General features: G+C 64.2%; 53 protein-coding genes and 1 tRNA gene (2 of these 54 running past the window's edge). 22 read left to right on the top strand and 32 right to left on the bottom strand.

The genetic code is table 11. The features are described 5' to 3' along the window. The 4 genes from ACTJK6_RS07415 to ACTJK6_RS07400 form a co-directional block, all read left to right on the top strand. Window positions 1–85 carry the 3' portion of an SCO family protein gene (locus ACTJK6_RS07415; RefSeq protein ID WP_260803985.1) on the top strand. The gene continues 572 nt to the left of window position 1, outside the view, so only the last 85 of its 657 coding nucleotides appear in the window; its start codon lies beyond the left edge, outside the window; its stop codon occupies window positions 83–85. A 3-nt stretch (window positions 86–88) separates the two neighbouring features. Next, window positions 89–1,180: a COX15/CtaA family protein gene (locus tag ACTJK6_RS07410; protein ID WP_232041855.1), complete on the top strand. Its 1,092-nt coding sequence runs from the start codon at window positions 89–91 to the stop codon at window positions 1,178–1,180. Window positions 1,181–1,200: 20 nt separating this feature from the next. Beyond that, complete coding sequence (gene cyoE, locus ACTJK6_RS07405; protein ID WP_027678338.1) at window positions 1,201–2,142, top strand: heme o synthase; 942 nt, start codon at window positions 1,201–1,203, stop codon at window positions 2,140–2,142. A gap of 69 nt (window positions 2,143–2,211) precedes the next feature. Beyond that, the gene (locus tag ACTJK6_RS07400) at window positions 2,212–2,817 is read left to right on the top strand and encodes an SCO family protein (protein WP_232041856.1); all 606 of its coding nucleotides are present in this window, start codon (window positions 2,212–2,214) and stop codon (window positions 2,815–2,817) included. Between the two features lie 66 nt (window positions 2,818–2,883). On the opposite strand, the gene rpoH is transcribed toward ACTJK6_RS07400, so the two are convergent. Both rpoH and ACTJK6_RS07390 read right to left on the bottom strand, forming a co-directional pair. Further along, a complete protein-coding gene (gene rpoH, locus ACTJK6_RS07395; RefSeq protein ID WP_373407674.1) occupies window positions 2,884–3,777 on the bottom strand; it encodes an RNA polymerase sigma factor RpoH in 894 nt (297 codons plus the stop codon). A gap of 234 nt (window positions 3,778–4,011) precedes the next feature. After that, window positions 4,012–6,930: a diguanylate cyclase domain-containing protein gene (locus tag ACTJK6_RS07390; RefSeq protein ID WP_440838628.1), complete on the bottom strand. Its 2,919-nt coding sequence runs from the start codon at window positions 6,928–6,930 to the stop codon at window positions 4,012–4,014. Between the two features lie 240 nt (window positions 6,931–7,170). On the opposite strand from ACTJK6_RS07390, the gene ACTJK6_RS07385 reads away from it, so the two are divergent. Together ACTJK6_RS07385 and ACTJK6_RS07380 are read left to right on the top strand one after the other, a co-directional pair. Beyond that, window positions 7,171–7,575 carry an OsmC family protein gene (locus ACTJK6_RS07385; RefSeq protein ID WP_232041859.1) on the top strand — a complete coding sequence of 135 codons (405 nt, stop codon included), beginning with the start codon at window positions 7,171–7,173 and terminating at the stop codon, window positions 7,573–7,575. A 13-nt stretch (window positions 7,576–7,588) separates the two neighbouring features. Next, window positions 7,589–8,458 (top strand): pirin family protein, encoded by an 870-nt coding sequence (locus tag ACTJK6_RS07380; protein WP_440838627.1) that lies wholly within the window; start codon window positions 7,589–7,591, stop codon window positions 8,456–8,458. A 14-nt stretch (window positions 8,459–8,472) separates the two neighbouring features. On the opposite strand, the gene ybiB is transcribed toward ACTJK6_RS07380, so the two are convergent. From ybiB to ACTJK6_RS07355, 5 genes are all read right to left on the bottom strand, one after another. Then, window positions 8,473–9,483 carry a DNA-binding protein YbiB gene (ybiB, locus tag ACTJK6_RS07375; protein WP_440838626.1) on the bottom strand — a complete coding sequence of 337 codons (1,011 nt, stop codon included), beginning with the start codon at window positions 9,481–9,483 and terminating at the stop codon, window positions 8,473–8,475. A gap of 678 nt (window positions 9,484–10,161) precedes the next feature. Further along, window positions 10,162–10,965 (bottom strand): ABC transporter ATP-binding protein, encoded by an 804-nt coding sequence (locus tag ACTJK6_RS07370; RefSeq protein ID WP_260803980.1) that lies wholly within the window; start codon window positions 10,963–10,965, stop codon window positions 10,162–10,164. A gap of 18 nt (window positions 10,966–10,983) precedes the next feature. Further along, window positions 10,984–11,835 carry a nitrate ABC transporter permease gene (gene ntrB, locus ACTJK6_RS07365; protein ID WP_260803979.1) on the bottom strand — a complete coding sequence of 284 codons (852 nt, stop codon included), beginning with the start codon at window positions 11,833–11,835 and terminating at the stop codon, window positions 10,984–10,986. A gap of 63 nt (window positions 11,836–11,898) precedes the next feature. Next, window positions 11,899–13,179: a CmpA/NrtA family ABC transporter substrate-binding protein gene (locus ACTJK6_RS07360; RefSeq protein ID WP_260803978.1), complete on the bottom strand. Its 1,281-nt coding sequence runs from the start codon at window positions 13,177–13,179 to the stop codon at window positions 11,899–11,901. A gap of 573 nt (window positions 13,180–13,752) precedes the next feature. Next, window positions 13,753–14,391 (bottom strand): ANTAR domain-containing response regulator, encoded by a 639-nt coding sequence (locus ACTJK6_RS07355; RefSeq protein WP_232041865.1) that lies wholly within the window; start codon window positions 14,389–14,391, stop codon window positions 13,753–13,755. A 148-nt stretch (window positions 14,392–14,539) separates the two neighbouring features. Between ACTJK6_RS07355 and ACTJK6_RS07350 the strand changes: the two genes are divergently transcribed. Then, window positions 14,540–15,241 carry a fumarylacetoacetate hydrolase family protein gene (locus tag ACTJK6_RS07350; RefSeq protein WP_260803977.1) on the top strand — a complete coding sequence of 234 codons (702 nt, stop codon included), beginning with the start codon at window positions 14,540–14,542 and terminating at the stop codon, window positions 15,239–15,241. 26 nt (window positions 15,242–15,267) lie between these two features. Next, on the top strand, window positions 15,268–15,918 hold the full coding sequence (maiA, locus tag ACTJK6_RS07345; protein ID WP_440838625.1) for a maleylacetoacetate isomerase: 651 nt from the start codon (window positions 15,268–15,270) through the stop codon (window positions 15,916–15,918). An 81-nt stretch (window positions 15,919–15,999) separates the two neighbouring features. Here the strand turns inward: maiA and ftsY are convergent, their stop codons facing one another. After that, complete coding sequence (ftsY, locus tag ACTJK6_RS07340; protein WP_440838624.1) at window positions 16,000–17,196, bottom strand: signal recognition particle-docking protein FtsY; 1,197 nt, start codon at window positions 17,194–17,196, stop codon at window positions 16,000–16,002. 60 nt (window positions 17,197–17,256) lie between these two features. Here ftsY and ACTJK6_RS07335 point away from each other — a divergent pair, with 60 nt between their 5' ends. The 5 genes from ACTJK6_RS07335 to ACTJK6_RS07315 all read left to right on the top strand — a co-directional run bounded on the left by ACTJK6_RS07335 (window position 17,257) and on the right by ACTJK6_RS07315 (window position 21,871). Beyond that, window positions 17,257–18,753 carry a M16 family metallopeptidase gene (locus ACTJK6_RS07335; RefSeq protein WP_232041872.1) on the top strand — a complete coding sequence of 499 codons (1,497 nt, stop codon included), beginning with the start codon at window positions 17,257–17,259 and terminating at the stop codon, window positions 18,751–18,753. Beyond that, entirely contained in the window at window positions 18,753–20,105 is a 1,353-nt protein-coding gene (locus tag ACTJK6_RS07330) for a M16 family metallopeptidase (protein ID WP_440838623.1), read from the top strand. The genes ACTJK6_RS07335 and ACTJK6_RS07330 overlap by 1 nt, the downstream gene beginning before the upstream one ends. Before the next feature lie 94 nt (window positions 20,106–20,199). Then, window positions 20,200–20,856 (top strand): 16S rRNA (guanine(966)-N(2))-methyltransferase RsmD, encoded by a 657-nt coding sequence (gene rsmD, locus ACTJK6_RS07325; protein WP_440838622.1) that lies wholly within the window; start codon window positions 20,200–20,202, stop codon window positions 20,854–20,856. Window positions 20,857–21,053: 197 nt separating this feature from the next. Next, window positions 21,054–21,557, top strand: a complete 504-nt coding sequence (gene coaD / locus ACTJK6_RS07320; protein WP_004633426.1) for a pantetheine-phosphate adenylyltransferase — start codon at window positions 21,054–21,056, stop codon at window positions 21,555–21,557. 50 nt (window positions 21,558–21,607) lie between these two features. Continuing rightward, window positions 21,608–21,871 (top strand): YfhL family 4Fe-4S dicluster ferredoxin, encoded by a 264-nt coding sequence (locus ACTJK6_RS07315; RefSeq protein ID WP_440838621.1) that lies wholly within the window; start codon window positions 21,608–21,610, stop codon window positions 21,869–21,871. 66 nt (window positions 21,872–21,937) lie between these two features. Here ACTJK6_RS07315 and ACTJK6_RS07310 read toward each other — a convergent pair whose 3' ends face one another. The 8 genes from ACTJK6_RS07310 to ACTJK6_RS07275 form a co-directional block, all read right to left on the bottom strand. Beyond that, window positions 21,938–22,585, bottom strand: coding sequence for a DUF4124 domain-containing protein (locus tag ACTJK6_RS07310; protein WP_322017773.1), 648 nt, complete (start codon window positions 22,583–22,585; stop codon window positions 21,938–21,940). Window positions 22,586–22,609: 24 nt separating this feature from the next. After that, a complete protein-coding gene (pth, locus tag ACTJK6_RS07305; RefSeq protein WP_232041876.1) occupies window positions 22,610–23,212 on the bottom strand; it encodes an aminoacyl-tRNA hydrolase in 603 nt (200 codons plus the stop codon). A 168-nt stretch (window positions 23,213–23,380) separates the two neighbouring features. Continuing rightward, on the bottom strand, window positions 23,381–24,007 hold the full coding sequence (locus ACTJK6_RS07300; protein WP_232041877.1) for a 50S ribosomal protein L25/general stress protein Ctc: 627 nt from the start codon (window positions 24,005–24,007) through the stop codon (window positions 23,381–23,383). Window positions 24,008–24,159: 152 nt separating this feature from the next. Continuing rightward, window positions 24,160–25,110 carry a ribose-phosphate pyrophosphokinase gene (locus ACTJK6_RS07295; RefSeq protein WP_004633415.1) on the bottom strand — a complete coding sequence of 317 codons (951 nt, stop codon included), beginning with the start codon at window positions 25,108–25,110 and terminating at the stop codon, window positions 24,160–24,162. Between the two features lie 82 nt (window positions 25,111–25,192). Further along, window positions 25,193–25,269, bottom strand: a tRNA-Gln gene (locus ACTJK6_RS07290). A 50-nt stretch (window positions 25,270–25,319) separates the two neighbouring features. Then, complete coding sequence (gene ispE / locus ACTJK6_RS07285) at window positions 25,320–26,189, bottom strand: 4-(cytidine 5'-diphospho)-2-C-methyl-D-erythritol kinase (protein ID WP_440838620.1); 870 nt, start codon at window positions 26,187–26,189, stop codon at window positions 25,320–25,322. A gap of 14 nt (window positions 26,190–26,203) precedes the next feature. Next, window positions 26,204–26,827 (bottom strand): lipoprotein insertase outer membrane protein LolB, encoded by a 624-nt coding sequence (lolB, locus tag ACTJK6_RS07280; protein WP_343619022.1) that lies wholly within the window; start codon window positions 26,825–26,827, stop codon window positions 26,204–26,206. Beyond that, window positions 26,827–28,764 (bottom strand): tetratricopeptide repeat protein, encoded by a 1,938-nt coding sequence (locus tag ACTJK6_RS07275; protein ID WP_440815907.1) that lies wholly within the window; start codon window positions 28,762–28,764, stop codon window positions 26,827–26,829. Before ACTJK6_RS07275 ends, lolB begins: the two co-directional genes overlap by 1 nt. A 101-nt stretch (window positions 28,765–28,865) precedes the next feature. On the opposite strand from ACTJK6_RS07275, the gene mutM reads away from it, so the two are divergent. The 3 genes from mutM to mutY all read left to right on the top strand — a co-directional run bounded on the left by mutM (window position 28,866) and on the right by mutY (window position 33,226). Continuing rightward, window positions 28,866–29,741, top strand: coding sequence for a bifunctional DNA-formamidopyrimidine glycosylase/DNA-(apurinic or apyrimidinic site) lyase (gene mutM / locus ACTJK6_RS07270; protein WP_440815910.1), 876 nt, complete (start codon window positions 28,866–28,868; stop codon window positions 29,739–29,741). A gap of 289 nt (window positions 29,742–30,030) precedes the next feature. After that, window positions 30,031–31,974, top strand: coding sequence for a dynamin-like GTPase family protein (locus ACTJK6_RS07265; RefSeq protein ID WP_232041882.1), 1,944 nt, complete (start codon window positions 30,031–30,033; stop codon window positions 31,972–31,974). 103 nt (window positions 31,975–32,077) lie between these two features. Beyond that, complete coding sequence (mutY, locus tag ACTJK6_RS07260; protein WP_440838619.1) at window positions 32,078–33,226, top strand: A/G-specific adenine glycosylase; 1,149 nt, start codon at window positions 32,078–32,080, stop codon at window positions 33,224–33,226. A 30-nt stretch (window positions 33,227–33,256) separates the two neighbouring features. Here the strand turns inward: mutY and ACTJK6_RS07255 are convergent, their stop codons facing one another. The 12 genes from ACTJK6_RS07255 to ACTJK6_RS07200 form a co-directional block, all read right to left on the bottom strand. Then, complete coding sequence (locus ACTJK6_RS07255; protein ID WP_232041884.1) at window positions 33,257–33,910, bottom strand: LON peptidase substrate-binding domain-containing protein; 654 nt, start codon at window positions 33,908–33,910, stop codon at window positions 33,257–33,259. A 103-nt stretch (window positions 33,911–34,013) separates the two neighbouring features. Continuing rightward, window positions 34,014–34,907 (bottom strand): RNase adapter RapZ, encoded by an 894-nt coding sequence (gene rapZ, locus ACTJK6_RS07250; protein WP_232041885.1) that lies wholly within the window; start codon window positions 34,905–34,907, stop codon window positions 34,014–34,016. Between the two features lie 94 nt (window positions 34,908–35,001). After that, on the bottom strand, window positions 35,002–35,343 hold the full coding sequence (locus ACTJK6_RS07245; RefSeq protein WP_260803113.1) for a PsiF family protein: 342 nt from the start codon (window positions 35,341–35,343) through the stop codon (window positions 35,002–35,004). Window positions 35,344–35,529: 186 nt separating this feature from the next. Then, window positions 35,530–36,504 (bottom strand): HPr(Ser) kinase/phosphatase, encoded by a 975-nt coding sequence (gene hprK, locus ACTJK6_RS07240; protein WP_004633393.1) that lies wholly within the window; start codon window positions 36,502–36,504, stop codon window positions 35,530–35,532. A 73-nt stretch (window positions 36,505–36,577) separates the two neighbouring features. Continuing rightward, window positions 36,578–37,033 carry a PTS IIA-like nitrogen regulatory protein PtsN gene (gene ptsN, locus ACTJK6_RS07235; RefSeq protein WP_012761097.1) on the bottom strand — a complete coding sequence of 152 codons (456 nt, stop codon included), beginning with the start codon at window positions 37,031–37,033 and terminating at the stop codon, window positions 36,578–36,580. Window positions 37,034–37,380: 347 nt separating this feature from the next. Further along, complete coding sequence (hpf, locus tag ACTJK6_RS07230; RefSeq protein ID WP_004633388.1) at window positions 37,381–37,734, bottom strand: ribosome hibernation-promoting factor, HPF/YfiA family; 354 nt, start codon at window positions 37,732–37,734, stop codon at window positions 37,381–37,383. A 50-nt stretch (window positions 37,735–37,784) separates the two neighbouring features. Continuing rightward, a complete protein-coding gene (locus ACTJK6_RS07225) occupies window positions 37,785–39,293 on the bottom strand; it encodes an RNA polymerase factor sigma-54 (RefSeq protein WP_440838618.1) in 1,509 nt (502 codons plus the stop codon). A 96-nt stretch (window positions 39,294–39,389) separates the two neighbouring features. Next, entirely contained in the window at window positions 39,390–40,178 is a 789-nt protein-coding gene (gene lptB / locus ACTJK6_RS07220; RefSeq protein ID WP_440838617.1) for an LPS export ABC transporter ATP-binding protein, read from the bottom strand. A 30-nt stretch (window positions 40,179–40,208) separates the two neighbouring features. Next, window positions 40,209–40,799: a lipopolysaccharide transport periplasmic protein LptA gene (gene lptA, locus ACTJK6_RS07215; protein WP_260803112.1), complete on the bottom strand. Its 591-nt coding sequence runs from the start codon at window positions 40,797–40,799 to the stop codon at window positions 40,209–40,211. Window positions 40,800–40,858: 59 nt separating this feature from the next. Next, window positions 40,859–41,491, bottom strand: coding sequence for an LPS export ABC transporter periplasmic protein LptC (lptC, locus tag ACTJK6_RS07210; RefSeq protein ID WP_045202514.1), 633 nt, complete (start codon window positions 41,489–41,491; stop codon window positions 40,859–40,861). 4 nt (window positions 41,492–41,495) lie between these two features. Beyond that, a complete protein-coding gene (locus ACTJK6_RS07205; protein ID WP_316868272.1) occupies window positions 41,496–42,092 on the bottom strand; it encodes a KdsC family phosphatase in 597 nt (198 codons plus the stop codon). A gap of 16 nt (window positions 42,093–42,108) precedes the next feature. Then, window positions 42,109–43,092, bottom strand: coding sequence for a KpsF/GutQ family sugar-phosphate isomerase (locus ACTJK6_RS07200; protein WP_260803110.1), 984 nt, complete (start codon window positions 43,090–43,092; stop codon window positions 42,109–42,111). A 311-nt stretch (window positions 43,093–43,403) separates the two neighbouring features. On the opposite strand from ACTJK6_RS07200, the gene ACTJK6_RS07195 reads away from it, so the two are divergent. Next, window positions 43,404–45,383, top strand: coding sequence for a monovalent cation:proton antiporter family protein (locus tag ACTJK6_RS07195; RefSeq protein ID WP_232041891.1), 1,980 nt, complete (start codon window positions 43,404–43,406; stop codon window positions 45,381–45,383). Window positions 45,384–45,392: 9 nt separating this feature from the next. Here ACTJK6_RS07195 and ACTJK6_RS07190 read toward each other — a convergent pair whose 3' ends face one another. Continuing rightward, the gene (locus ACTJK6_RS07190; RefSeq protein ID WP_232041892.1) at window positions 45,393–45,797 is read right to left on the bottom strand and encodes a ribbon-helix-helix domain-containing protein; all 405 of its coding nucleotides are present in this window, start codon (window positions 45,795–45,797) and stop codon (window positions 45,393–45,395) included. Between the two features lie 41 nt (window positions 45,798–45,838). After that, complete coding sequence (locus ACTJK6_RS07185; protein ID WP_232041893.1) at window positions 45,839–46,417, bottom strand: DJ-1/PfpI family protein; 579 nt, start codon at window positions 46,415–46,417, stop codon at window positions 45,839–45,841. A gap of 107 nt (window positions 46,418–46,524) precedes the next feature. On the opposite strand from ACTJK6_RS07185, the gene ACTJK6_RS07180 reads away from it, so the two are divergent. The 3 genes from ACTJK6_RS07180 to ACTJK6_RS07170 all read left to right on the top strand — a co-directional run bounded on the left by ACTJK6_RS07180 (window position 46,525) and on the right by ACTJK6_RS07170 (window position 49,577). After that, window positions 46,525–47,133, top strand: coding sequence for an adenine phosphoribosyltransferase (locus tag ACTJK6_RS07180; protein WP_045202521.1), 609 nt, complete (start codon window positions 46,525–46,527; stop codon window positions 47,131–47,133). Between the two features lie 127 nt (window positions 47,134–47,260). Continuing rightward, window positions 47,261–47,881, top strand: a complete 621-nt coding sequence (locus ACTJK6_RS07175) for a LysE family translocator (protein ID WP_440838616.1) — start codon at window positions 47,261–47,263, stop codon at window positions 47,879–47,881. Window positions 47,882–47,900: 19 nt separating this feature from the next. Continuing rightward, the gene (locus ACTJK6_RS07170; RefSeq protein WP_440838615.1) at window positions 47,901–49,577 is read left to right on the top strand and encodes a Na/Pi cotransporter family protein; all 1,677 of its coding nucleotides are present in this window, start codon (window positions 47,901–47,903) and stop codon (window positions 49,575–49,577) included. 63 nt (window positions 49,578–49,640) lie between these two features. Here ACTJK6_RS07170 and uvrA read toward each other — a convergent pair whose 3' ends face one another. Continuing rightward, window positions 49,641–52,505, bottom strand: coding sequence for an excinuclease ABC subunit UvrA (gene uvrA / locus ACTJK6_RS07165; protein ID WP_232041896.1), 2,865 nt, complete (start codon window positions 52,503–52,505; stop codon window positions 49,641–49,643). A gap of 198 nt (window positions 52,506–52,703) precedes the next feature. Here uvrA and ACTJK6_RS07160 point away from each other — a divergent pair, with 198 nt between their 5' ends. After that, window positions 52,704–53,909 (top strand): MFS transporter, encoded by a 1,206-nt coding sequence (locus ACTJK6_RS07160; protein WP_232041897.1) that lies wholly within the window; start codon window positions 52,704–52,706, stop codon window positions 53,907–53,909. 173 nt (window positions 53,910–54,082) lie between these two features. After that, window positions 54,083–54,637, top strand: a complete 555-nt coding sequence (locus ACTJK6_RS07155; protein WP_316878489.1) for a single-stranded DNA-binding protein — start codon at window positions 54,083–54,085, stop codon at window positions 54,635–54,637. An 87-nt stretch (window positions 54,638–54,724) separates the two neighbouring features. On the opposite strand, the gene ACTJK6_RS07150 is transcribed toward ACTJK6_RS07155, so the two are convergent. Then, window positions 54,725–54,929 carry the 3' portion of a hypothetical protein gene (locus ACTJK6_RS07150; RefSeq protein ID WP_433867611.1) on the bottom strand. 56 nt of this gene lie beyond the right edge of the window, so the window shows 205 of its 261 coding nt (coding positions 57–261); the start codon falls outside the window, past its right edge — the gene reads right to left on this strand; the stop codon is at window positions 54,725–54,727.

The raw sequence follows: 54,929 nt of genomic DNA, 5'->3' as shown, positions 1-54,929 counted from the left end.
GATGATGCAGTTTCCGAAAGATCCGGACCCGAAGAAGGTGCGCGGCGACATGACGCGGCTCTTGAAATACTCGCGCATCGGATAAGCCATGCTGCTGCAACTTGCTTCCATCGGCATCCTGATCGCGCTGATCCCGCTGTGCTACGTGCTGGTCAAAGGGGATCGCAACAAGTACCGCAAGCTGGTGTGGATCACCGCTTTCCTAACGCTGGACCTCATCATGTTCGGCAGCTTCACGCGCCTGACCGATTCGGGGCTGGGCTGTCCGGATTGGCCGGGCTGCTACGGCACGTCCAACCCGTTCCATGCACGTGACGACATCCATGCCGCGCAGGCCGCCATGCCGAGCGGCCCGGTCACGTGGATGAAGGCGTGGATCGAGATGACGCATCGCTACTTCGCGCTTGCGTTGGGCGTTCTGATCATCACGCTGGTGGTGCTCGCGTGGGTCAAGCGCAAGGAACTGAAGCAATCTCCGTGGTATGCGACGGCCGTGCTGGCGTTGGTATGCGTGCAGGGCGCCTTTGGCGCCTGGACGGTCACGCTCAAGCTGCAGCCAGCCATCGTGGTGACGCACTTGCTGCTGGGCATGTCGCTGCTGGCCGCGCTGATCTGGCTCGGCTGCAAGAACGATGCACCCCGGGTGGTGGATGAGCGTGGCGCGTCGTTGCGCACGGCAGCGGCCATCGGGCTGGTGCTGCTCGTTGTGCAGATTGCGCTGGGCGGCTGGGTCAGCACGAACTACGCTGTGCTGGCCTGTACCGATTTTCCGCTGTGCAACGGCCAGTGGGTTCCGCCGATGGACTTTGCGCACGGCTTCACGTTCTGGCGCCAGCTCGGCAAGACTGCCGGCGGCGATTTCATCTCGCACGATGCGCTGGTCGCCATCCATTGGACGCACCGCGTGTTTGCAGTCGTCGTGCTGAGCTATCTGGCGTGGCTTGGCCTCCGCGCACGTCGCATTGGCGGCATTGGCCGTGTGGCAACGGTGCTGCTGGTCGTGCTGGCCGTGCAATTGGCGACCGGTCTCTCAAACATCGTGCTGGGGTGGCCGCTGCTGGCCGCCGTGGCGCACAACGGCGGCGCGGCCGTGCTGCTGTTGCTGATGGTGCGTCTGCATTACCTGATCGGGCTCGCGCAAGCGCGGGCGCCGGTGCCTGTGGCGGCTGCCGTCGTCTGAACGCTGTCTGACCGTTTTTTATGAATACCGTGGCAACCCCAACAACTTCCACTCAACTTCCTGGCTGGCGAACGACCGCATCGCAGTATGCGGCGCTCACCAAGCCGCGCGTCACGCAGCTTGCTGTGTTCTGCGCCGTGATCGGCATGTTCCTGGCCACGCCGGGCATGGTGCCGTGGCCGGTGCTGATCGGCGGCGCGGTCGGCATCTGGCTGTTTGCCGGCGCGGCCTTCGCCATCAACTGCCTGGTCGAACGCAAGATCGACGCGATGATGCGTCGCACGGCTTGGCGCCCGTCGGCCAGCGGTGAGTTGGGCACGCGGCAGATCCTGGTGTTCTCGGTGGTGCTCGGCGGTGCGGGCATGTGGACGCTGCACGTGTTCGCCAACGACCTGACGATGTGGCTGACTTTTGCCACCTTCATCGGCTACGCGATCATCTACACGCTGCTGCTCAAGCCGGCCACACCGCAGAACATCGTGATCGGCGGTCTCTCGGGGGCGATGCCGCCGGCGCTGGGCTGGGCGGCCGTCGCCAACAGCGTGCCGGCCGAGGCGTGGATCCTGGTACTGATCATCTTTACCTGGACGCCGCCGCACTTCTGGGCGCTCGCGCTGTACCGCCGCGCTGACTATGCCAAGTCGGGCCTGCCGATGCTGCCGATCACGCACGGCGAGAAATACACGCTGCTGCACATCCTGCTGTACACGCTCATCATGATCGCGGCGACCATCCTGCCGTTCGTCTACGGCATGAGCGGCTACATCTACCTGGCGACAGCCCTGGTGCTGGGCTTCGGCTTCCTCTCGTATGCGTGGCGCATGTACCGCAAGTATTCCGACGCGCTGGCGCAGAAGACTTTCCGCTACTCGATCATCTATCTGTCGATCCTGTTTGCCGCGCTGCTGGTCGACCACTACTTCAAGTTCGGCCCGGCGCTCACGCAAAGCGCGGCGCTGTGACGCACAGGGACGCCAGCAGGCATGTGCCGTTGGCGCTACGCTAGCCGGTCCGCTTCCAACACGATGACCATGCTCTCTTTCCGACACCTCCGCGCCGCGCTGTTCGCCATGCTGGCGGTTGCCGTGCTGGCGCTCACGGCATGCAGCGACAAGCCCGCCTTCAAGAATCTCGACATCACCGGATCCAAGAGCTTCGGCACCGATTTCTCGCTGACCGACCACACCGGCAAGCGCCGCACGCTCGAAGATTTCCGCGGCAAGGTCGTCGTCATGTTCTTCGGCTACACGCATTGCCCTGATGTCTGCCCGACCACGTTGGCTGAGTTGCGCGCCGTGATGGACACCCTCGGCAAAGACGCGGACCGCGTCCAGGTGCTGTTCGTCACCGTCGACCCCGAGCGCGATACGCAAGACCTGCTGGCCAAGTACGTGCCCGCGTTCGACCCGCGCTTCATCGGCCTGCGTCCGGCCAACGAGACCGAACTGAAGAAGGTCGCGTCCGACTTCAAGGTCTTCTACAGCAAGGTGCCGGGCAGTTCGCCTGACAACTACACCATGGATCACACGGCCGGCAGCTACATGTTTGATCCGAAAGGCAACCTGCGCCTGTTCATCAAGCACGGTCAGGGCCCCGAGCCGATCGCCCACGACATCAAGCAATTGCTGGCCGACTGATCTGCTGCCAGCCCCCAAAGAAAAAGCCCGCCAATTGGCGGGCTTTTTTATGGCGAGGCGGGCAGCTTAGGCGAAGGCCTGCAGGGCACCCTTCATCTTCTTCATCGCGGCCGATTCGATCTGGCGAATGCGTTCTGCCGACACACCAAACTCGTCAGCCAAGTCGTGCAGCGTCGAGCCGCCCGATCCGTCGTCGTTCACGTTCAGCCAGCGGGCTTCGATGATGCGGCGGCTCCGGTCGTCCAGCTTGGCGAGGGCGGCTTCGATGCCTTCGCTTTGCATGCGGTCGTTGCTCCGCGCTTCGATCACGCGGGTCGGCTCGTTGTGCGTGTCGGCCAGGTAGGCGATCGGGGCGAAGGACTCTTCGCCGTCGTCCATCTGGCCTTCAAGCGCGATGTCGCCGCCCGAGAGGCGCGTTTCCATCTCGCGCACTTCGGCGCCCTTGACGTTCAGTTCGGCGGCCACGGCGTCGATCTCATCCGACGTGAAGGTCGCTTGCGCATCCTGCTTGTGGCTGCGCAGGTTGAAGAACAGCTTGCGCTGGGCCTTGGTGGTAGCCACCTTCACCATGCGCCAGTTCTTCAGGATGTACTCGTGCATCTCGGCTTTGATCCAGTGCATCGCGTACGAGACGAGGCGCACACCCTGATCCGGATCGAAGCGCTTGACGGCCTTCATCAAGCCGATATTGCCTTCCTGGATCAAGTCGGCATGCGGCAGGCCGTAGCCGAGATAGCCGCGGGCGATCGACACCACCAGGCGCAGGTGCGAGAGCACCAGGCGGCGGGCGGCATCGAGATTGTCGTTGTCGCGGTATTCGCGGGCCAGGCGTTGTTCTTCTTCAGCCGACAGCATCGGCACACGATTGACGCTCTGGATGTAGGCGTCGATGTTGCCCAGGTTGCCGGGGAACGCCAGCGCCCATCCATTGCCGGCGTTGCCGGACGGCTGGGTGGCGATTGCGGAAACGGTATTCACGGGGATGACTGCGTTCACTCAGGACTCCTGTCGAAATCCAGTGGAGGTTTGGAGAGGCATCTTAGCACTCCAACCGGATGAGTGCTAATAGGACATTCTTGTCCGGTTAATAGTTCCCGTAAATCAGGGTGTCTTCATCAATAGTGTGATGTTTGCGCCGCAACAAAAGCGCGTCATACCCACTCATAGACCGAGGCGGGCGGCATCGGTTCTCGACTATGCCGCCGTGTTGCGGCCGCGTGACTTCGCCCAATAAAGTGCGCGATCGGCTTCGCGCAGGGCGGCGTCTGGGTCGCGTACTTCCGGGCCCGGGCAGGCGACGCCAATGCTCGTGGTGACGTGCAGCACCGTGCCATCAGGCAGGTGGATGGGCGGACGGATCGCTCCGACGATCTTCTGCGCCGTGTGCAGCGCATCATCCGGAGCGTCAATCGGGTCGAGCAGGATGATGAATTCGTCACCTGCGAGGCGGGCGACGGTGTCGGTGCGGCGCACGGCACGTTGCAGGCGGTGCGCGACCTCCACCAGCACAGCATCGCCGGCGGCGTGGCCGTAGGTGTCGTTGATGTGCTTGAAGTGATCCACGTCCAGATACAGCACGCCCAGCGGCGCGGGCAGACGCTGACGGCGTTCCAGCGCGGCGCGCAGGCGCTCGTAGAGTTCGTAGCGGTTTGGCAGGCCGGTGAGCGCATCAAAGCGCGCCATGCGCGACAGCTCCATCTCGCTGCGCTTGGCTTCGGTCACGTCCTGCACGAAGGCGTAGAGACCGCAGCGGCCGTCGCGGGCTTCACCGGCATCGGGCACGAGCTGGCCGCGAAAATGCCGGGTGCGGCTGCGCGGGCCGTTGGCGTGGGCCTTTTCGTACCATGGCGCGGTGATCTCGAATTGGACGGATTCTCCGCGCTGGGCGCGCACCAGATACGGTGCCAGCAAGGCGTACGTGCCCGGCGTGAACACCCGTTCCGGTGTCTGACCGCAGACCTCCTCGGGCGTGCGCTGCAGCCAGCGCGCATGCGTGACGTTGCAGAAGGTGAAGACACCGTCGGGGTCGATGTGCGACACCAGCAGCGGCGCGTTGTCGAGCACGAGCTTGAGCGCCCGTTCGCTGCGCCCCAGGGCCAGCTCGGCACTCGTGCGGGCCGTCAGATCCTGCAGTACCGAGAAATAGCCGCGCAGCGTGCCGCGATCATCGTAGTCGGGAAAGTAGTGGCCGCTCAGGTAGCGGGGCACGCCGGTGCGCATGGACTGGATCTCGAATTGCACCGGGTAACCGGCCAGCACCTCCGTCATATAGGGCAGCAGCGCGCGGTAATCCTCGGGGGTGTAGATCTCGCGCACGTGGCGGTCGAGCATCTCGTCTTCACTGCGGCCGAAGGCTTCGAGCAGCGTGCGGCTGGCAAAGCGCACGATGCCGTCCGAGTCGACGTAGCTGAGCTGCGCGGGCACGTTGTCGGCCACCAGGCGCAGTTGTTCGCGGCTGGCGCGCAGGGCGTCACGGCGGCGTTCCAGGCTTTCGTTGGCGGTGCGCAGTGCGCGCTCGGACGCGGCCAGCCGGTTGGCAAACGGCCGCACCGTCAAGCGGATGGCCAGCACGCTGCCGATCATCAGGCACAGCATGAAGGCCGCAAGCCGCTCGAACTGCACGCGCATCGGGGCATACAACTCAGCGCTGGCGATCTTGCTGATCAGTGCCAGACCCGTGTGGCCGATGGGCGTGTAGCTGAACGACGTCGGCATGCCATGGATGTCCTGCCACTGGCCGTAGCCGGCCTCGCCCGCCAGCGCCAGGCGTGATGGCAGCGGCCGGTGGTCGACCGTAAGCGGCGGCAGCTCGAACACATAGGCATCGAAGCGCTGCGGAAACGACATGGCGCGGCCGCGCCCATCAAAGCCCGACATCGCCAGCGTTTCCGTCATCCCCGTACCGCGTTGGCTGTTGTAGCGGCCTGTCATGTGGGCGAGCGGTTGCTCGGCGACCAGCCAGCCGATCTGCGTGCCGTCTGCCATGACCGGCGTTTCGGTACGCATGGCAAAACCGTGTACCCATTGCAGCGTGACACGCTCGGGCGCGAGGCCGGCGTGCAGCCGAATCGACAGCTCGGGTTCAAGCGTCTGCGTCCCCAGGCTGACGATGCCCTCGCCCGCGAGCGTGCGCAGTTGCAGGTACGAGTAGCCTTGCTCGCGATACGCCTGCAACGCACTCTCGCTGCGCAGGCGCGCTGCGTTGTCAGCCGGATGGCGCAGCACTTCCTGGATGTGCGTGGCGGCGGCCACCAGGCGGGGGCTTTCCGCACGCATGGCCAGCAGTCGGTCGAACTCTTCGGCGTAGCTGGACAGGGCTTGTGCCCGTGTGGTGCCGAAAGTCAGCGTGGCGCTGTCCACCTGGATGATGAACGCCGTGATGGTGGCCGCCAGACCTGCCAGCACCACACAGCCGCCGCTGATCCACACGATGGTGTCTTCCGGCGACAAGCGCAGGCGCAACAGGCCGGGGTACCGGGCTACCGCGGCGCACAGTGTGCCCGTGAGCACCAGCAGCGAGCAGACAGCAGCCGCGTCCGGGGCACGCCACCGCAGCCACGCCGGGTACAGATACTCAAGTGCCATGGCGCGGCCGAGGAGGTCGCCAGCGCAGAGCAGCATCGCGAAGCCCAGGAGGCCCCAGAACCACTGCGCGCGATGCGGTTTGCGCAAGGTGGGCACGAGGCTCAGTGCGGTTGCCGAGGCGGCCATCGCCAGCGCGTGGCTGGGGTGCATGCCGCCAATCCACCCGGTCACCCATTGGCGATCGAACCAGGCGTGCAGGCCAGGAAAATCCAGTCCGATCGGCCGGCCCGTGATCATCTCGGCCAGCCGCAGCGCGGACAGCAACGCGACCGCGCCGCTCAGCCCGCGTGCTGTCGGATCTGCCCAGCGGGCGTTTGGTCGCACCGCCCCAACGAGCAGCGCCCCCAAACCAGCGCCCAGCAGCGTCAGGTTGATCCCCGTGGCAAACACGATCAGCAGGCGGTCCGTGCCGAGCTTCACCGCCCATGGCCAATGCTGCAGCCAGCCGACCATCACGGTCAGCCCAATCAGGACGAGGAGAAAGCCGATGCCGCCGGCAATGGCGACAAGCGGCCGGCGAGGAACCATGCAGGTGACGCGTGAGCGGGGCGGTTTCAGGGCGGATGTCTTCTAACCGGAAGATCGGCGGAAAACCGCGCCGCTTGAGCGTTTCCACCCAAAAGGGTGGGCTGAATTGCCATGTCTGCAATGTTGAGTGATCGATGCGCAAATGAATGCGATGCACTCGACACATCGCGTCACCTCGCGTGCCGTCACGCAAGTTAGCTACACTGCCCGGACATCGCAGACACCGTTACAGGAGCCGTCATGACCATCGTCGTCAGCAAGGACACCGAAGGCCTTTTCCGCCACAAAGTCACCTTCCCTGAAGGCGTGACCTACACCGACGTGCCCAAGCCGGCGGGCGAAGGCAGTGCGCCCGATCCGCACGCCTACTTCGATGCGGCCTTGGCCAGTTGCAAGGCGCTGACCGTCTCGCTGTATGCGCGCCAGCGCAAGTACCCGCTCGACTCGATCGACGTGGCTGTCGAGCACGACGGCAGCCAGGAGCGTCAGGGCCGTTACAAGCTGCGTACCGTGCTGACCCTGCACGGCGATCTGAGCGACGAGCAACGCGCCGACCTGCTGCGCGTGGCCGGCAAATGCCCCGTTCACAAGCTGATGACCGAGGTGGAGATCAGCGTCGACACCGAACTCGCCGAGCGCGCTTGAGGAGCCTCCCACCATGACTTCCATTCAGCACATCATCGGCCCGCACGTGCGCGACCTGGGCGGTTTCTCGGTCAAGCGGGTGCTGCCATCGGCGGCGCGCCAGACGGTGGGGCCGTTCATCTTCTTCGATCACATGGGCCCCGTCGATTTCGCCCCCGGCGAAGGCATCGACGTGCGTCCGCACCCGCACATCGGGCTGGCCACCGTTACGTATCTGTTCGACGGCAGCATGGTCCACCGCGACAGCCTCGGCAGCGTGCAGACCATCACGCCTGGCGACGTGAACTGGATGACGGCCGGCAACGGCATCGTCCACTCCGAGCGTTCCTCGCCCGAGGGGCGCGAAAAAGGCGCGCGCGTGCATGGCATCCAAACCTGGGTGGCGCTGCCGAAGGATCAGGAAAAGGTGAACGCCAGCTTCGCCCACCATGCGGCCGACACGCTGCCCAAGCTCGAATGCCCGGGCGTGCAGGGCGTCGTCATCGCGGGGGATGCATTCGGGCTGACGTCGCCGGTGAAGGTGAGTTCGCGCACGTTGTATGTGGCGCTGGAGCTGGCGGCCGGTGCATCGCTGGTGATTCCGCCCGAGCATGCAGACCGTGGGCTGTATCTCGTCGACGGCGCTGTCACCATCGACGGCGAGACGCTCGACCCGCACCACCTTGCCGTGCTGGAACCCGGCGGTGACGTGACGCTTACCGCGCAGGCATCGTCACGCTTGATGCTGCTGGGCGGTGACCCGACCGACGGCCACCGCCACATCTACTGGAACTTCGTCGCCAGCGACAGGGCCGACATTGAAGACGCCAAGCAGCGGTGGGAGGCCGACGCCTTCGCCCACGTGCCGGGCGAGACGGAGCGGATTCCGCTGCCGTCCAAGTAAGACCAATCGATCAATCAGGCAGCCTGCGCTGGTCGTGCACAGCGCACGATCGCGCGGACCTGCTTGGCGATCGGCTCCGGCACCGGTTGCTTGCCGTCGAGCACCGCCTCAATCCACCGCGCTGTTGCCGCCACGTCCGTCCCCACAGGCAATTCAGGCGGCGTATCGCTTGATCCTTCCACCGCCTCAATCACGGTTTCGTGCGCCCCATCCTGCAGCCACTCCACCGCGCTGCCACGCCGCGCATCGGCCACCGCCTCGCCTTCGGTGCCGCGCGCGAGCAGCACATTGGCCGGATGGCGCAGGAAGTAATCGGTGAGCGTGTCGCGGTATTCGGGGTGCGTGTAGCTGACCAGCCGTAGCGCCTCGTGCGGCGCGTGCCCGCCGATGGGCTGCAGCATCTTCACCACCGTATGGGCCGAATTGCGTAGGCCGACGATCTCGCGCTTGTCCAGCAGCGACGTCAGCTCGGGCGAGAGCACGTCGATCGGCACAAACGCCAGGCGGTCGCTCTCCAACCGCTCGCGGGCGTCGTCCATGTGTTCGCAGACGGGCCAGCCGAGCGCTTCAAAGAGCGCCGCCGTGGTGATGCGGCCGTCGAAGCGGCGGATGCCGTGCACCAGCACCGGCACCCCTTCGCGCGCCAGCAGCTTGGCCAGCAGCGGCACGAGGTTCGGCTGGCGGCGGGCGCCGTTGTAGCTCGGGATAACGACCGGCAGCGCGTGCTCGGGCGTGTCCGGTGCCGGCAGCGGCCGGCAGTGCGCATGCGTGGCTTCCAGCATGCCATCGAGTTCTTCCGGGGTCTCGCCCTTGATGCGGTAGGCCATGAGGATGGCGCCGAGCTGCACGTCGGCGATGCGGCCTTCCAGCATGGCGGTGAAGAGCGCCCGGGCATCGTGCTTGACCAGTGCCCGCGCACCGTCTGCGCCGCGGCCGATTTCCTTGATGAAGCGGGCGGCGGGGAAGGGGCCGTTGGCGAGGGCGTCTTCAGTGGCGGTGTCGGGGAGGATGGGGGGAGCGGGCATTGTTCATGGCGCGGGTGATTGGCTTGGGGTTGATCATAGCGCTGTGGGTTGTGTGCTGGCGCCATGGGTCGGTGCTTTTTTGGGACTGGTGGTGCATCCCTTGTTTCATCCCCTGCCGGGGCCGACTCACTTTCTTTGTCTTGCCAAAGAAAGTAACCAAAGAAAGGCGCGCCCGAGATGGCGAAAGACTCCTTGAATTTTCGTAACCGGGCGGAGGCGGGGAAAACTCGCTGCGCTCAGACAGTTCCCCGCCTTTCTTCCGCCCGCTTACGAAAATTCAAGGCGCCATCAAGGGCAGGAACGTCAAAGGCCAAACACACGGCTTGCTGAGCTGAGCGCCGAAACTTGCGCCGAGTGCGGAGCGACAAACGGCGGAAACGACGGGTTCGGTGCGCAAGACGAAGTGCCGCCCAGGCAATAGATGGTTTGCTTTCCCCTTGCCCTAGATGGCGCCTTGAATTTCTGTTGCAGGGAGGAAAAAGAGGGGAGGCCTGTCTGAGCGCAGCGAGTTTGCCTCCCCTCCCTCCCTGCGACAGAAATTCAAGGGATGGGTCGCCATCTCGGGCGCGCCTTTCTTTGCTTACTTTCTTTGGCAAGACAAAGAAAGTGAGTCGGCCCCGGCAGGGGACGAAAGGGGGATGGGCCACCAACATCAAAACCAAAACCCAACAACAAACCTCAAGCCGCCTCCGCCACCGGATGCCTCTGCTTCCGATAAAGAAAATCCAACACCGCCGTCCGACAAGCGTGATAAGTCGGATCCTCCGCCAACGCCATCCGATCCCGCGGCCGCGGCAAATCCACCGTCAACACCTCACCAATCGTCGCAGCCGGCCCATTCGTCATCATCACGATGCGATCCGCCAGCAGCACCGCTTCATCCACATCGTGGGTGACCATCACCACCGTGCTGCCGGTAGCCGCAACGATCTTCAATAGCTCATCCTGCAGATGCGCCCGCGTGAGCGCATCCAGCGCGCCAAACGGCTCGTCCATCAGCAGCACCTTGGGCTCCATGGACAGCGCCCGCGCAATCCCCACGCGCTGCTTCATCCCGCCAGAGATCTCATGCGGATGCTTCTGCTCGGCATGCGACAAGCCGACCAGCGCCAGCGCCGCATGCGTGCGATCACGCAACTGCGCCTTAGTCTCGCTCTTGCCGAAGACGCGCTCGACGGCGAGATACACGTTGTCAAAGCACGTGAGCCACGGCAGCAGCGAGTGGTTCTGAAACACCACCGCGCGATCCGGCCCCGGCCCGGCAATCTCACGCTCCGCCAGGATGAGCCCACCCGTGGTCGGTCGTGTGAGCCCGGCAATGAGATTGAGCAACGTCGATTTGCCGCAGCCCGAGTGCCCGATCAGCGCGATGCACTCACCGCGCGCAACCGTCAGGTCGATGTCGCGCAGGGCGACGAACGGACCGCGCTTGGTCTTGAACGTCTGCCCGACGTTTTCAATGCGCAGGAATTTGTCTGTCATGGCGCTCCCCCAATGTCCTCAAACCGCGTCGTACGAGAAGCGCCGCGCAATGGCCAGCAGCGCGTGCTCCAGCAGCAAGCCCACCACCCCGATCACGAAGATTGCGATGACGATGTGCTCGACCTTCAAGTTGTTCCACTCATCCCACAGCCAGAAGCCGATGCCGACGCCGCCGGTGAGCATCTCCGCCGCCACGATCACCAGCCATGCGGTGCCGATGGACAACCGCACGCCCGTCAGCATGTACGGCAGCACCGCCGGAAACAGCACGCGCGTGAACACCTTCCACTCCGACAGGTTCAGCACGCGCGCCACGTTCAGGTAGTCCTGCGGCACGCGCGTCACACCCACGGCGGTGTTGATGACCATCGGCCAGATCGAGCAGATGAAGATCGCCCAGATGGCCGCCGGGTTGGCCGACTTGAACAGCAGCAGCCCGATCGGCAGCCACGCCAGCGGCGACACCGGCCGAAGCAGGCTGATGATGGGCGAGGCCATCGCATTCAAAAACGCAAAGCGCCCGATGAGGAAGCCCGCCGGAATGCCGATGACGGCCGCCATGCCGAAGCCCGCGCCCACGCGCGCCAGCGACGCCAGCACGTTCCAGCCCACGCCCTGATCATTCGGGCCATTGCGATAGAACGGATCGGCAAACAGCGCGACCGCCGCTTTCCACGTCACCGCCGGTGTCGGCAGTGCGGGGATGGCCGTGGCGATGCCCTGCCATGCCAGCACAAACAGAACAAAGCCCAGCACGGGCGGAAAGCCGCGCACCACGGCGGCGACAAACCAGTCGCGCGCAACAAACCGGCGACGTTCAGGGGCGGCATCGGACTGCACGCCGGACAACGTTTTGACGAGCGTGTTCATGTCGGACTCCATCGACGTGAGGAACCGCAATCAGAAATTCGGAAGTTCAGGAGGGCGGCGGCGTCAGGCTTTCAGCTTGAAGCCGTCGGCATAAGCGGCGGGGTTCTTCGCATCCCACACCACGCCGTCGATCAGCTTGGCCGTGCGCATGTCGCTCTTGGGCAGCGGCGTGCCGGTGGCGGTGGCCGCCTGCTTGTAGATGTCGATGCGGTTGATCTGCTTGGCCACGGCCAGGTAATCCGGATGCGCTTTCAGGAGGCCCCAGCGCTTGTGCTGCGTGAGGAACCACATGCCGTCCGACAGGTACGGGAAGTTGACTGCGCCGTCGTGATAGAAGCGCATCGGGTCCGGGTCGTCCCACGTCTTGCCCAGGCCATTCGAGTAGCGGCCCAGCATGCGGTCGAGAATGATGTCCATGTCGGTGTTGACGTAGGACTTGGCGGCGATGGTCTCGGCCGTCTTGCGGCGGTTCGACGCGGATGCATCGATGAACTTGCTCGCCTCCAGGACCGCAGCCGTGAGGGCACGTGCGGTGTTCGGATACTTCTGCACAAACTCCGCTGTGGTGCCGAGCACCTTCTCCGGGTGGTCTTTCCAGATGGCCTGTGTGGTCTCGGCGGTAAAGCCGATGTTGTCGGCAATCGCGCGCGCGCCCCACGGCTCGCCCACGCAGAAGCCATCCATGTTGCCCACGCGCATGTTGGCCACCATCTGCGGCGGCGGCACGGTGATCGCCTTCGCATCCTGCAGCGGATGGATGCCGTGCGCGGCCAGCCAGTAGTACAGCCACATCGCGTGCGTGCCGGTCGGGAAGGTCTGCGCGAAGACGTATTCGCGCTTCTCCTTGGTCATGACCGCACGCAGCGATGCGCCGTCCTTGACGCCTGCTGCCTTGAGCTTGTTCGACAGCGTGATCGCCTGGCCGTTGTTGTTGAGCGTCATCAGCACGGCCATGTCTTTCTTCGGGCCGCCAATGCCGAGTTGCACGCCGTAGATCAGGCCGTAGAGCACGTGCGCCGCATCCAGGTCGCCCGACGCCAGCTTGTCGCGCACGCCGGCCCAGGAGGCTTCTTTCGACGGCGTGATCTTGATGCCGTACTTCTTGTCGATGCCGAGCGTGGACGCCATGACCACCGAGGCGCAGTCCGTGAGCGGGATGAAGCCGACCTTCAGCTCCGTCTTCTCGGGCGCATCGGAGCCCGCGGCCCAGGCGCCGGCGCGCACCAGCGGATCGATCAATGCCACGGCACTGCCTCCTGCAATCGTCGCCGCGGCTTTCATGATGCTGCGGCGCTTCGGGTTGATCGGGTTGACGAGAGCGTCGGTCTTGTCTGGCGCGGCCATCCATGGCTCCAAAGAAAAGGCGTCCCGACGCGCGCCATCGCCCCATCGCCAAGGAAGGGTCGCAGAGCCGTGCGTCGGGACGCCGTTGTCCCTTGCCGATACCCACGTTGGCACCGGCTTCGCAGCGACACTTGCAAGGGGTATGCCAACGTTGAGCGACGGGTTTCGGCGATCCGGGTTCAGAGCGCCACGCGCCGAGCTTTTTTCTCGGTGTTCCGAGCTCGGAGCTCGGCGTGCGAGGCTTTTTGCTCGGCAGATGGAGTTCGGAGCTCGGCGCGTGAGGCTTTTAGCTCGGCGAATGAAGCTCGGAGCTCGGCGCGTGAGGCTTTTAGCTCGGCGGTTGAGGTTCGGAACTCGGCGTGTGAGGCTTTTAGCTCGGCGGTTGAGGTTCAGAACTCGACGTGCGAGGCTTTTCGCTCGGTGATTGAGGTTCAGAACTCGACGTGCAAGGCTTTTAGCTCGGTGATTGAGGTTCGGAACGCCGCGTGTGAGGTCCGGAACACCGCGCGCGACTGGTGCGTTTCCGGCGCCGGAGTTGTGCGGCGCACCAAAACTGGGCGGTGGCCCGGCCGCTCAACTGGCCATCACATCGATCACGCGTTGTGCGGCTTCCACCAGCTTGATGTTGCGGTCCATCGCCATCTTGCGCAGGCGTTTGAAGGCATCGTCTTCCGACAGGTTCATCTGCTTCATCAGCAGGCCCTTGGCGCGCTCCAGCACCTTGCGTTCGGCCAGTTGCGTCTTGGCGGTGTCCAGCTCTGCGCGCAACGCACTTTCGTGCTCGAAGCGAGCATAGGCCACGTCCAACACCGCCTTGACGCGCGTGGGCTTGATGCCGTCCACGATGTAGGCGGTGATCCCGGCGGCAAACGCCGTCTTGATGCGTGTGGCGTCGTCGTTGTCGGTGAACAGCACGATCGGGCGCGGCGCGTGCTGGGTGGCCACGCAGACGTGCTCGATGGTGTCCCGCGCCGCCGACTCGGACGCGACGATGACCATGTCGGGTTGTGTCTCGGCGATGCGCTCCGGTAGCGTCAGGTCGGCATCGGCCAGGCCCACGTCAACGAAGCCGGCCTCGGCCAGCCCTGCGCGGATCAGCTCCAGGTTGATCTGTTCGGCATCGAGCGGATCGCGCACCAGCAGCACGCGCATCGGCGCGGCCGGGTGCGGGGCGGCGGGCGGGGCAGATGGGGCGGGCGGTTTCGTTTGCATGGTGCAAAGTGGGGCAGTGTGCACGCCACTCATGCAAGAACCGCGCCGGGCCGGTGCGGGTGTATTCTCGCAAACTCGTCGGTCGCCGGGGGGCGGTGGCCGCAGTGTCCCCACCTGTTCCAATCCAGCTTAGCTTCAGGAGACCCGTATGACCGAGTTCGTCGTCACCCCGCCCGCCGTCAACGGAATTCCCGTCCGTGGTGGGCAGGGCCAGTTTCCGGTGCGCCGTGTGTACTGCGTCGGCCGCAACTACGCCGCCCACGCCCGCGAGATGGGTTCCGACCCCGACCGCGAGCCGCCATTCTTCTTCTGCAAGCCGGCCGACGCCGTGCGCTACATCCCCGACGGCGAGACCGGACAGTTCGTCTACCCGACTGAAACCAAGGATTGCCACTACGAGATCGAACTCGTGGTCGCCATCGGCACGGGCGGCCGCGATATCTCCGTGGAAACCGCTGCCAACCATATCTACGGTTACGCCGTCGGCCTGGACATGACGCGCCGCGATTTGCAGAACGCCGCCAAGAAGGGCGGCCGCCCGTGGGAAACCGGCAAGGCGTTCGACGGCTCCGCACCCATTGGCCCGATCGTGCCGGCAAAGGATGTCGCCCACGCAGATAAGGGCGCCGTCACGCTGTCGGTCAACGGGCGGGAACACCAGCGCGGTGATTTGTCCGACCTGATCTGGTCGGTGCCGGAAACCATTGCGTATCTGTCGCGCCTGTTCGAACTGCGCCCCGGCGACCTGATCTACACCGGCACGCCGGAAGGCGTCGGCCCGGTGGTCGTCGGCGACCTGATGGTCGGCAAGATCGACGGCGTGGGTGAGCTGCACGTGAAGGTCATTTGATAGACCCGACAGAAGAGTCAGAAGCCATGTCGATCAAGCTGTACAACTATTTCCGCAGTTCGGCGTCGTTCCGCGTGCGCATCGCACTGGAGGTCAAGGGCCTGTCGTACGACTACGCGCCGGTGCACCTGCTCAAGGGCGAGCAGATGGCGCCCGACTTCGTCAAGCTGAACCCCGATGCGCTGGTGCCCGTGCTGTGCGACGGCAACGACGTGCTGAACCAGTCCTTGGCGATCGTCGAATACCTGGAAGAGACGCACCCCGAGCCCACGCTGCTTCCGGGCTCACCGAGCAACCGCGCGCACATTCGCGCGATTGCATTGGCGATTGCGTGCGAGATCCACCCGCTCAACAATCCGCGCGTGCTCAAGTATCTGAAGAACACGTTCAACGTGGAAGAAGAGGCGCGCAACGACTGGTATCGCTACTGGGTGAAGCTGGGGTTTGCGGCGTTGGAGAAGCGGCTGTCACAGTCGCCGCCGACGGGCGCTTACTGTGTTGGCGACACGCCGACGCTGGCCGACGTGTGCCTGGTCCCGCAGGTGTTCAACGGCAAGCGATTTGATGTGGCGGTGGAGGATTACCCGACGCTCGCGCGCATCTTTGAGCACTGCATGGCGCAGGAGGCGTTTCAGAGGGCTGCGCCTGGGGTGCAGCCGGATGCGGCTTCCGCGTAATCTGCAGCGTTACTGCGCAAAACAAAAACGCCCTGATCAAATCAGGGCGTTTTTACGTTGAAGCGTTGTGCGCGAGGATGGTCAACCCAACAGCGCATCCGCAAATTCGCGCGCAGAAAACGGCTGCAGATCCTCGACCTGTTCACCCACGCCGATGAAGTACACCGGCACCGGCCGCTGCCGTGCGATGGCGGCCAGGATGCCGCCCTTGGCAGTGCCATCCAGCTTGGTGACGATCAGGCCCGTGAGGCCCAGCGCTTCGTCAAAGGCTTTGACTTGCGCGAGGGCGTTCTGCCCCGTGTTGCCGTCGATCACCAGCAGCGTTTCATGCGGCGCTGTGGCCATCGCCTTGGCGGTCACGCGGCGCACTTTCTTGAGCTCTTCCATCAGGTGCAGCTGCGTCGGCAGGCGGCCGGCGGTATCGGCCATGACGATGTCGATGCCGCGTGCGCGTGCGGAGTTCACTGCATCGAAGATCACCGCAGCCGGGTCGCCCGATTCCTGAGCCACCACTGTGACGTTGTTGCGCTGTCCCCAGACCACGAGTTGCTCTCGCGCGGCGGCGCGGAACGTGTCGCCCGCGGCCAGCAGCACCGACTGGCCGTAGGTCTGGAAGTGCTTGCACAGCTTGCCGATGCTGGTCGTCTTGCCGGCGCCGTTGACGCCCGCGATCATGATGACCATCGGCTGTTCGCGGCCAAGCACCATGGTTTTTTCCAGGGGGTGCAGCAGCTCCACCAGCAGGTCGCGCAGGGCGGTTTTCACGCCTTCGGCGGTTTCAATGCGCTGGGCCTTGATGCGGCGGCGCAGTTCCCCCAGCAGGTATTCGGTGGCGTCGACACCGGCATCGGCCATCAGCAGCGCGGTCTCCAGCTCTTCGAAGAGCGCTTCGTCGACCTTCACGCCGACGAACAGCGTGGTCAGACCCTTGCTCGTCTTCGACAGGCCGGAGCGCAGGCGCGACATCCAGCCCTTGCGGGCCTGTTCGATGACGGCGGGCGTGGGCACGGTTTCGACGTCGTCGGCTTGCACGTCGAGCACAGGCTGCTCGGCAGGTGCGTCAGGCATGGCCACGTGGGCCGGCGCGGCGACAGGTGCGGCTATTGGCGCAGGTGCAGGTGCAGCGACGGGCTGAGGTGCTGCAACCGGTGCGGGTACGGGAGCGACGGCAGGGATGGCAGCCGGGGCAGGCGCCTGCGCGGCTTCGGGCGCCGCGGCGGGCGTGGGTTCGGCGGCCGGTTGGGGCTCTGCCTTGCGCTTCTTCCAGAAACTAAACATCGTAAAAGGCAGTCTATTTCGCCGTTAGAATCAAGCGTCGAATTTTATCAGACAGCCCATATGCGCTCTTCCATGCGAATCGTTTCAAACCGGGCCCGGTTGCGAGCCTGGCAATTGGCCGCGACGGCCCTGGCGGCGGGCCTGCTGGCCGGCCATGTTGGCGCGCAGGAGTTGGCAGCCGCACCAGGGCGCCCGGTTGCCACCGCCAGCGTTGCCAAGGTGGGCGCCAGCCAGTCCGACACGCACGAATACAAGCTGCCGAACGGCCTGCAATTGATCGTCAAGGAAGACCACCGCGCCCCCACCGTGGCGCACATGGTCTGGTATCACGCCGGCAGCATCGACGAGCACAACGGCACCACAGGCGTCGCCCACATGCTCGAGCACATGATGTTCAAGGGCACCAAGGCTGTTGGCCCCGGCGAGTTCTCCCGCCGCGTGGCGGCCATGGGCGGCCGCGAAAACGCCATGACCACGCGCGATTTCACGATGTACTTCCAGCAGATCGAGAAGTCGCATCTTGGCGACGTGATGGCCCTAGAGGCGGACCGCATGGCCAATCTCCAGCTGACCGACAAGGAGTTCAAGCCGGAGATGAACGTGGTGAAGGAGGAGCGCCGCATGCGCATCGACGACTCCGCCCGTTCCACCGTCTACGAGCAGATGCTCGCCACGCTGTTCAACGCCGCGCCGTACCGCAACCCGACCATCGGCTGGCCGGGCGATCTCGACACGATGACGGTGCAGGACGCGCAGAACTGGTACCACGCCTGGTACACGCCCAACAACGTCACCGTCATCGTTGCGGGCGATGTGAAACCCGACGAAGTCTTCCGCCTGGCGCAGCGCACCTACGGCAAGCTTAAGCCGCATGCATTGCCGCGCCGCTATGCGCAGGAGGAGCCCAAGCAGATTGGCGTGAAGCGTATCTGGGTGAAGGCGCCGGCCGAGAACCCGTACGTTGTGCTGGCGTACAAGGTGCCGCGCCTGAGCGATGTGGAAAAGGACGTTGACCCGTACGCGCTGGAAGTCCTGTCGGCCGTGCTCGATGGCTATGACAACGCGCGCCTGTCGAGCCAACTCGTCAAGGGCGAAAAGCGCATTGCCGACGATGTCAACGCCGGCTACGACGGCCTGAACCGCGGTCCGTCGATCTTCCTGATGGACGGCACGCCTGCCGACGGCCACACCACCGCCGAGATCGAACAGGCGCTGCGCGCGCAGATCGAGCGCATCGCCAAGGAAGGCGTGACGGACGCCGAACTGAAGCGCGTGAAGGCACAAGTTGTGGCCGCGCAGATCTACAAGCGCGACTCGGTGTTCGGGCAGGGCATGGAGATCGGCATGAACGAGATGAGCGGCCTGTCGTGGCGGTCCATCGATCGCCAGCTTGAAAAGATCAAGGCCGTGACGTCGGCGCAGATCCAGCATGTGGCGCAGACGTACTTCAGCGAAGACAACCTCGTCGTCGCCACGCTGCTGCCACAACCGATCGATCCCAACAAACCGGCGCGCAAGCCTGTTCCGGGCATGCGCGAAGAAGGAGGGCTGCGTTGATGCGCGCCATGTCTCTGACCCTCAAGACGGCGCTGGTCGCCATTGTTGCAGCGGCGGCCCAGAGTGCCCTGGCCGCGCTGCCCATTGAACACTGGACGGCGCCGACCGGCGCGCGCGTGTTCTTCGTGCCGAGCCCGTCGATCCCGATGCTCGACATCAATCTCGACGTGGACGCGGGTTCGCGCTATGAGCCGGCTGCGAAGGTGGGCCTCGCCTCGCTCACGGCCGGCATGCTCGACAAGGGCGTGGCCGCGCAGGGCAATGCACCCGCGCGCGATGAAGCGGCGATTGCCGATGCGTTTGCCGACGTGGGCGCGAGCTTTGGCGGCGGTGCCGGTGGTGACCGCACGAGCCTGCGCCTGCGCACGCTGTCCGACCCCGTCGAACGCGGCCCGGCCATCGCGCTGATGACACAGATTGTCTCGGCGCCGACTTTCCCCGACTCGGTGCTCGCGCGGGACAAGCAGCGCTTGGTGGCCGCCATCCGCGAATCGCTGACCAAGCCGTCGGTGCTGGCCGAGCGCGCGTTCGGCAAGGCCATCTACGGCACGCATCCGTACGGGCAGACCGCTTCGCCGGAAACGGTGGAGAGCATCACGCGCGACGACATCGTGCGCTACTACCATGCCAACTACACGGCCAAGCGCGCGGTCGTGACGCTGATCGGAGCGATCAGCCGCCAGGAAGCCGAGGCCATCGCCGAGCAGATCACGCGCGGCTTGCCCGCTGACGGCGCCACGCCGCCGGCGCTGCCCGACGTGAAGATGCCGCTGGCGAAGGCGGAGACGATCCGCATTCCGCATCCGGCGCAGCAGGCGACCATCATCCTCGGCCAACCGGGCATTGCGCGTGGCGACAAGGATTACTTCCCGCTGCTGGTTGGGAACTATGTGCTGGGCGGCGGCGGTTTCAGCGCACGGTTGACCAACGAAGTTCGCGAGAAGCGCGGCCTGACGTACAGCATCGGCAGCTATTTCGCACCGGCTGCGCAGCCCGGGCCGTTCGAGCTGGAGCTGCAGACGCGCAAGGACCAGACGGAAGAAGCGCTGGGCGTGGTGCGTGACACCGTTGCAAAGTTCGTCGCCGACGGCCCAACCGACGCGGAACTGAAGGCCGCCAAGGACAACCTCGTCAACGGTTTCCCGCTGCGCCTGGACAGCAACCGCAAGTTGCTGGACAACGTGGCCAACATCGGCTGGTACAACCTGCCGCTCGACTACCTGGATACGTGGACGCAGCGCATCGCGGCGGTCACGCGTGATCAGGTGCGCACGGCATTCCAGCGTGCGCTGCAACCGCAGACCATGGCGACGATCGTGGTGGGCGGTCCGGATAAGGCCGCCACGAACTGACGCATGGCGGCTGTATCGGAAAAAACCGGCGGCATCCCCCGCCGGTTTTTGTTTGCGCTCGTTTTATGAGGCAACAGCCCCTAAAATCGCGCCCATGGCACCTCGTACCCCCAGCTCCAAAGGCCCCAAGGCCAAGACCGCCACGTCGCATGCGCGCGCACCGCAGCAGGTTCGCATCATCGGCGGGCAATACAAGCGCACGCCGCTCCCCGTCGTCAACGCCGAGGGCCTGCGCCCGACCAGCGACCGCGTCCGCGAGACCGTCTTCAACTGGCTCGGCCAGGACCTGACCGGCTGGCGCTGCGCCGATCTCTTTGCCGGCACCGGTGCCCTTGGCTTTGAGGCGGCTTCGCGCGGCGCCGCGCACGTGACACTCGTCGAAAACCACGCCCCGGCCGTGCGCGCGTTGCAGGCCATACGTGACAAGCTTGGCGCGAGCATGGTCGACATTGTTTCGGGCGACGCCTTTGCTTGGCTCGCCCGCCAGCCCGATGCCGCGCTCGATGCGGTGTTCATCGATCCGCCGTTTGCGCAGGATTGGGCACTGCGTGCGTTGGAGGCCGCGACGCGGGTGGTCAAGCCAGGAGGCGTGATCTACGTTGAAGCGGCGCAGTCGTTGGTGGATGGGAGTACTGATTCACATGGCGACCCGCCGGCCGCTAGTGTCGCGCTGCCGGCCGATCTGGTGCTCCATAAACACCTGCGCGCCGGTGCGGTGCATGCACATTTGCTGCTCCGCAAAAACGGTTAAACTACGCCGCTCGCAACCGATGCATGAGCATCGGGCGGCACCTGCAAGGCGGGTACGCCCGGTGTATGTCGGTGGCACAGGCGGCAGGCTCGGGATCTGCCGCGCTCGATAACGCAACGGTGTCCGAACGCAGTACCGGCGCGGCCATGTCCCACGCCGACGCTTGCGGATGCTCTTTTCCCCTTGGTGGAGGAACCATGGTGATCGCGGTTTATCCCGGCACTTTCGATCCGTTCACGCGCGGCCACGAAGACCTCGTGCGGCGTGCGTCCAACATCTTCGACGAGCTGATCGTCGGGGTGGCGCAGAGTCCGAACAAGCGGCCGTTCTTCGCGCTGGAAGAGCGCATCGAGATCGCCCGTGAAGTGCTCGGCCATTACCCGAACGTGCGGGTGGAAGGGTTTTCCGGCCTTTTGAAGGATTTCGTGCGCAAGAACGGCGCGCGCGTCATCGTTCGGGGCCTGCGCGCCGTGTCGGACTTCGAATACGAATTCCAGATGGCCGGCATGAACCGCTATCTGCTGCCCGACGTGGAAACCATGTTCCTCACGCCGTCGGATCAATACCAGTTCATCTCGGGCACGTTCGTGCGAGAAATCGCCGTGCTTGGCGGCGATGTGAGCAAGTTCGTGTTCCCGTCGGTCGAAAAGTGGCTCAAGGAAAAGACCGGCAAGACGGAGGGGTCGGGCAAATCGGAATAAAATGACGCTTTGGCGAGCGCGGGCTCGCCGGCCATTTCAAGGAAGGCATCATGGCGCTCATAATCACCGATGAGTGCATCAATTGCGACGTATGCGAGCCTGAGTGCCCCAACGGCGCGATTTCGATGGGCCCGGAGATCTACGTGATCGACCCGGGCAAGTGTACCGAATGCGTCGGCCACTTTGACGAGCCTCAGTGTCAGCAGGTCTGTCCGGTGGATTGCATCCCCAAAGACCCGGCCCATGAGGAAGCGCACGAGCAGTTGATGCAGAAGTACACCCAGCTCACCTCGGCACCACCACGCGCGGCGTGAGCACAAAAAAGAGACGGCTTTGGCCGTCTCTTTTCATTGGTGCCTGCCGTTTTGTTGGCAGCACGTCTATTGGATCGGCAGCAGATCTTCCGGTCCTTCGTACGCATAGCCCGGTTCGCAGACGATGCGGTAGTGCGGGTAATGCGGATGCGGTGGGCGCGGCACGATCGGTGTGGGCGCCAATGGTGCTTGCGCGAACGGCTTCGGGCCATTGCCAGGTTGGCGCAGCGCGCCCGCAACCGGCGCGGGAGGTTGGCGAATGACCGGCATCGGCGTCGGATAGGGTTGCGGATATGGCACCGGGTACGGCAACGGCCCCACGTAGACGCGATGGCAGTATCGAACGCCTTCCTGCGCAACCACCACTCTCTGCCGTTGCTCGCGGCGTGCCTGTTCGGCCGCCTGCGCGGCCATCTGGGCTTGGCGAGCGTCTTCCGCAGCCTGCGCTTTGCGGCGCGCGGTTTCCATCTGCTGCACTTCAGCGGCTTCGGCGCTGGCGCGTTCGCGGGCAGCCTTTTGATCGGCGGCGCTGGGCGTGTTGTCGATCATCGGCACTGGCTGGGCGCGCCTACCGCAGGGATGGTCGGAATAGGTCGTCTGGCCGTTCTCGCTGCAGCGATACACCTGCGCTTGCGCCGGCAGGCTAGCCGCCAGGCCGAGCGCCAGACCCGCCAGCACGGCGGCGCGTGAGGTCAGTTTGGCAAACGGTGTCATGGCGGCCTCCTCGGTGTCGGCGGATCAGCGCGCGGTGTGCAGGCGCATCATGGCCTTCTCGGCGTTGCCGGCAATCAGTTCGGGCAGCGCGTCCAGGCTCTGATCGATGGCGCGGTCGATGAGGTCCTGCTCTTCCTTGCGAGGTGCTTTAAGCACGAAGTTGGCGACATCATGCTGACCGGACGGTGCCGTGCCGGGCGGCAACAGGTTGCGCGGGTGGCCGATGCCCAGCCGCAGCCGCCAGAACTGTTGTGTGGTCAGGTGTGCGGCAATGTCCTTCAGGCCGTTATGCCCCCCGGAACCGCCGCCGAGCTTGAGTTTGACGGCGCCAGGCGGCAGATCCAGTTCGTCATGCACGACCAGGATTTCATCGGGCATGACCTTGTAGAAGCGGGCCAATGCCACGGTGGCCAGGCCCGAACGGTTCATGAAGGTTTGCGGCTGCAGAAGCCACACCTCGTTACCCCAAAGGTTGGCGCGCGCGGCATAGCCGTGAAAGCGCGTCTCGTTGCGCAACGTCACGTTGCCCATGCGCGCGAGTTGGTCGACCAGCCAGAAGCCAGCGTTGTGTCGCGTCGCCGCATATTCGGCGCCCGGATTGCCGAGCCCGACGATGAGTTTGATCATGCGATTCGTATCAGGTTGGGGTGCAGGAAGCGCCCCTTGATCCTACAAGGATAGCTGCTTTCCGCAGCCTGAAAGCGGTGTGGCTCGCCCCGCTCAGGCAGAAAAAAAGCCCGGCGAGACGAGCTCGGCGGGCTTTTTCGCTCGCACCGAAGTGCGAGGTGCGGCAACTTAGGCTGCCGGCTTGTCTTCGCCTGCAGCGGCAGCGCCTTCTTCGGCGGCGGCGGACTTCTCGCCAGCCGGCACGCTGATGTTGGCAACAGCCGGGTTCTCATCGCCACCGTGGGTGAGGATGGTCACGCCCTTCGGCAGCTTCAGGTCAGCGATGTGCAGGGTCTGGCCGATTTCCAGCGTACCCAGATCCACTTCGATGAACTCCGGCAGGTCCGCCGGCAGGCACGACACTTCAACGTCGTTCAGGATGTGGTTCACGATGCCGTGGCCCAGCTTCACGCCCGGTGCGGTTTCCTGGTTCAGGAAGTGCAGCGGCACCTTGACGTGGATCTTTTCCTTGGCCGACACGCGTTGGAAGTCGACGTGCAGAACCAGTTGCTTGAACGGGTGCAGTTGGAAGTCGCGCAGCAGCGCCTTTTCCACCTTGCCAGCCACTTCGATGTCGAGGATCGACGAGTGGAAGGCTTCTTTCTTCAGTGCGTGGTACAGCGCGTTGTGATCGAGTTCGATCAGCTTCGGCTCGGTGCCAGCACCGTAAATGATGGCCGGGGTCTTGCCGGAATTGCGCAGGCGGCGGCTCGCACCAGTGCCCTGAACGCTACGCTCGAAAGCGACAACTTTCATGATTGCTCCAAACGAAAAAGACGACTCGCGACCAAGCCGTCTGGTGAACGGGGCGCCATATTGCGCCCCGCAGACACCGCAGAAGTGCCGTCTAATCGACGTTTTCTGCAGTAAAGCCTTGAATTATAACAGTAAGCCGCCTGGCTGCCGAATTATTCAGCAAACAGCGACATGATCGAGTCACCGCGCACGATGCGGGTGAACGTCTCGGCCAGCAGCGGTGCCGTCGAGAGCTGGCGGATCTTGCCGCACTTGATGGCGTCTTCGCGCAGCGGGATGGTGTCGGTCACGACCACTTCGTCGAGCGCCGAGTCTGCAATGCGGGCAGCCGCGCCGCCCGACAGCACCGGATGCGTGCAATACGAAAACACTTGTTTGGCACCGCGCTCCTTGAGCACCTGCGCCGCTTTGCACAGCGTGCCGCCGGTGTCGATCATGTCATCCATGATCACGCAGTTGCGGCCGTCGACTTCACCGATGATGTTCATCACCTCAGCCACGTTGGCCTTCGGGCGACGCTTGTCGATGATCGCCAGATCCACGCCGAGTTGCTTGGCGAGGGCACGTGCGCGCACCACGCCGCCGACGTCGGGCGACACCACCAGCAGATCTTCGTAGTTCTTCTTGCGCAGGTCTTCGAGCAGAATCGGCGACGCGTAGATGTTGTCGACCGGGATATCGAAGAAGCCTTGGATTTGGTCAGCGTGGAGGTCCATCGTCAGCACGCGCTCGACGCCTGCGACTTCCAGCATGTTGGCCACGACCTTGGCGGTGATCGCCACACGCGCCGAACGCGGGCGACGGTCTTGGCGGGCGTAGCCGAAGTAGGGGATGGCGGCCGTGATGCGCCGGGCAGACGCGCGCTTGAGCGCATCGACCATCACCATCAGTTCCATCAGATTGTCGTTGGTCGGGGCGCAGGTGGATTGCAGGATGAACACGTGCTTGCCGCGCACGTTCTCCTGGATCTCGACCTGGACTTCACCATCGGAGAATCGGCCGACGAGGGCCTTGCCTAGGGGAATGCCTAGGTGCTTGACGACAGCTTCGGCGAGTTTCGGGTTGGCGTTGCCGGTAAAAACCATCAAGCCTTCGCTGCTCATCGGGGCACCTGTTTTTCGACTTCAGACGCGCCGGTCAGTTAAAGCACCAACCGGGCTATTGCTGGGAACATGAGGAAGAAAATGGCAGGGGCGGAAGGATTCGAACCTACGCATGCCGGAATCAAAATCCGGTGCCTTAACCAGCTTGGCGACGCCCCTACACAACCTATCGGTTACCGCCTCCATTGCAGAAGCGATAACTGCAAACCTTACACAGCAAATCTTGCGAGCGGGTGATGCGTCAGACCTGCCGCACACCGACCTTCCCATTCGGAAGGCACCTGATCCGCTACCGCTTGCGCATGCTCGACGTTGTCGAACGGAGCGAACACGCAGGCACCGGATCCGGTCATTCTTGCCAGAGGGCTGAATTGACGCAGCCAGACAAGTGCTCGGGCGATTTCGCCGTATTTCCTTTCCGCCACTGCTTGCAGGTCGTTGCGACCGTAAGCGAAAACAATTTGTTGGTCAGGAAAGTCCGTAATTATGGTGAGTGGCGTATCGCGTGTCAACCCTTCATCGGAAAAAATTGCGGGGGTGGGTACATGCACGCGTGGGTGAATCACCACGAAGGCGGCCGGCGGCAGCGTGACAGGTGTGAGTTTTTCACCGATTCCCTCGGCGAAGGCGTTCTGGCCGAACACGAAGAAGGGCACGTCGGCGCCGAGCTTGAGGCCGATCTTCATCAGTTGTGTGCGCGGCAGGTCGAGGCCCCAGAGACGATTGAGCGCAAGCAGCGTGGTGGCGGCATCAGACGAGCCACCGCCAATGCCACCGCCCATCGGCAGGCGTTTCTCGATGGCGATGTCGACGCCGTAGGTGCAGCCGGTTTCCGCTTGCAGCAGGCGCGCGGCCCGGATCACGAGGTCGTCATCGGCGGGCACGCCGGGGATATCGGTGATGCGCACGAGACGGCCGTCGGTGCGGCGCGCGAAATGCAGCGTGTCGCTCCAGTCAATCAGCTGGAAGACGGTTTGCAGCAGATGGTAGCCATCGGGCCGGCGGCCGACCACGTGCAGGAAGAGGTTGAGCTTGGCGGGCGCTGGGCAATCACGCAGCTCGACGGGTGCGGAAGACATGATGAAGCGAGGCGTTACCGGTCGAGCACGAGCCGCACCGAGAGCGGGCCATTGGTGCCCTGCGGGCGGTCAAGATCGAGCCGGCGGATGCTGGCCTTGGCGCCGTCGGCATTATTGCCGTCGTCAGTCCAGGCGACGTAGTGGACGGTCCAGCCGTTCTGCTCGATGGTTTCGGGGCGCGATTGCGCGTCACGCGCCACGCGTGCCGGTGTACCGGGAGCGGGGCGGGCGCGCAACCAGTCCCGCAGGCCGGAGACCGGCAGCGAAAAGCCGAGCGCATCCTGCATCAGCGTGTCGACTTCGGGGGCGCGGCGCGGCGGCTGGTTCGGCAGTTCGAGCGTGGCGCCCTGGTTGCTCTGGCTGACGATGGCCAGCGTCTGGCCCAGTGGCGACATCAGCTCAAGCTGCACATCGGGTCCGCGCTCACGCCAGAGGAAGCTGCCGACGGCGCTTTGCTCGGCATTGTTCTGCGTGTAATGGGCTGAGAAGCGACCCTGATAGCGCGTGATGGTGGCATCGGCGTCTTGCGCGCCGGCGAAGAGATCGTTGGCCGGCCGCAAGGTTGTGCAGCCGTTGAACAGCGCGCAGCCAGCGCCAAGCATCAGCGCGCCAAGCGCGCGCGTGAACCGCATCGCCATCAATTTGCACTCACGGGAACATTGGGCACCGGCTGGCCGAAGCGGCGCAGCGTGTCGCGCAGCGTGGAATCGTTCACGTCCAGCTTGGACGCTTCGGTCCAGATCTGGCGCGCGTCGTCCTGCTTGCCCGATTGCCACAGCACTTCGCCCAGGTGTGCGCCGATTTCGGCTTGCGGGGCGGCAGCCCACGCCTTGCGCAGGATGTCGGTGGCGGCGGGCAGATCGCCGCGACGGTATTTGACCCAGCCGAGGCTGTCGGCGATGTAGGGATCGTCCGGCGCCAGCGACACCGCTTTCTCCAGCAGCTCCTGCGCTTCCTGCAGGCGCACGTTTCGATCGGCCAGCGAGTAGCCGAGCGCGTTGTAGCCGATGGCCTGGCCGGGGCGCAGGTCAATCACCTTGCGCAACAGCGTTTCCATGTTGTCGTAGTGGCCGTCGTGCTCTTCGAGCATCGCCAGTTGGTACGTGTATTCGACGTTGTCCGGATCGGTCTTGAGCAGCTCGTTGACGCGGGCGCGGGCGCGGCCGTAGGCCTTGGCGTCCATCAGCATGCCGATTTCTGCCTGGCGGATGCCGTCCATCAGTGCCTGGCGGCGCGGGCCGTCGGGCACGTCCTCGGAATCGGCGACGAGCTCGTCGAAGGTCTGCTGTGCCTCGTCGATACGGCGCAGCTTGCCGAGGAGCTGGCCGCGCTTGATGCCCGCTGCCAGTGCGGTCTGGCCATCGGCGTCGCCGTTGGCGGAACCGGTGATCTTGTCGACCCAGCCCAGCGCGGCGGCGTAGTCGCGCTTTTCTTCAGCCAGTTGGGCGAGGCCCTGGTAGCCAGGTTCGGGGCTCAGCGTGGGCGACTTGGCGGTGGCGACGACGTATTCCTTTAGGTAACGCTCGGCGTCGTCGTACTGGCGCTGTTGCAGGTTCAGCAGGCCCAGGGCAAGCGTGATGCGCGCATCGTTGGGCGCGATCTTCTTGAGTGCTTCGAATTCAGCGCGCGCCTTGTCTTGCTGATTGCGCATGAGGTACAGGCGGGCGAGCGTCAGATGGCCGTCGATGGAGGCTGGTGCTGCTTTCAGGAAGCTGCGCAGGCCAGCGATGGCGGCATCGGGATCGCCATCGGCACGCAGTTCGGCGGCGAGGATGGCGGCGTCTTCATAACCGGGGCGCAGCTTGAGCGCGGCGTCCAATTCCGTCAGCGCGCCGGGGACATCCTTGGCGGCAACCTTCGCTCGTGCCAGGGCCAGATGCGTTTCGGGGCGCTGCATGTCATGCGAGGCGATACGCTGCAGCGCGCCTACGGCACCCGCCGGATCGCTGCTCTTGGACATCTGCTGCTGCAATTGCAGCAGGGCATCGGCACGCTGGCCGGGCGAGACCTTGTTCAACTGCGCCTGCAGCATCGGTTCGACTTCCGACCACTGGCCCGTGGCCACCAGCAGGAGCTGCTGCACCTGGCGTGCCGGCATGGACGTCGGTGATAGCTCCACCCACAGGCGCGCGGCGGTCAGGGCTTGCGCGGGGGAGCGTGTCAGAAATGCGATTTCCGTGGCGCGCTGGGCAAAGCGGGGGTCGCGCGTCTCCTGTGCGAGTGCGAGGTAGGTGCGGTACGCCGGTTCGACCAGCCCGCGCTGCAGTGACACCTCCGATGCCAGCACGCGGTACATGATGTCTTCAGTGAGCGCGACACGCGGCAGATCTGTGCGCTCCGAACTCAGCAGACCAGTACGCGGGCGCGAGCGCTCAATTTGGATGGCTGCGCGGCCGCCTGCGCCGCTTTCCTGCGCCGCTTGGGCAACGAGTGGTGCGCCGGCAGCCGACTGCGACGACCAGGCCGGCAGGCTCATCAGCCCTCCCGCCACCAGCGCGGCCAGGAGGGCCGTTCGGCTGCGCGGAAATCGCTGCGGGCGTTGCATCGCAGGCGAACGTGAGAGGGCGTGAGGCATGGTCTCGAAGCTCCGGATAAGGGTTCAGGGCATTGTAGCCTGACCGCTACAATCGCCCGCATCGTAAAAAAGGTTGGAGCAGCACATGGGATGGAGGTTCGATGCCTGAGTTGCCGGAGGTCGAGGTCACTCGCCTGGGTTTGCTACCCCATATTACGGGGCGACGTATCGTGCGCGCCGTGGTGCGCCATCACGGCTTGCGCTGGCCGATCGATCCTGCGCTGCCGGAATTGCTCGCGGGCCTGACTGTTACGCGCTTGCTGCGCCGGGGTAAATACCTGCTCATCGAATGCATGCCCGCGGTAAGCCAATCCGCAAGCCATGCTGATGCCGCAGGTGGCTGGCTGCTGATTCACCTGGGCATGACCGGCACGTTGCGCGTGCTGGAGGCGCCCGTGCCGCCCGGCACACACGATCACGTCGACATCGACCTGGCCGACGCAACTGGCGTACTCATCACACTGCGCTATCGAGACCCGCGCCGCTTTGGTGCCGTGCTCTGGCACGCCGGGGACGAAGCCGGCTTGGCTGAACATCCGCTGCTGCGCAATCTGGGCATTGAGCCGTTCGATGCGCGATTCGACGGCGACTGGATGTTTGCCCGCACGCGCGGGCGCCGGGTTGCCATCAAGTCGGCGCTGTTGGCAGGCGACATCGTGGTCGGCGTGGGCAATATCTATTGTTCGGAGAGCTTGTTCCGCGCCGGTATCCGGCCGACCACGGCGGCGGGCCGCATCAGCCGGCCGCGCTATGCGGCGCTGGCCGAGGCCATTCGCGTCACGCTGGCCGATGCCATCGCACGGGGCGGCAGCACGCTGCGCGATTTTGTCGGGTCAGACGGACAGAGCGGCTACTTCCAACTCGAAGCCTTCGTCTACGACCGCGCCGGTCTGCCGTGCCGCGTGTGCGGCACGCCGATCCGCCAGATTGTCCAGGGGCAGCGCTCCACGTTCTATTGCCCGACCTGCCAGCGCTGATCGGTCTGCCAAGGGCATCGAAAGCCGCCTGAAAACGTGGTGCTGGAGCGATCCGACTGCCTTTTCGCAAGGTTTTTGAAGTGGGGTGTCCGGCCGCCGATGGCATCCCGCAACACTTGTCTGCCCGGGCTGGAGAACCTTGCGGAAAGTTCGCCCGGAAGCTGGCGGTTCGCTGTATCGTTCCACCTAAATTTGTGCATTTCTGTGCCGTAATTGGGCGGAACAGCGATGTCGAGGGGCGCGTGCATTTTTCTTTGCGGTCGGGTCGCGCACACAATAAGACAGAACGATGAACAACACACTGAGCACACAGTTCGAGCAGTACAGCGCCTGGCGCGCTTCGGTACTGCAGTCGGTGGGGGAATTCCAGGACTGGCTGCAAGCCCAGGAGCTGTACGACGCCCAGGCTGACATGCGCGCGCAGCGCATTCGCGGTGTCCTGCGCAGCGACAAACTGAAGGTTGCCTTTATTGCCGAGTTCTCGCGCGGCAAGAGCGAGCTGATCAACGCCATCTTCTTTGCGGATTTTGGCCGCCGCATTTTGCCGTCGTCGGCGGGCCGGACCACGATGTGTCCGACCGAGCTGATGTACGACGAAAGCTATCCGCCGTCGATCCGCCTGCTGCCGATCGAGACGCGTCTGCATGATGCATCGACCGCCGATTTTCGCGATGCGGGCAGCCACTGGCTGTCCGTGCCGCTCGATCCGTCGTCGCCCGAGGGCATGCTCGAAGCGTTCCGCCACGTGGTGGAAACCGTGCGCGTGCCCAAGGAAGAAGCCGAGCAGCTGGGCCTCTATAACGACGCGGATCCGGATGCCGCGTTCTCGGTGGATGCCGCTGGTACGGTCGAAGTGTCGAAGTGGCGTCACGCGATCATCAATTTCCCGCACCCGATGCTCAAGCAGGGGCTGGTGATCCTGGATACGCCAGGCCTGAACGCCATTGGTACCGAGCCGGAGCTGACGCTGCGCCTGATTCCGGATGCGCACGTCGTCGTGTTCGTGCTGGCGGCGGATGCCGGCGTGACCAAGAGTGACCTGGAACTTTGGCGCTCGCATGTGGGCGGTGGTCAGCGCAAAGGCTGCATCGCGGTGCTCAACAAGGTCGACGGCCTGTGGGATCCGCTCAAGTCCGAAGAGGAAGTCGAGAGCGAAGTCAGCCGCCAGATCATGACGACCGCGCAGGTGCTCGATATCGATGTCGAGCGCGTGTATCCGGTGTCGGCGCAGAAGGGCCTGGTCGCCAAGGTCAGCCATGACCATGAACTGCTGGCCAAGAGCCGGCTGCCGGAGCTGGAGTCGGTGCTGTCGGATCAGTTGATTCCGCAGCGTCGCGAGATCGTTACCGAGCAGGTTCAACTGGCGGTGAAGGACATGGCCACCGGCGCGCAGCAACTGCTGCAGATGCGCCGCCGCGACATCGTCGAGCAGTTGTTCGAACTGCGCGGCCTGCGCGGCAAGAACCATACGATGGTCAAGCACATGTTGATGCGCGTGCAGGGCGAGAAGGAAGAGTTCGAGCAGAGCATCGCCAAGTTCCAGGCGCTGCGTACGGTGTTCGGCCGCCACAGCGCAGAGATCATCAAGAGTGTGCAGCTCAAGCAGATCCGCTCGACGATGCGCGAAGCGCGCGAGAAGATGAAGGAGCGCGTGTTCTCCCGCGGCCTGCGCGACGACATGGACAAGCTGTTCGGCCACCTGACCGGCCTGGTGCGCGACGCAGCCAATCGCATCGATCAACTGCACCAGATGGTCGACGGCATGTACAAGAAGTTCAACGCCGAGCACGGCTTCACGCTGTCGCCGCCGCTGCGGTTTTTGGGCACGCGCTACGATGCCGATCTGAAAGAGACGCTGATGCTGGCGCACAACCACTTTGGCGCGTTCAGCTTCCTGACGCGTCCGAAGCCGCAGCTCGTGCACGGCGCGTTCTCGACGGTGGCCAGCCGCGTGCTGGATACCTTCCAGGACATGAACCGCGATATCGAGATCTGGCTGAAGTCGGTCATGACGCCGCTCGAAGCGCAGGTGCGCGATCACCAGAAGCAACTGCGCAAGCGCGTGGATTCGATCGAGCGCATTCACGAGGCCACCGATACGCTGGAAGCGCGCATCACCGAACTCGAAGCGCTGCTCAATACGCTGGATGAGCGCAGCGGCACGATCGCCCAGTACACCGATCGCATTCTTGCGGCCGGGACGATTCTGGAGCGGCAGTCGGTCGCGGCCTGACGCGCACCGTCGGTTACGGAGAAGGCGCCTGCGGGCGCCTTTTTTGTTCTGGTAGGATCGCCGCCAGCGCGCATCTTCTGCTCGCCGCTTCCTCATCACACGCATGACCGCCACCCCTCGCCGCACGCGCCGCGCCGCACAACCTGCTGCCGTTTTGCCTTCGCTTCCCGATGATTTCGCCGTGCGCGTGATCGCGTGGCAGCAGCGTCATGGCCGCCACCACTTGCCATGGCAGAACACCGGCGACGCGTATCGCACGTGGCTGTCAGAGATCATGCTGCAGCAGACTCAGGTGAGCGCGGTGCTGGGCTACTATGCACGTTTCATCGAGCGCTTCCCGACCGTGCAGGCTCTGGCCGCTGCGCCGGCAGACGACGTCATGGCTGCTTGGGCCGGCCTGGGCTATTACACACGCGCGCGCAACCTGCATCGCTGCGCGCAGATCGTGGTGGCGGAGCACGGCGGCATCTTCCCGCGCGATCCCGACGTGCTGGCGACGTTGCCGGGCATCGGCCGCTCGACCGCCGCGGCCATCGCCGCGTTTTCGTATGGCGTGCGTGCGGCCATTCTCGATGGCAACGTCAAGCGCGTCTTCGCGCGCGTGTTCGGCATCGACGGCTTTCCTGGCGACAAGCGCGTCGAAGACACCATGTGGCGTATCGCCGAAGCCGTGCTGCCTCCGGCAGACGGCATTCAACCGTACACGCAGGGTTTGATGGATCTTGGGGCCACGGTGTGCACGCGCGGCAAGCCGGCATGCTTGACCGGCGAACGCGCCTGTCCGCTCGAATCGCTATGCGAAGCGCGCAGTACCGATCGCGTGACGGAGTTGCCCGTGCCGCGCCCGCGCAAGGCGATACCCGAGCGTGCCGCGACACTCGTCATCGCGCTGCACGAGGATGCGGTGCTGTTGCAGCGTCGTCCGCAACGCGGCATCTGGGGTGGATTGTGGTCCTTGCCGCTGGTGGGCGAGATGGACGACGCGCTCGATGCGCATCCGTTGGACGCGGGCGCCGTGCGTCGTGCTGCGCAGGCATACGGCGCTGTCTCGACCGTGGAGACGGCCGGCGCGCTCACGCACACCTTCACGCACTTCCGTCTGCATATGCACCTGCTGCGCGCGGACGTCACCATGCCCGCTCCGCTCGCCGAGGACTGGCGCTGGGTACCGCTCGCGCAACTCAATTCGGTGGGATTGCCGGCGCCGGTGAAGTTGGCGCTGGAGACGCTGGTGCAGCCAAGCCTGATCTAGCCAGTTCGGCCGGGCTTGGCTGATAAGGCATCACAGAATGTGATGCTGCTTCATGTAGCGATGGACGATCTCGATGCGCATCCCGGCGTCCATCAGTTCCATCAGTTTCTGCTTGGCCTTGAGCGGCACCGGCAGCAGTTCGCACAGCCGATTCGCGACCCAGCTCGGACTGGTCCACTCGTAGGGCTCCGCCATCGGGACGTTGCCGTCTTCGCGTGAGCCGAGCGTCGTGATGATGCGGCGCAGGGCGCCCACACAGTCGTCGAAGAGTTCGCCCTTGCAGTCTTCCACGTCGGTGCCGATGGGCTCCACGGTGCCGCGCATGAGGCCGTTTGGCGTGGTCTCGAACGTCAGCACCTTGAAGCGCTGCGTCCCGCGTACCTTGATCATTAGCAGGCCGAGCTGCTCCATGTCGCATTCGACGATATGGGCGATGCAGCCAACGTCGACCGGTACGGTCGGGCCGTCTATGGTGGCGACTTCATTGCCGCGCTCGATCAGGCAGACGCCGAACGGCGTCTTGTCGCGCAGGCACGTGCGCACCATGTCCATGTAGCGGGCTTCGAAAATGCGCAGCGGGAGAAGGCCGCCCGGAAACAGCACCGTGTGCAACGGAAAGAGCGGCAGCTCGGTGGGCAGCGGCGGCAGCGGCGAGAACGGCGAGAGAGCGATGTCTTCTTGCATGGACGGGCTTTCAGCAGGCGGCGGCAAGACCTTCGCGGGCGCCGCGCAACAAGCCGCATCCAAATGAAGCTGACCGACGCGCGGAGTGTGTCCGGCGCGCAGTTCAGCCGTCTACGGCCAATTCGCGGTGGCGGACCAACACATTACCATGCGCGCGGAAGTACGTGGCAAGCCGTTCCGCGATGTACACGGAACGATGCTGGCCGCCGGTGCAGCCGATCGCTACAGTCAGGTAGCTGCGGTTGTCGGCGATGAAACTCGGCAGCCACTTTTCCACGTAGGCGCGGATGTCCTCTGCCATCGCAAGCACCATCGGCTGGCTTTGCAGGAAATCGACGACGGGCTGGTCGCGCCCCGTGAGTGGGCGCAGTTGCGTGTCGTAGTATGGGTTGGGCAGCGAACGCACGTCGAAGACGAGATCGGCGTCGGTCGGTACGCCATGCTTGAAGCCGAACGATTCGAACATCAACGTGATGTCGTGCGGCTCGTCGCTGATGAATTCCTTGATGTACGCGCGCAGGGCGTTTGTGCGCAGCGTGCTCGTGTCGATGCGATGGGCCGGATCAGCAAGCGGGCTCAGCAGCTCGCGCTCCATTTCGATCGCTTCGATAAGCGAGGTGTCCAGGCCCTTGGTGGCCGCTTGCACGTTGGCGGCGGTATCAGGGCGGCCGTTACGGATCGACAGCGGATGCCGGCGGCGCGTCTCGGAATAGCGCTGCACCAGCGCGTTCGTGCTCGCAGTCAGGAACAGCATGCGCACGTCGTGTTCCTTGCGCAGCACGGTGACCGTCTCGGGCACCTTGCGCAGCGATTCACGGCTGCGGATGTCAGTGGCCACGCCCAGATGCGTATAACCCTGGTCCGCCAGATAGCGCGCCAGTTCGGGGATGAACTGCGCGGGCAGGTTGTCGACACAGTAATAACCTGCGTCTTCGAGCACGTTCAGGGCGACCGATTTCCCTGAACCCGACATACCGGTGATGAGAATGATCCGCATGCCGCGAGGATAGCATCCCTGTGTTGCAAAGCAGCGACCAGTAAAAAAGGCGACCGATCTGGCCGCCTTTTTTGAAGCGAAGCTAAAGCAATACTCAGCCCTTCGAGAGGCACTCTTTTTGGGCTTTCTTGTACTCGTCGCCCTTCTTGCCCTTGTTGGCCTTGGAGCAGGCTGCCATCTTTTCCTGCTGCGTCATCGGCTTGGCGGCCGCAGCCGGCTTGTCAGACAGGCAGCCTTTCATGAACGCCTTGCGCTCGTCGCCCTTCTTGCCGGCGGCGTCCATGTTGCATTGCTTCATCTTGTCTTGCTGCGAATTCTTGGCTGCCGGAGCGGCAGCAGGTGCGGCCGGCGCGGCTGCCGGTGCGCTACCTTGGGCGAATGCCTGGCCAGCCAGGAACGGGAGCGCCAGGGCGCAAGCGGCAATCAGTTGTTTCATCGTCGTGTTCTCCTTGGGTACCGTCAGAAGAGCGGGCGAAGACGGCCGCCGCGCTCGCGATGAACGCCGCCGCGTGCGTGCTCGGCGCATTCCCTCCCACAACGGAGAGGCCGCATGACGGGTTGACGTTTCCCACCAAAAACTAGGGTAAAACCGGCCCGATCGCGAAACTTTGTGGCGACTTTGTTAAAGCAGGCGACCCTGAGGCGAGTGCGAGGCAGCTTCGGCCTGCATGGCGGCGCGCTGGCGGTCCATGAAGTCGCGCAACGTATCGATGCCGCGCAGGCGCAGGATCGTGTTGCGCACGGCGGCTTCGACCAGCACGGCCAAGTTGCGGCCGGCTGCCACCTGGATCTTCACCATGTGAATGGGCAGCCCGAGCACATCGAGGTATTGCGAATCGAGTGGCAGGCGCTCGAACTCACCATCGTTGCGGCGCACGAGCTGAACGATGAGCTTGATCTTCATCTTCCGGCGCACCGCCGTCTCACCGAAAATCGTCTTGATGTCGAGCAGCCCCAGACCGCGCACTTCCAGCAGATTCTGCAGCAGCGGCGGGCAGCGGCCTTCGATAAAGTCCGGCCCGAGGCGCACGAAATCGACTGCGTCATCGGCTACCAGACCATGACCGCGCGAGATCAGCTCCAGGCCCAATTCGCTTTTGCCCAGGCCGGAGTCGCCCATGATCAGCACGCCCATGCCGAGGATGTCGAGAAACACCCCGTGCATTGTCACGCGCGGTGCCGAGATGCGCGACAGATACAGACGCAGATGATCAATGACAGCGGCTGACGAAATCGGCGATGTAAACAGCGGTGTGGAAGAGCGCGTGCAGCGCAGTTCCAGATCGGGCGGCGGATCCACGCCATCGGCCACGACCAGGAAGGGCGGTTCCAGCAGGATCAGCTCGCCCATCTGCCGCTTGCGGTTTTCTTCCGATAAGCGCTGGTAATAGGTGATCTCGGGCTTGCCGAGCACCTGGATGCGATTCGGGTGGATGAGGTTCAAGTGCCCGACCAGATCCGCCGCAGACGTCGCTTCCTTGGCGAAATCCACGTCGAACGCGCGGTCCGCGCCCTCCAGGCCGGCGACCCACGACAGCTTCAAATCAGCTGCGTTGTCGTCAAAGATCGATTGGGCGATGACGCCGGTCAGTTCCATAGCAGGGCACAGTGGTGCCGACGGGGCATAGCGCGTTCGCAATCGGTTGCGCTTGCCACCGATTGCGCTGCGATCAGGGCCGCCAGTCGGTCAGTAGCTGGTGAATCGCCTCGGGCGACGGCAGGGTGGCGAGGCCTTCGCGCATGTCTCGGTCGGACAGCAGTTGGGCGATTTCAGAGAGGATTTCCAGATGTTGCTGGGTCGCCTGTTCGGGCACCAGCAAAAAGATCAGCAACGAGACGGGTTTGCCGTCCGGTGACTCAAAAGGCACCGGCTCGGACAGGCGCATGAATGCAGCCAGCGGTTGCTTGAGCCCTTTGATACGGCCATGCGGAATGGCCACGCCGGCTCCCAGGCCCGTGGATCCAAGCGACTCGCGCGCAAACAGGTTGTCGGTGACGACTGCGCGCGTCACGCCGTGGTTGTTCTCGAACAGCAGGCCGGCCTGTTCAAATACCCGCTTTTTGCTGGTTACGCTGACGTCGAGGGCAATGTTCCCGGGCGGCAGCAGTTTGGCCAAGCGATTCATGTGCAATGCGTGAAATGAGCGGCGTCCTTCTGCACCAAGATGGCGCGCGGACAATGGGGTCATTATAGACCACGTGCCGCGCGGCTTTGTGCGGCGCACCAGTGGTGCACCGCGCAGGGCAGAGAAGCGAATCCCCCAGGGGCTGCGATCAGTCGGTGCCGGCAATCTGCGCGCGGCATCGACCCTGTTTTTGCCAGCATCGCGCCAAAAACCGCGCCACGCCAGCATTCATACTTTCGTCAGATTTTAGCCCGACTTAAATCCGTTGCAATCGGATTCGTCACGAATGCACCACGGCATAAAAAAACCGCGCCAACTCGGGGCGCGGTTTTTGCGGTGCCGTCCTGCTATTGCTGCATCTGCACGGCCTGGAAGGCTTGGTGCTTCATGCTGTCACGATCGTGCCCCTGCACGCGGTCCTTGTACTTGATCACTTGCCTGTCCAGTTTATCGACGAGTAGGTCGATGGCCGCATAAAGATCTTCATGGTGTGATTCGACGAAGACGTCCTTACCCTTGAGGTGCAAGTTGATTTCCGCGTACTGACGCCGATCCTTCTCCTTGTGGTTATCGACCGATAGCAACACGCTGACGCCAATCACCTGATCGAAGTGCCTGATCACACGCTCCAGTTTCGTTTCCACGTACTCACGCAAAGCGGGCGTGATGTCCAGGTGGTGTCCACTGAGTTTGAAGTTCATAGCGGTTCTCCTTCTCAAGATGAGCCGCACCGGAACTGCCCGCGATGCGGCTATAAAGACTTGCGCAAATTCACTGCAGGGATCTTGAGGGCTTCGCGGTATTTGGCCACCGTCCGACGGGCCACCACGAATCCTTGTTCGCCTAACAGCTCGGCAATTCTGCTATCGGACAGAGGATTCTTCGGGTCTTCGGCTCCTACAAGTTGCTTGATGAGCGCGCGTATCGCAGTGGATGACGCAGCCCCGCCGGTTTCCGTCGATACATGGCTGCCGAAGAAGTACTTCAACTCGAACGTCCCCATCGGGGTCGCCATGTATTTGTTGGTTGTCACACGGGAGATCGTGGACTCGTGTAGACCCAGTGTATCGGCTATTTCCCGCAAAACCAAGGGGCGCATGGCGATTTCGCCGTGCGTGAAGAAGCTCTTTTGACGCTCGACAATGGCTTGCGAGACACGCAGGATCGTATCGAAGCGCTGCTGGATGTTCTTGATCAGCCAACGTGCTTCCTGCAGCTTCTGCTGTAGATTGGCGGCGCCCGATTCACCGCGGCTGCTGCGCAGGATCTGCGCGTACATGTCGTTGATGCGCAGGCGCGGCATCACATCGGGATTCAGTTGCGCCATCCAGCCTGCGCTTGTCTTGCGCACGATCACGTCAGGCACCACGAAATCCGCCTCGGCGCGACCGAACGCATGACCCGGGAACGGTGCCAGTGAACGGATCAGCTCATGCGCTGCTTTCAGTGCGGGTTCGTCGACAGACAGTGCCTTCTTCAGGCGCGTGTAGTCACGCGCAGCCAGTAGTTCGAGATGCTGATTGACGATGATGAGCGCCAGCGCCTTCGCGGGCGAATCGAGCCGGTGCAATTGCAGTGACAGGCACTCGGCGGCTGAGCGTGCGCCAATGCCAGGCGGATCAAAACTCTGCAGCATGCGTAGCGCGGCTTGCAGTTCGTCGAGTTCGACTTCGAGTTCGGCAGGCAGATCCGCGAGGATTTCGTCGAGTGTGCCTGCCAGATAGCCTTCGTCGTCGAGCGACTCGATCAGGAAAATGACGAGGCCCTTGTCGCGTATCGACAGCTTGAGCGGTGCGAGCTGTTCCATGAGGAATTCGCGCAGGCTTTGTTCGGCCTCGCGCAATTGCAGCGGGGCGCGGTCGTCTTCGTCGGATTGCGGTTTGCGGGCGAAGTCGTCAAGGCTCCAGTCGGAGCGGTCGGAACCGTAATCGCTGTCGAAATCGGCGCCGTTGTCGTGACTGTTCTCGTAGCTGTCGGGGGTGTCGCTGCTGTCGCCACCGTTGGGTGCGGGCGGAGGCGATTCGGTGGGCAGGGGCGTGGCACTGTTGCTTTGCAACGCGTTCACGGAGCCGTCCGCGCCGATGCGTGCGGAGGTGTCGAGCCACTCGTTTTCCCGCTCCAGCAGCGGGTTTTCAGTCAGGGCCTGCTCAACTTCCTGCTGCAGTTCGATGGTCGACAACTGCAGCAATCGGATCGATTGCTGCAACTGCGGCGTGAGCGCGAGATGCTGGGAGAGACGGAGCTGGAGCGACTGTTTCATGCGGGCTATTCTATGCCCAACACTCGGTCGATGGAACGGATTTTGCTTTAAGGTGCGGCTTTGCCACGTCCTTAAGGCGTAAGCGTGCAGCGTGGCTTACATCCGGAAGTTATCGCCCAGATAGACCTTGCGTACATCCTCGTTTTCGATGATCTGTTCCGGCACGCCTGCAGCCAGCACGGTCCCTTCGCTGATGATGTACGCGTGATCGCAGATGCCCAGCGTTTCGCGCACGTTGTGATCGGTGATCAGCACGCCGATGTTGCGGTCTTTCAGGAAGCTGACGATGCGTTGAATCTCGCCCACCGCGATCGGGTCGACGCCGGCAAACGGTTCATCCAGGAGGATGAAGCGCGGCGACGAGGCCAGAGCGCGCGCAATTTCCACGCGGCGGCGCTCACCGCCCGAAAGCGACAGCGCGGGGTTGTCGCGCAGGTGAGCGATCTGCAAGTCGTCGAGCAGGCCGTCGAGGCGGCGGTTGACTTCGTCTTGCGAGAGCTTCTTGCCGTTCTGCTCCTGCAGCTCGAGCACCGCGCGGATGTTTTCCTGCACGTTGAGCTTGCGAAACACCGACGCTTCCTGCGGCAAATACGACAGGCCCATGCGCGCACGCTGGTGGATCGGCAGGCGGCTGATGTGTTGGCCGTCGAGCACGATGTCGCCGGCGTCGAGCGCCACCAGGCCGACGATCATGTAGAACGAGGTCGTCTTACCTGCACCGTTGGGGCCCAGCAGGCCGACCACCTCGCCACTTTTCACGTCAAGCGACACGTCCTTGACCACGGTGCGCGTGCCGTAGCGCTTCTTCAGATGGCGGACGACCAGCGTGCTGGAAGTCGTGGCCTGCGGCGCTGCAGTTTTGGGGGCGAGGGTGGTGGCAGACATAAGCAGAACAAAAAAGACAGGCGGTGCGGATCAGGGCTTGGCAGCCGGGCTGGATGCCGCCGGTGTGCCAGGCGTGCTCGTGCGCGGTGCTAGAACGGCGCGCACGCGGCCCGACGGATTGGCGGAGGTGGCGTTTTCCGCGCCGCCCGAGGCCGTGTAGAACTCCTTCTGGCCGTCGTATGTGATCACGGCGCCGCGGATCTCGTCGAGCTGCGTAGCGCCTTGCAGGCGCTCCATGCGCGCCCGGGTGATCAGCTTGGAAATCTCTTGCTTGCCGTCGTATTCGATGCGCTCGCCCCAACCCTGGATGTATTCGTCGACGTTGTCCCGCTTCTGGCGAATGAAGGCCAGGTTGCCGGGCTTGGACGTGGCGACGGCGTAGTTGTAGCCCTCCGGATCGGTTCTCAGATCGGCCTCGTCGGAGCGCAGCACCATGGTGCCCTTGGTCAGCACTACGTTGCCGGTCAAGTGATAGACCTGCTTCAGATCGTCGTAGCTGGCGTTGTCGGCTTCGAGCACGAGCGGCTTGTCGCGGTCGGCACGCTCGGCGTGTGCGGGCAGGGCCGGTAGCAGCAGCGCAGCGACGATGGCGAGGCCGGCAGCACGGAGGGAATCAGTCATGGGGATCACGTCGGAGAAGGGCGCGGTCGGTGGGCGTTGTCAGGTGTCGGGGGCAGAGTTTACTGCTTCGGCGCCCCCAGCCCTTCGATTCGGCCGCGCACGTTGCCCAGCAATTGTACTTGGCGCGTCACGTTGTTGAAGGTGAGGCCGTTGGCGTTCATGATCGACGGCCCCCGGTGCAACTCGACCGGCTTGTCGGTGCGCACGATGTCGTCGTTGAGCAGCACCTGGAAGTACGTCGAATCGGCCGTCATCAGCGGGTCCTGGCGGGCGTCGGGGCCCTGCGCGCGGATGACTTTGGCATTGTTGTACAGATCGATGATGGTGCCGTCGCCGTTCATCTTGCCGAGGTCTGCGCGGGCGGTGACCTGCGGGCGGTCGGGCGCATACACGCGCAGTGCGGGATACGTGACGTCGTAGGTCAGGTCGTCCTCATAGTGGTTCATGTGGACGCCGGTGAAGCGGTATTTGGTCGTGCCGGTCTCGTCCAGCGCGGTGGCCGAGATGCCGTCCATGGTGTAGTCGGCGATGTGGCGCTTGGGCTGGGTGGCGGCTTCGTCCGTTTGCGGGGTGTTGACCTGCACAAGCAGGAACGTGACGCCGCAGACGATTGCCATCAGCAGGATCGGCAGCCCGCGCAGCATGACCTGCAGCACGGTGGAGACGAGGCGTTGGGAGCGTTCGCTGGCCATGGAGTCAGAAGGATTGCGGGGCCTGCAGCAGTTGCGCAAGCAGGGCGTCGTAGGCGCCTTGGGCCTTGAGGATCAGGTCGGCGACTTCGCGCACTGCGCCGCGTCCGCCCGTGGCCTGGGCCACATAGTGGGCGCGGCTGCGCAGTTCGGCATGGGCCTGGGCGGGGCAGGCGGTAAAGCCCACCATCGTCATCACCGGCAGGTCGGGCCAGTCGTCGCCCATGTAGCCGGCGTCGGTGGCCTGAAGTTGCGTGGCGGCCAACAGGTGGGCAAATGCCTCGCGCTTGTCGGCTACGCCTTGGTACAGATGTTCGATGCCGAGTTCCCCGGCGCGCCAGGCCACGATTTCGGATTGCCGTCCGCTGATGATGGCCGGCATGACGCCGGCCTGTGCCAGCAGCTTGATGCCGTGGCCGTCCAGCGTGTCGAACGCCTTGCTGATTTCACCCTCAGGACCGACCAGCAGGCGGCCGTCGGTCAGCACGCCATCCACATCGAACACCATCAGACGCACGCGCGCGGCGCGTTCCATTGCCTGCGGAAAGCGTGCGTCGATGTTGCTGTGGACGCTGTCGGTGGGAAACGGGGCCGGGGTGGTCATCAGCGGCGTGGGCGGGTCAGATGACCTTGGCCCGCGTCAGGTCGTGGATGTGCAGCGCGCCGACCAGCAGGCCGGCGGCATCGACCACCAGCAACTGGTTGATACGGTGCGTTTCCATGACTTCGACGGCTTCAACGGCGAGCTGGTCGGGGCCGACCGAGCGCGGGTTGCTGTGCATGACCTCGTGGATAGGCACGGTGCGCCAGTCGCGCGGAGTTTCGAGCAGGCGGCGCAGGTCGCCGTCGGTGAACACGCCCACGGCGCGGCCTTGCGCATCGACCACGGCGGTCATCGCCATGCCCTTGCGGGTGATTTCCATCAGCGCCTGCGACAGCGGCGTGTCTTCGTTCACGCGCGGGATGGCGTCGCCGGCGCGCATGACGTCACGCACGTGCGTCAGCAGCTTGCGGCCGAGCGATCCGCCCGGATGCGAGCGTGCGAAGTCTTCGGCACCGAAGCCGCGCGCGTCGAGCACGGCCACGGCCAACGCATCGCCCAGCGCAATCTGCGCGGTGGTGCTGGCGGTAGGGGCAAGATTCAGCGGGCAGGCTTCGACATCGACGTGGGAGTTGAGCACCACGTCGGCGTGCTTGCCGAGCGAGGACTCCGGGTTCCCCGTGACGGCAATCAGCTTGGCGCCCAGCCGCTTGACCAGCGGCAGGATGACGTTCAGCTCCGACACTTCGCCGGAATTGGAAAAGCCGATGAAAACGTCGTCGCGGGTGACCATGCCGAGGTCGCCATGGCTGGCTTCGGCCGGGTGCACAAAGAAGGCTGGCGTGCCGGTGGAGGCCAGCGTGGCGGCAATCTTGCGCGCCACGTGGCCCGATTTGCCCATGCCGGACACGACGACGCGGCCTGTGCAGCCGAGCACCATTTCGACCGCGCGCGCAAAGTCGGCGGACACCTGGGTTTTGAGACCGAGGACGGCTTGCGCTTCGATGTCGAAGGTTTGCTGCGCCAGCGCAAGCGCTCGATCCGGATTGAAATTCGCTATCATGGCGGCGAAGTATAACAACGATTGACATTGTCCTCGGCCGCTGGCGGCGCGTTGGGACTTGGCTTGCGGGGAGGTTGGCGGAGCGTGCGGGCGCTTCGTTTTGCTGCGCCGCGGCATTCAGCTTGCAAATCACTTTTCTGCCCGTCGCCACGCCGTCATTTTTTGCTCTGCGGCGTCTCGCGTAGCACGTTCTTCGTTTATATCCTGGCATCGGTCTTGCAACGCCTACGTGCTCGCTTGCGCACGCACCGTCCTGATGCGCGGGCGCTGGCCCTCCTGTCCAACTCCTTTCGATTGGTTTTTCGCGTCGCATGCATTCGCCGCTGGAACTCACCCTCGTGTTGCTGGCCGCCGCCGTGATCGGCGTGGTGTTGTTCCGGATGCTGCAATTGCCGCCGATGCTGGCGTACCTCGTGGTGGGCGTCCTCATCGGGCCGAAGGCGACCGGGCTGGAATCCGATACGGCGCAGACGCGCTACCTGGCGGAATTCGGGGTGGTCTTCCTGATGTTCTCGATCGGGCTGGAGTTCAACCTCTCCAAGCTGCGTTCGATGCGGCGGCTGGTGCTGGGGCTCGGGGCGTCGCAGGTGGGGCTGACCATCCTGCTCACGATTCCGGTTTCGATGGTGCTGTCCCACTGGTATCCGCTGTCGTGGCAGGCAGGATTGGCGCTGGGCGGCGCGTTGGCCATGTCGTCCACGGCCATCGTCTCAAAAATGCTGGCCGAGCGTCTGCAGCTCGAGACCGAGCACGGCCGCAACATCATCAGCGTGTTGCTGTTCCAGGATCTGGCGGTCGTGCTGCTGCTGATCGTGGTGCCGTCATTGGGCAAGAACCCGACCGACCTCGTGCTCGCGCTGTCCATTGCCGCGCTCAAGATCACCGTCGCGCTGGTGCTGATCCTGTTCCTGGGGCAGAAGCTGCTCTCGCGCTGGTTCCACCTGGTGGCGGCTCGGCGCTCGCAGGAGCTGTTCATGCTGAACCTGCTGCTGGTCACGCTGGGCATGGCCGCGCTGACCGAGCGGCTGGGCTTGTCGATGGCGCTGGGCGCGTTCCTGGCCGGCATGCTGGTGTCGGAAACGCCGTACAAGCTGCAGGTGGAAGAAGACATCAAGCCGTTCCGGGATGTGCTGCTGGGGCTCTTCTTCGTGACGGTCGGCATGCTGCTGGACCCGCGCGTGGTCTTCGAGCACTGGGCGCTGGTGCTGGGCCTGGTGATGGCGCCGGTGCTGTTCAAGTTTGTGCTGATTGCGCTGCTGGCACGTGCCTTCGGTTCGGGAGGCGGCGCGGCGATCCGTACGGCGCTGGGGCTGGCGCAGGCCGGTGAGTTCGGCTTCGTGCTGCTCAACCAGATCGACGGCATGAGACTGATCGACCCGCTGCTCGGCCAGGCGATCCTGGCGGCGATGCTGCTGTCGATGCTTCTGGCGCCGTTCCTGATCCAGTACAGCGACGTGATCGCCATGCGGCTGTCGCGCACGGACTGGCTGATGCAATCGCTGGCCATGACCAAGATTGCCGCGCAGAGCATCGCCACGGAGCGCCACGTCATCATCTGCGGCTACGGACGCAGCGGCCAGAACCTGGCGCACATGGTGGAGCAGGAGGGCATCGGCTATGTCGCGCTCGATCTGGACCCCGACCGGGTGCGCGAAGCCGCAGCCGCGGGCGAGCATGTCGTCTACGGCGATGCCGCCCGGCGCGAGTCACTGGTGGCCGCCGGTATCCACCGCGCAGCGGCGGTCGCCGTTACGTATGCCGATACGGCGTCCGCATTGAAGGTGCTGCACCACGTGCAGGCGCTGGAGCCGACCCTGCCCGTGATCGTACGCACCATCGACGATGCCGACCTGGATCGGCTGCAGCAGGCTGGCGCCACCGAGGTCGTGCCCGAAATTATCGAAGGGAGCCTGATGCTGGCCTCACACGCGCTGGTGCTGCTGGGCGTGCCGCTGCGCCGCGTGGTGCGGCGTGCGCAGGAGATGCGTGATGCACGTTACAGCCTGCTGCGCGGCTACTTCCATGGTCAGGATGACGAGGAAGACATGCTGGAGCGCGACGCCGTGCGCCTGCATTCGGTGCCTTTGGCCAAAGGCTCGCCTGCCATTGGCCACAAGCTAGGCACGATGGGGCTGGAGACGTTCAAGACCTCGGTCACGGCGATCCGGCGCCAGGGCATTCGCGCGCTCGATCCTGATCCGGACACCGTGCTGGAGTTGGGCGATATCGTTGTGCTGCGCGGCACCCCCGAGGGGCTGCAGATGGCCGAGGAGCGGCTCTCGCCGCGTTGATGCCAGCGCTTACTTGATGAACGCTTCCAGCAGCGGCCCGCGCGAGCGGCGCGGTGGCGGGGCATCCGCCATGTTGGCCGGCAGGCCGTCCAGCACCGCCGCGGCATCGAGCGAACTGATCGACACCCGCGTATCGGCCGGAATGCGCCCCTCCTGCTTCAGCATCAGATAGCGCAGGCAGCAGACGCGCAGGAATGACGCGAAGTTCGCCACCTCGCCGCGACGCTCGAACAACTCGTCATAGAGCTTGCTGATGAGCTGGTTGACCGTCAGGCCGTCGCGCTGGCCGATCTCTTCGAGCACCTCCCAGAACAGGCACTCCAGCCGCACGCTGGTCGCCACGCCGTGCAGGCGTAGCGAACGCGCGAGGCTGTCATACGAATGGGGATTGGCGCGGATGAAGATTTCGCACATGGCCGGGGGCTCCTGGGGCGCCCGGCGTGCGGGCAACCGGATCAGTGTAGAACCCGCGTGCCCAGGACTTCAAGAAACTGTGCCAACCACGCCGGATGTGCCGGCCAGGCGGGCGCCGTGACCAGCTTGCCGTCGGTGTGGGCCTGGTCGACGGGGATGTCCTTGAAGGTGCCGCCCGCCGCCGTGACTTCCGGGCCACATGCCGGATACGCCGAGCACGCCTTGCCTTCCAGCACACCCGCCGCCGACAGCAGCTGCGCACCGTGGCAGATGGCCGCGATGGGCTTGTCCGCCTGGGCGAAGTGCCGAACGATATCCAGCACGCGGGCGTTCAGCCGCAGATATTCGGGCGCACGGCCGCCGGGCACGACAAGTGCGTCATACGCTGCCGGGTCGACCTCTGCCAAGGTGGCGTTGACGGTGAAGCGATGACCGGGTTTTTCGGAGTACGTCTGCGCGCCTTCGAAATCATGGATGGCGGTCGCGACGGAATCGCCAGCGCGCTTGTCCGGGCAGACGGCGTGCACCGTGTGGCCGACCATCTGCAGCGCCTGGAAGGGGACCATGACTTCGTAGTCCTCCACATAGTCGCCGACCAGCATCAGAATTTTCTTTGCCATTGCCGTGTCTCCTGTATGGTTGGGGTTTGCCCATTGTGGTTCGGCGCCATTCGGCCCGGGTGGTAACCCATTACCGCAGACCACGTTTCCTGCTTTCCGTTTTTGCCATGAACCAGGTTCCCCCTCACCAGGCGGCGCTGCTCACGCCGTCATCCATTCCCGCTTCCACCGAATTGGGCGATGTATCGCGCTACCTGCGCGACCGCATCCGCACGGTGCCGGACTGGCCGCAGGCCGGGGTGATGTTTCGCGATATCACGCCGCTGCTGCAGGACCCGAAGAGCCTGCGCGTGCTGGTGGACGTGTTCGTCCATCGCTACATGGGGCAGGGGCTGAACCTGGTGGCGGGCATCGATGCGCGCGGATTCATCCTCGGTTCGATCGTGGCGTATGAGCTGAACCTGGGCTTCGTGCCGATCCGCAAGAAAGGCAAGTTGCCGTTCAACACGGTGGCCGAGGAGTACATGCTCGAATACGGCAGCGCGACGGTGGAAATCCATGCCGATGCCTGCAAGCCCGGCGATCGCGTTCTCTTGATCGACGACCTGATCGCCACCGGCGGCACCATGATGGCCGGCAAGCGCTTGCTTGAGCGGCTGGGCGCCACAGTGGTGGAGGGCGCGGCGATTGTCGACCTGCCCGAATTGGGCGGCTCGCAACTGCTGATCGACGGCGGGCTTCCGCTCTTCACGGTCTGCCGGTTTGATGGGCATTGAGCGGCCACCCGCTGCCTGTGCGTGATGCGGCCAGCCGCATACGCTCATGTGACAAAAATATGACGTTCTGCTGCCGCGCGCAGTAGCATGATCGTTTCCATTTTCCCTGCGCCCCCGGGAGACGTCGATGCCCCACGTATTGCTGTTCCTGCTGACCTCGATCGCCATCACGGTGATGCCGGGGCCGGACAACCTGCAAGTGATCGCGCGCGGCGCAAGCCAGGGCCGTAAGGCGGGTCTGTCGGCGGCGGCGGGGTTCGCGTCGGGCTGCCTCTTTCATACGACGCTGGCGGCACTCGGGCTGGCCGCAGTGCTGCAATCGTCCCCTGTGGCGTTCCAGGCGATTCGTTGGCTGGGCGCGGCGTATCTGATCTGGCTGGGCGTCCAGGCCCTACGCAGCAAGGGCAGTATCGGCCCGAATCATGCTGGAGCGCAGGCGGCGCCAGACCTCTGGCAGGTGTATCGACAGAGCGTCTTTGCCAATTTGCTCAACCCGAAGGTGACGCTGTTCTTCGTGGTATTCCTGCCGCAGTTCGTCGATGCGCAGGCCGGCCATGCTGCGTTGCAGATGTTGCTGCTGGGCGGGGTGTTCATGGCGCAGACCATCGTTGTGTTCGGCGTCTACGGTTGGTGCGCGGCCGTGCTGGGCGGTTGGATGCGCCGTACACCGCGCGCCTCGCTATGGCTCGACCGGGTGAGCGGTTGTATTTTCATCGGGCTGGGGCTGCGGGTTGCCCTGACCAAATAAGCACGACTGCACGGCATCAATGATCACCCTGCTTAAGCTGCTTTCCGGCGTCGCCCTGTTGGTATGGGGCACGCAGACCGTCAAGGTCGGCATGTTGCGCCTGTACGGCGCGGACTTGCGTCGCCTGCTGTCGCGCAGCGTCTCGAACCGGTTCTCTGCGCTGTTGGCCGGCATCGGCGTGACGTGCCTGGTGCAGAGCAGTAACGCCACGGCCACCATCGTCGGGGCGTTTGTTGCGCAAGGGCTGATGGGCGTGTCGTCGGCGCTGGCGATTCTGCTGGGCGCCAACGTGGGCACGGCCATCATGGCGCAGGTGTTCGCTCTGGATTTGTCGTGGCTGTCTCCGCTGCTGATCTTCTTTGGCGTGATCCTGCATCTGTCGCGCAAGGGCAGCTCGGTGGGGCACTTTGGGCGGGTACTGATCGGGCTCGGGCTGATCATGATGGCGCTGGAGCTGATCTCGGTCGCGTCGAGCCCGATGGTGGAAGCCAATGCGCTGCGCGTGCTGCTGAGCTCCTTCTCGTCGGACACCGGCCTGAACATGCTGATTGGCGCGGTGCTTACGCTGCTGTGCTATTCGAGCCTCGCTGTGGTGCTGTTCTGCGCGACGCTGGCGACGTCGGCCGCGGTGTCGGTCAAGGTGGCCTTCGCGATTGTGCTGGGCGCAAACATCGGCAGTGCCGTGGCCGCGTTGGCGACCACGCCGTCGTCGAGCCAAGCCGCGCGCCGCGCAACGCTGGGCAACCTGCTCTCGCGCATGCTGGGCGCCGCGCTGGCACTGCCTTTCCTTGGCAAGCTGGCCGAGTGGGCGCCGCACGCGGGCGTCGCGCCACAGCACGTGGTCGTGGCGTTTCATGTGGTGTTCAACGTGGCGCTGGCTGTGCTGCTGATCGGCTTCACCGATACGATGGCGCGGCTGTGCGCACGCATCCTGCCGGGCGGCGCGCACATCGACGATCTCGTTGCGCCGCGCTATCTCGATCCTTCTGCGCTGGCCACGCCAACGTTGGCGCTGGGCAACGCGGCGCGCGAGGTGTTGCGCATCGGTGATCGCGTTGAGCACATGCTCGACAACACCCTGCGTGTGCTCAAGACCAACGACGTGCGCCTGCTGCAAACCACCCGCGCCATCGACGACGAGGTGGATGCGCTCTACACCGCCATCAAGCTCTACCTCACGCAGCTGAGCCACGAAGCGCTGGACGCGCGCGAGGGCAAGCGCTGGGCCGACATCATCTCGCTCACCATCAACCTGGAGCACGCCGGCGACATTCTCGACCGCCTGCTCCAGGACGTGCGCGAGAAGAAGATTGCGCACAAGCTGGCCTTTTCCGAGGCCGGCATGGAAGAGCTGGAAGACATGCACGCGCGCCTCGTCACGAACTTGAAGCTGGCACTGTCGGTGTTCCTGACGGGCGACCTGCGCAGCGCGCAGAAGCTGATGCTGGAAAAGGCCCACTTCCGCGATCTGGAGAAACGCTACTCGCGCAGCCACCTCACGCGAGTGTCCGCCCAGACAGCCGAGAGCATCGAGACCAGCTCATTGCATCTGGACATCATCAGCGATTTCAAGCGGTTGAATTCGTTGTTCTGCGCGGCCGCGTATTCCGTGCTGGATGAAGCCGGGGCGTTGAACCGCAGCCGCATGAAAGACGCGGACGATGTAGAGACCGAGACGGCGCCAGCCAGCCACTGACGCCTGCATGCTCAAAAAAAAGCGCAGCCGAAGCTGCGCTTTTTTGTTGCCGGATGACCGCGCTCACTTCCGCTTGAGCAGCGGCGCGAGGTACTTGCCGGTAAAGCTCGCCTTGCTCTTGGCCACATCCTCGGGGGTGCCCTTTGCGATGATCTGCCCACCGCCCGCACCACCTTCGGGGCCCAGATCGAGCAGCCAGTCCGCCGTTTTGATCACGTCGAGGTTGTGCTCGATGATCACGATCGTATTGCCGTGGTCGCGCAGCTTGTAGATGACCTTGAGCAGCAGCTCGATATCGTGGAAGTGCAGGCCGGTGGTCGGCTCGTCCAGGATGTACAGGGTGCGGCCCGTGTCGCGCTTCGATAGCTCGAGCGACAGCTTCACGCGCTGCGCCTCGCCGCCCGACAGCGTGGTCGCCGATTGACCCAGGCGGATGTAGCCCAGCCCCACATCCAGCAGCGTTTGCAGCTTGCGGCGCACCACGGGAACGGGCGCAAAGAATTCGTGCGCCTGCTCCACCGTCATCTCCAGCACTTCGGTGATGTTCTTGCCCTTGTAGAGCACTTCGAGCGTTTCGCGGTTGTAGCGCTTCCCGTGGCACACGTCGCAGGGCACGTACACGTCGGGCAGGAAGTGCATCTCGACCTTGAGCACGCCGTCGCCCTGGCACGCCTCGCAGCGGCCGCCCTTGACGTTGAACGAGAAGCGGCCGGGGTCATACCCGCGCTCCTTGGCCGACGGCACGCCCGCAAACAGCTCGCGGATCGGCGTGAACAGGCCCGTGTAGGTGGCCGGATTCGAGCGCGGCGTGCGGCCAATCGGCGATTGGTCGACGTTGATGACCTTGTCGAAATGCTCCAGACCGTCGATGCGGTCGTGGGCTGCCGGCTCCGGCGTCGAGCCATACAGATGGCGCGCCACCGCGTGGTACAGCGTGTCGTTGATCAGCGTCGACTTGCCGGAGCCCGACACGCCCGTGATGCATGTCAGCAGCCCGACCGGAATATCGGCCGACACGTTCTTCAGGTTGTTGCCGCTGGCGTTGATGATGCGCAGCCAGCGTTCTTCATCGGGCGCCGTGCGCTGCTTGGGCACCTCGATGCGACGCTTGCCCGACAAGTAGTCGCCCGTCAGCGACGCCGGCGATTGCTCGACTTGCTCGGGCGTGCCCTCGGCGATGATCTGGCCGCCGTGCACGCCGGCACCGGGGCCGATGTCGACCACGTAGTCCGACGCGCGGATCATGTCTTCATCGTGCTCGACCACCAGCACCGAGTTGCCGAGATCGCGCAGGTGCTTGAGCGTGCCGATCAGTCGATCGTTGTCGCGCTGGTGCAGGCCGATGGACGGCTCGTCCAGCACGTACATCACGCCGGTCAGCCCCGAGCCGATCTGCGACGCGAGGCGGATGCGCTGTGCTTCGCCGCCCGACAGCGTATCGGCACTGCGCTCCAGCGACAGGTAATCGAGCCCGACGTTGTTCAGGAAGTTCAGCCGCGCGGTGATCTCCTTGACGATCTTGTCGGCAATCTCGCGCTTGGCGCCGTGCATGTTCAGCGTCAGGAAATACGTGAGCGCATCGCGCAGCGGCCAGCCGTTGATCTCGTAGATGCCGCGTGCCTGGTCGGCCTCGCCGATCTTGACGAAGCGGGCCTCGCGGCGCAGGCGGGTGCCGTGGCATTCCGGGCACGGCTGGTTGTTCTGGTACTTGGCCAACTCCTCGCGCACGGCAATGGAGTCGGTCTCTTTGTAGCGCCGCTCCAGGTTGGGGATGATCCCCTCGAACGCGTGCTCGCGCACCGTGGTCTTGCCGCGCTCGTTGATATACGTAAACGGTATCTGCTGCTTGCCCGAGCCGTGCAGCACGATCTGCTGGGTCTCGGCCGGCAGGTCTTCAAACGCAACATCGATGTCGACGTCGTAGAACGCCGCCAGGCTCTGCAGCATCTGGAAGTAAAACTGGTTGCGCCGGTCCCAACCCTTGATGGCGCCCGAAGCCAGCGACAGATTCGGAAAGGCCACCACGCGTTTCGGATCGAAGAAGGTGATCTGGCCCAGGCCGTCGCAGTGCGGGCAGGCGCCCATCGGGTTGTTGAACGAGAACAGCCGCGGCTCCAGCTCCTGCAGCGAATACGAGCAGATCGGGCAGGCGAACTTGGAGCTGAAGCCGTGCTCCTTGCCTGTGTCCATTTCCAGCGCGATGGCGCGGCCGTCTGCCAGGCGCAGCGCAGTTTCGAACGATTCGGCCAGGCGCTGCTTGAGTTCCGGGTTGACCTTCACGCGGTCGACGACGACCTCGATCGAATGTTTGTCGTTTTTCTTGAGCTTGGGCAGGTTGTCGACTTCGTAGACCTTGGCTTCGGCTTCGTGCGCGGTACCGCCGCCCGAGCGGATGCGAAAACGCACGAAACCCTGTGCCTGCATCGCTTCAAACAGGTCGACGTGCTCGCCCTTGCGGTTGGCCACCACCGGCGCCAGGATCATCAGCTTGGTGTCGGCCGGCAGCGCCAGCACCGCATCGACCATTTGCGACACGCTTTGCGCTTCCAGCGGCTGGCCGTGGTCGGGGCAGTAGGGCGTGCCGGCGCGCGCATACAGCAGACGCAGGTAGTCGTGGATCTCGGTAACGGTGCCGACTGTGGAGCGTGGGTTGTGGCTGGTGGCCTTCTGTTCGATGGAAATGGCCGGCGACAGACCTTCGATCAGGTCAACGTCCGGTTTTTCCATCAGCTGCAGAAATTGCCGGGCGTACGCCGACAGCGATTCCACGTAGCGCCGCTGCCCCTCCGCATACAGCGTGTCGAACGCGAGCGACGACTTGCCCGACCCCGAAAGCCCGGTGATCACGATCAACTGGTTGCGCGGTAGATCGAGGTTGATGTTCTTCAGGTTGTGGGTGCGGGCCCCACGAATCTTGATTTCGTCCATGTGCGGCTGAATGCTGCTGAATGCGGCGTCGGAGTGCAGACCGCCTGCGGCAATCGGCGGGAGGCGTGGAAAAGGGTAAGCCTGCTAATATACCGAACTTCGGTTTTGCTGGTATCTGCTCCCAGATGGGGCAAGCCGTGAAACCGTTCAAGTGTCCTTGTCGCCGCTTTTTCTGGTTTTCGCGGCGGTTTTCGCACCATGTCCTCCGCCTCCCCATCCATGACTTCCGCTTCCGGCCGCATGAACGGCCTTGAGCTGCGCGCGGCCGCTTCGCTGGCCGGCATCTTCGCGCTGCGCATGTTGGGTTTGTTCATGATCATGCCGGTCTTCGCGGTGTTCGCGAAAACGCTGCCCGACGGCAACAACACCCAACTCGTCGCCTTCGCCATCGGCGTGTATGGCCTCACGCAGGCGGTGCTCTATATCCCCTACGGCTGGCTATCGGATCGCTTCGGACGCAAGCCCGTCATCGTCACAGGGTTGGTCATCTTTGCGGTGGGCAGCTTGGTGGCCGCGTTTTCGCACAGCGTCGCTGGCATCGCCGTGGGGCGCGCCATCCAGGGCGCGGGCGCGATCTCGTCGGCGGTGATCGCCTTCGTGGCCGACCTCACGCGCGAGGAGCACCGCACCAAGGCCATGGCCATGATCGGCGGCAGCATCGGCCTGTCGTTTGCCGTGGCCATCGTGAGTGCGCCGATCATCTTCCGCTGGGTCGGCATGCCAGGCATGTTCACGGCGATTGGCGTGCTGGCCATCGTCGCCATCGGCGTGGTGGTGTGGGTGGTGCCCAACCCGCCGCGTCCGCCCGAGCATGTGAAAGCGCCCTTCCGCGAAGTTTTGCGCAACCCTGAACTGCTGCGCCTGAACTTTGGCGTATTCGCCCTGCATGCCACGCAGACGGCGTTGTTCGTCGTGCTGCCGCACATGCTGGAAGCCGCCGGCCTGCCGGTTGATTCGCACTGGAAGATCTACCTGCCGGTGATGGGCGTGTCGTTCGTGCTCATGGTGCCGGCCATCATTGCCGCCGAGAAGCGCGGCAAGATGAAGATCGTGCTGCTGTCGGCCGTGGCGCTGGTGATGGTGGCGCAAGTGGCTCTGGGCGAGGTCAATCCGACGCTCGCCGCGCTGGCGATTGCGCTTCTGGTCTACTTCCTCGGTTTCAACGTGCTGGAGGCGTCGCAGCCGTCTCTGGTGTCGAAGTACGCGCCGGGCGTGCGCAAGGGCGCGGCCATGGGCGTGTACAACACGACGCAGGCGCTGGGCTTGTTTGCGGGCGGGGCTGGCGGTGGTTGGATTCTGCTGCACGCGGGGCAGCATGCGGTATTCCTAAGCTGCGCCGCACTGGTTTTTGCCTGGCTTATAATTGCGAGCCCCATGCAAATGCCGGCGCTGCGCCGACACTGAAAACCAGTTCACGATCCTGCTGCGCAGTCCGATCTTGGCTCTGCGATGCTCGCCGTACTCATGTACGGCTGCGCTTCTCAAACCAACCTCGGACCGCTCGCTACGGATCGTGAACCGGTTTTAACCACCGGGCCCAACGGCGGCATCACTTCAATTACCTTCGGAAACTCATCATGGCGTCCGTCAACAAAGTCATCATCGTCGGCAATCTCGGCGCCGATCCTGAAACGCGTTACATGCCCAGCGGCGACGCTGTCACCAACATTCGGGTGGCAACTACCGACCGCTACAAGGACAAGGCCAGCGGCGAAATGAAGGAAGCCACCGAGTGGCACCGCATCGCCTTCTTCGGTCGCCTGGCTGAAATCGCCGGCGAATACCTGAAGAAGGGCTCGTCGGTCTACATCGAAGGCCGACTCAAGACCCGCCAGTGGGAAAAGGACGGCCAGAAGCAATACAGCACCGAGATCGTCGCAGACCAAATGCAGATGCTCGGCGGCCGCGGTGGTGAGGGCGGCGGTGGCGGTGGCGGCGGTGCCGGCTACTCGCGCGGCGGTGAAGGTGGCGGTGGCGGTTACGGCGGTGGCCGCAGCCAAGGTGGTCAGGGCCAAAGCCAAGGCGGTGGCTACTCCCGCGGCGGTGAAGGTGGCGGTCAGGGCGGCGGCGCACGTCGTCAACCGGCACCGTCGAACGGCTTTGAGGATATGGACGACGACATTCCTTTCTAAGTCCGTCTCGCCAGAAAACAAAAACCCGGCAGTCCGCCAAGGATGCCGGGTTTTTTGTTGCCTTAGGCGCGCAGGCCCGCAGCCGTTCTAGTCGCTCTCACAAGGCTTCTTGAAGAGGTGTTTCACGCCACATTTCGTGGCATGCGCCGCATTCTTAACGCCGTGGCCGACCGCTCGCGCAGCGTTGGCCGTCGCATGCCCGGCTTCCTTCGCCGCATGGCCGGTCTTGCGGGCCGCTTCCTTCGTGTCCTGCTTGATGTTCTCCTTGGTCTCGGACAAATCGGCATGGGTA

It is taken from the genome of Ralstonia sp. 22086 (assembly GCF_052045975.1).
GTDB lineage: Bacteria > Pseudomonadota > Gammaproteobacteria > Burkholderiales > Burkholderiaceae > Ralstonia > Ralstonia wenshanensis.
Note: the sequence above shows the minus strand (reverse complement) of the source record. Positions and strands in the feature narration are given on the sequence as shown.

Excerpts from the sequence above, each read along its gene's own strand:
- ACTJK6_RS07410 (WP_232041855.1), top strand. The coding sequence starts at position 89 with ATGCTGCTGCAACTTGCTTCCATCGGCATCCTGATCGCGCTGATCCCG.
- cyoE (WP_027678338.1), top strand. The coding sequence starts at position 1,201 with ATGAATACCGTGGCAACCCCAACAACTTCCACTCAACTTCCTGGCTGG.
- ACTJK6_RS07400 (WP_232041856.1), top strand. The coding sequence starts at position 2,212 with ATGCTCTCTTTCCGACACCTCCGCGCCGCGCTGTTCGCCATGCTGGCG.
- ACTJK6_RS07390 (WP_440838628.1), bottom strand. The coding sequence starts at position 6,930 with ATGGTTCCTCGCCGGCCGCTTGTCGCCATTGCCGGCGGCATCGGCTTT.
- ACTJK6_RS07385 (WP_232041859.1), top strand. The coding sequence starts at position 7,171 with ATGACCATCGTCGTCAGCAAGGACACCGAAGGCCTTTTCCGCCACAAA.
- ACTJK6_RS07380 (WP_440838627.1), top strand. The coding sequence starts at position 7,589 with ATGACTTCCATTCAGCACATCATCGGCCCGCACGTGCGCGACCTGGGC.
- ybiB (WP_440838626.1), bottom strand. The coding sequence starts at position 9,483 with ATGCCCGCTCCCCCCATCCTCCCCGACACCGCCACTGAAGACGCCCTC.
- ACTJK6_RS07370 (WP_260803980.1), bottom strand. The coding sequence starts at position 10,965 with ATGACAGACAAATTCCTGCGCATTGAAAACGTCGGGCAGACGTTCAAG.
- ntrB (WP_260803979.1), bottom strand. The coding sequence starts at position 11,835 with ATGAACACGCTCGTCAAAACGTTGTCCGGCGTGCAGTCCGATGCCGCC.
- ACTJK6_RS07360 (WP_260803978.1), bottom strand. The coding sequence starts at position 13,179 with ATGGCCGCGCCAGACAAGACCGACGCTCTCGTCAACCCGATCAACCCG.
- ACTJK6_RS07355 (WP_232041865.1), bottom strand. The coding sequence starts at position 14,391 with ATGCAAACGAAACCGCCCGCCCCATCTGCCCCGCCCGCCGCCCCGCAC.
- ACTJK6_RS07350 (WP_260803977.1), top strand. The coding sequence starts at position 14,540 with ATGACCGAGTTCGTCGTCACCCCGCCCGCCGTCAACGGAATTCCCGTC.
- maiA (WP_440838625.1), top strand. The coding sequence starts at position 15,268 with ATGTCGATCAAGCTGTACAACTATTTCCGCAGTTCGGCGTCGTTCCGC.
- ftsY (WP_440838624.1), bottom strand. The coding sequence starts at position 17,196 with ATGTTTAGTTTCTGGAAGAAGCGCAAGGCAGAGCCCCAACCGGCCGCC.
- ACTJK6_RS07335 (WP_232041872.1), top strand. The coding sequence starts at position 17,257 with ATGCGCTCTTCCATGCGAATCGTTTCAAACCGGGCCCGGTTGCGAGCC.
- ACTJK6_RS07330 (WP_440838623.1), top strand. The coding sequence starts at position 18,753 with ATGCGCGCCATGTCTCTGACCCTCAAGACGGCGCTGGTCGCCATTGTT.
- rsmD (WP_440838622.1), top strand. The coding sequence starts at position 20,200 with ATGGCACCTCGTACCCCCAGCTCCAAAGGCCCCAAGGCCAAGACCGCC.
- coaD (WP_004633426.1), top strand. The coding sequence starts at position 21,054 with ATGGTGATCGCGGTTTATCCCGGCACTTTCGATCCGTTCACGCGCGGC.
- ACTJK6_RS07315 (WP_440838621.1), top strand. The coding sequence starts at position 21,608 with ATGGCGCTCATAATCACCGATGAGTGCATCAATTGCGACGTATGCGAG.
- ACTJK6_RS07310 (WP_322017773.1), bottom strand. The coding sequence starts at position 22,585 with ATGACACCGTTTGCCAAACTGACCTCACGCGCCGCCGTGCTGGCGGGT.
- pth (WP_232041876.1), bottom strand. The coding sequence starts at position 23,212 with ATGATCAAACTCATCGTCGGGCTCGGCAATCCGGGCGCCGAATATGCG.
- ACTJK6_RS07300 (WP_232041877.1), bottom strand. The coding sequence starts at position 24,007 with ATGAAAGTTGTCGCTTTCGAGCGTAGCGTTCAGGGCACTGGTGCGAGC.
- ACTJK6_RS07295 (WP_004633415.1), bottom strand. The coding sequence starts at position 25,110 with ATGAGCAGCGAAGGCTTGATGGTTTTTACCGGCAACGCCAACCCGAAA.
- ispE (WP_440838620.1), bottom strand. The coding sequence starts at position 26,189 with ATGTCTTCCGCACCCGTCGAGCTGCGTGATTGCCCAGCGCCCGCCAAG.
- lolB (WP_343619022.1), bottom strand. The coding sequence starts at position 26,827 with ATGGCGATGCGGTTCACGCGCGCGCTTGGCGCGCTGATGCTTGGCGCT.
- ACTJK6_RS07275 (WP_440815907.1), bottom strand. The coding sequence starts at position 28,764 with ATGCCTCACGCCCTCTCACGTTCGCCTGCGATGCAACGCCCGCAGCGA.
- mutM (WP_440815910.1), top strand. The coding sequence starts at position 28,866 with ATGCCTGAGTTGCCGGAGGTCGAGGTCACTCGCCTGGGTTTGCTACCC.
- ACTJK6_RS07265 (WP_232041882.1), top strand. The coding sequence starts at position 30,031 with ATGAACAACACACTGAGCACACAGTTCGAGCAGTACAGCGCCTGGCGC.
- mutY (WP_440838619.1), top strand. The coding sequence starts at position 32,078 with ATGACCGCCACCCCTCGCCGCACGCGCCGCGCCGCACAACCTGCTGCC.
- ACTJK6_RS07255 (WP_232041884.1), bottom strand. The coding sequence starts at position 33,910 with ATGCAAGAAGACATCGCTCTCTCGCCGTTCTCGCCGCTGCCGCCGCTG.
- rapZ (WP_232041885.1), bottom strand. The coding sequence starts at position 34,907 with ATGCGGATCATTCTCATCACCGGTATGTCGGGTTCAGGGAAATCGGTC.
- ACTJK6_RS07245 (WP_260803113.1), bottom strand. The coding sequence starts at position 35,343 with ATGAAACAACTGATTGCCGCTTGCGCCCTGGCGCTCCCGTTCCTGGCT.
- hprK (WP_004633393.1), bottom strand. The coding sequence starts at position 36,504 with ATGGAACTGACCGGCGTCATCGCCCAATCGATCTTTGACGACAACGCA.
- ptsN (WP_012761097.1), bottom strand. The coding sequence starts at position 37,033 with ATGAATCGCTTGGCCAAACTGCTGCCGCCCGGGAACATTGCCCTCGAC.
- hpf (WP_004633388.1), bottom strand. The coding sequence starts at position 37,734 with ATGAACTTCAAACTCAGTGGACACCACCTGGACATCACGCCCGCTTTG.
- ACTJK6_RS07225 (WP_440838618.1), bottom strand. The coding sequence starts at position 39,293 with ATGAAACAGTCGCTCCAGCTCCGTCTCTCCCAGCATCTCGCGCTCACG.
- lptB (WP_440838617.1), bottom strand. The coding sequence starts at position 40,178 with ATGTCTGCCACCACCCTCGCCCCCAAAACTGCAGCGCCGCAGGCCACG.
- lptA (WP_260803112.1), bottom strand. The coding sequence starts at position 40,799 with ATGACTGATTCCCTCCGTGCTGCCGGCCTCGCCATCGTCGCTGCGCTG.
- lptC (WP_045202514.1), bottom strand. The coding sequence starts at position 41,491 with ATGGCCAGCGAACGCTCCCAACGCCTCGTCTCCACCGTGCTGCAGGTC.
- ACTJK6_RS07205 (WP_316868272.1), bottom strand. The coding sequence starts at position 42,092 with ATGACCACCCCGGCCCCGTTTCCCACCGACAGCGTCCACAGCAACATC.
- ACTJK6_RS07200 (WP_260803110.1), bottom strand. The coding sequence starts at position 43,092 with ATGATAGCGAATTTCAATCCGGATCGAGCGCTTGCGCTGGCGCAGCAA.
- ACTJK6_RS07195 (WP_232041891.1), top strand. The coding sequence starts at position 43,404 with ATGCATTCGCCGCTGGAACTCACCCTCGTGTTGCTGGCCGCCGCCGTG.
- ACTJK6_RS07190 (WP_232041892.1), bottom strand. The coding sequence starts at position 45,797 with ATGTGCGAAATCTTCATCCGCGCCAATCCCCATTCGTATGACAGCCTC.
- ACTJK6_RS07185 (WP_232041893.1), bottom strand. The coding sequence starts at position 46,417 with ATGGCAAAGAAAATTCTGATGCTGGTCGGCGACTATGTGGAGGACTAC.
- ACTJK6_RS07180 (WP_045202521.1), top strand. The coding sequence starts at position 46,525 with ATGAACCAGGTTCCCCCTCACCAGGCGGCGCTGCTCACGCCGTCATCC.
- ACTJK6_RS07175 (WP_440838616.1), top strand. The coding sequence starts at position 47,261 with ATGCCCCACGTATTGCTGTTCCTGCTGACCTCGATCGCCATCACGGTG.
- ACTJK6_RS07170 (WP_440838615.1), top strand. The coding sequence starts at position 47,901 with ATGATCACCCTGCTTAAGCTGCTTTCCGGCGTCGCCCTGTTGGTATGG.
- uvrA (WP_232041896.1), bottom strand. The coding sequence starts at position 52,505 with ATGGACGAAATCAAGATTCGTGGGGCCCGCACCCACAACCTGAAGAAC.
- ACTJK6_RS07160 (WP_232041897.1), top strand. The coding sequence starts at position 52,704 with ATGTCCTCCGCCTCCCCATCCATGACTTCCGCTTCCGGCCGCATGAAC.
- ACTJK6_RS07155 (WP_316878489.1), top strand. The coding sequence starts at position 54,083 with ATGGCGTCCGTCAACAAAGTCATCATCGTCGGCAATCTCGGCGCCGAT.